Below are 57,113 nucleotides of genomic sequence, written 5' to 3'. Positions count from 1 at the left end.
GCAGCCGACGAGCTGTGGCAAATGCTCGTGGTAGCTGCCCGCCTTGAAGGAAGCGCCGAGAATAATGAGTGCCATCGGCGTCGTCGCAGCAGCGAGCTGGCTGACCGGCTTGAGGATGACCTTTGGCAGAGGGATGCCGAGAAGCAGCATGGAGAAGCCGAGAATCGCGCCGAGGATCATCGGGTTCTTGAGCACGCCGAGGAGAATGCCGGGCAGGTAGAAATGGCCGCCGCGGAACGTCTCGAGGATGAAGACAGAGACGATGTTGTAGATCGGCACGATGATCGCGATCATCATCGTCGGGATGGCCAGCTGGTCGTCGCCAAAGATATTGCTGATGATCGGGATGCCCATGATGACGAAGTTGCTGCGGAAGATGGCCTGGATCATCGCCCCGCGCCGCTTGTTCGACTTCTCGAGCAGACAGATGATGATGCCGCCGATGAGCGCCGACGCGAGCACGCCTAGGGCACCGAACAGGATGAGATGCGGCCGGAATGTCTCGGCGATGTCAGTCGTGTAGATGTTGTAGAACATCATGAAGAAAAAGAAGATCTTGAAGACCATGCGGTTGACATGGGCGAGCTCCAGCTCGGTGAGCAGCTTCATCTTCTTGACGGCTACACCGATGAGCATCAGGAAAAACAACGGGATAATCGCGCAGACTGCGACGATCAGGTTACTGACCATAATGATTCCACCTTTCATGATGGTTTCAGTATAGCACAAAAAAAGACGCCCTAGGAAGCGGCGATGTGGGATTTATCATTGACAAATACGCGATAAACTGTCCTACTACGTTACTTAGTACTCTTCTCGCGTGGCGGGGTGGACCTTTTTCGGCTTCGGACTTCCGCTGAATGGGCCTCAAGCTGCTCCTGTGCCATAAAGAAGATTCGCCGCGGCAGGCGGCGAAATAACTTCAAGGACGGCTAGAAACATGGGGCACATTTAACGGAGCGACGAAGCCAGAATACATCCCCCCGCCCATCACGCAATCTGCCCGAGAGCGCTAAACACAAATGAAGATCCACGCCGAAGCCGAAACAGGTATCCCCGCCAGGTAAGAATTTCCCTAAGTAACGTTGCGCAACACTTTCCCACCTTCACCAGCGATTGCGGATTTTCCAGAATTCCGGGCTCAGCATGACGAGCAGGGTGAAGAGTTCGAGGCGGCCTAAGAGCATCTCGATGCAGAGGATGCTCTTGGTGAAGTCAGAGAGGCCAGCGAAGTTGCAGGTGGCGCCGGCTATACCGAAGGCGGGGCCGACGTTGCCGAGGGTGGTGATGCTGATGCCAAGGGCGTCGAAGGCGCCGATGCCGTCGAAGGTCAGGAGCAGCGCCCAGAGGACGATGCAAAGGATGTAGAGGAAGAAGAACTGCCCGACGCGCAGCAGGATGTCGCCGCCGACCTCGATGCCGTTCATGTGCGCACGGATGACACGGCGCGGGCTGAGTTTCTGATGGACAACGGCCCAGGCGTTCTTGGCGAGCAGGACGACGCGCGAGACTTTGACGCCACTGGCCGTCGAGCCTGCGCAGCCGCCGCTGATCATTAGCATCATCAAAACGCCCTTCGAGAAAGCGGGCCACTGGTCGAAGTCGGCTGAGACGAAGCCCGTCGTCGAGAGCGAGCCGACCTGGAAGCTCGCATAACGGAAAGCCTCGACGGGCTTCATGCCCATCGCATCGATGAGATTCACGGTGATCAGCAGCATGGCCGCTGCGAGGATCACGAGGTAGGCCTTGAACTCCGTGTTGTTCTTGAGCACGCGCGGCCCCTTTTTCCAGACGCGGTAGTAGAGGCCGAAGTTGCCGCCCGCGAGGATCATGAAGAAGGTCATCCATCCCTCGAGCGCGGGGTTGTCGAAGTGCATGGCGTTGTCGTCGTAGAGCGAGAAGCCGCCCGTGCCGAGCGTGCTCATCGCGTGCGCGATGGCGTCGAGGAAGGTGAGGCCGCAGAAGAGATAGATGACGCAGGCCGTGACGGTGAAAACCATGTACATGAGGAAGAGCGAGCGCGTCATCTCGCGCAGGCGCGGCAAGACGCGGTCGCGCGTCGGCCCCGTCGTCTCAGCGTTGTACATGTAGACCGTGCTCTGGCCGGCCTGCGGCAGCAGCGCGATGAAGATGACGATGATGCCGAGGCCGCCGAACCAGTGCGTCATCATGCGCCAGAACAGGATGCTGAACGGCTGCGACTCGATGCTCGTCATGACGGTCGCGCCCGTGCCCGTAAAACCTGAGATGCTCTCAAAGATGCCGTCGAGGAAGCCCAAAGAGCCGCTCAAAAGATACGGCAGCATGCCGAGGAAGGTCGCGAGCAGCCAGCCGAGGCCCGTGATGGCCGCGCCCTCGCGCATCGTCAGCTGCTCATTGCCGGAGCGGCCGTTGACGCGCAGCGCGAGCCCCACGAGCACGCAGATGCAGATGGAGACAGCAAAGGCCGGCGCACTCCTCTCCCAGCCGTAGAGCGCCATGAGGAAGGGGATGCCGAGGATGACGGCCTCCGCCAGGACGAGGCGCCCGAGCACGTAACAGATGATATCCCAGTTCATCCCCTAACCTCCTTTCTATCTGTATCGATTCCCTTACAAAACCAATCACCAATGGCGTCCGACAGAGCGGATGCCTCCGTCGAGCAGCACAAAGAACGAGAAGAGCTCGATACGCCCGATGATCATGATGAAAGCGCAGAAGAGCTCCATCCAGTCGGGCGCCTCCGCAAAGCTCATGATGCCGAAGAGATCTGCCGTCGAGCCTGCGCTCGTCAGGCAGCCCGCCGCAACGCCCATCGCCTGCATGAGGCTGATGCCCGAGAGTGAGATGACGAGCGTGGAGACGATGAAGATGCTCAAAAACAGGAAAAAGAACGACAGGATGCGCCCGACAATCTTCATCGGCACGGGCAGCCCGTCGATCTTGATGCTGACGACCATGTGTGGGTGCAGGGTGTGGCGGACTTCCGTCACGCCCATGCGCATGAGCACGAGCAGGCGCATGACCTTGAGGCCACCGCCCGCGCTGCCGATGCAGCCGCCGACAAAGACGAGCACGAAGAGCACGAGGCGCGAGAAATCCGGCCAGTCCCAGCACGGCGCGGAAACAAAGCCGCCCGTCGACAGGAAGGCCGCCGTCTGGAACAGACCGTAGCGCAGGCTCTCCGACGCATCGTAGACACCCGAGCGGCAGAGATTCCAGGCGACGAGCACACCGCTCGCGAGAAAGAGCCCCGCGTAAGCCTGCAGTTCCGTATCGCGCAGCATGAGCCGGAAGCTCAGCCTGTCCCAGACCTTCCAGCAGAGCAGCGGATTGAGGCCCGAGAGCAGCATCGAGATGCCGGCCGCGAGTTCCAGCGCGATGCTGTCATAGGCGATGAAGTAACCCGGGTCAGCCGAGCCGCTCGACGACAGCGTCACCATCGACTGCGTCAGGGCTGCGAAGGGGTCGAGTCCGGCCAGCAGGTAGAGCGCAAACGAGAGCCCCGTCAGAGCGGCGTAGACGCCCAGCCCCTGGCGCGCCGACTCCGCCATCTTGTTCCAGACAGGACTGAAAAAAATGCTCTGGCGCGCCGACAGGGTGAGGCCGAAACAGCCGCTGACCTGCGGCAGGACGGTCGACAGGATGATAATGAAGTTGAGGCCGCCGAGCCAGTTCATGATGCTGTGCCAGAGGATGAGGCTCCGCGCCATGTCGCTGCGCGCGTAGTCGAGGCACGAGAGCCCCGTCGTCGTGATAGCGGCCACGCTCTCGAAGAACGCGTCGACAGGGCTCGTCAGGACACCTGAGAGCACGTAGGGCATCATGCCGAGGACGGAGAGCAGCGGCCAGACGAGCACCATGAAGAGCGCGCCTTCCCAGACATCGATCTGGCGCTTGTGGTCGCGGCCGAGCCAGCCAAAGCCCAGGCCAAGAGCCAGAGAGAGCACGGCCGGCACGAGGAAGGCCCAGCTCTTCTCCTCATGCCAGAGCAGGCTGTCCGCAAACGGCACGAGCAGGGCGAGCCCCACGATGGACGCGACGCCGCCCATGAGCAGCCAGAAGATGTCCAGCTGGCGTTTTCGCTGTTGGAGCTTGATCATCTCATTCCCTGCCCTTGAAATACTGCATGACCTTCTTGGAGAACTGCGTCTGGATGAAGAGGATCGTCCGGTCGCCCGGCTGGAGGACGGTCGCGCCGTTCGGGATGACGGCCTCGCCGTCGCGCACATAGGCGCAGACGAGGCAGGCGCGCGGCAGCTTGGCCTCCATCAGAGGCTTGCCCGCCACAGGCGCGCCTTCCTGCACGATGACCTCGACGGCCTCCGCCTTGGCGCCCTCGAGCAGCGATACCGAGACGACGCCGCCGCGGCGCGCGAAGGCCAGGACCTCGCTCGCCGAGAGCAGGCGGGCCGAGAGAACAATGTCGACACCGACTTTCTCCATGAGCTCCACGTACTCGTTGCGCGCGACGCGCACGACCGTCTTCGTCTTGTTGTGCGACATGTGGCGCGCGAGCAGCGCCAGCATGAGGTTGAGCTTGTCATCCTCCGTCAGGCAGACGACGACGTCCGCCTCCGCCACGCCTTCCTCTGTCAAGAGGTCGATGTCCGTGCCGTCGCCGCAGATGGCGATGCCGTCGACGAGCTTGTCCGCCATGAGTCGGCAGCGCTCCGGGTCCTTGTCGATGACCTTGACGCGCACGCCCTGCTTCTCGAGCATCGGCGCAAGCGCGCGGCCCGCGCGGCCCGCGCCGATGATGATGACGCGGTGCAGCTTGCGGGCGTCGCGCTGCACGAAGGTCTGGCTGAACTTCTCGATCTCCTCCGGGATGCCGATGAAATAGGCGTTGTCGTGCGGCAGCAGACAGTCGTCGCCGTGCGGGATGATCATGCGGTGGTCGCGGAAGATCATGCCGGCCAGCACGCCCTTCGGGAACTCGATGTCCTTCAGGGGGATATTCGCCAGCGGCGACGAGCGACGCACTTTCGTCTCGAACAGCCGGATCTTGCCGTGTGCGAAGTCCTCGACATCGAGCGCAGCCGGTGTCATGAGGATGCGGTTGATCTCGTTGGCGGTGATGAGCTCCGGGTTGAGCATGAGGTCGATGTCGAAATTCTCCTTGAGGTAGTCCTTGGCCTCGCTCATGAACTGCATATCGCGGATGCGCGCAATCGTGTGGCGGATGCCATGCTTCTTCGCGAGGATGCAGGCGACCATGTTGACCTCGTCGCTGGCCGTCACCGCGATGAGGATGTCGGCCCCGCGGATATCGGGGTCATTCATCGTGATGGGGCTCGCACCGTTGGCGAAGATCGTCAGTACATCGAGTGTGTTCTTGACGGCCTCCAACTGGCCTTCATCGTGATCGATGACGATCACGTCGAACTGTTCTTTTGAGAGGAGCGAGGCGATGCTGTAGCCCAGCTTGCCCGCTCCGACCACGACAATACGCAAGACGGCAGCCTCCTATACAAAATTAAATGATACTTTTCATTATACCATCTCCGCCCGTATCCAACAAAATTTTGGGCAAAGAAAAGACAGGGGCCGCTGGCCCCTGTCTCTGACGTGTGATATGTGGGAGGTGTCTTTATTACTCGACGAAGAGTTCCGTCGAGAGGTAACGGTCGCCCGTATCCGGCAACAGAGCGACGATGTTCTTGCCCTCGAACTCCGGACGCTTGGCGAGCTCGATGGCAGCAGCGAGTGCTGCGCCCGAGGAGATGCCAATGAGCACGCCCTCGACATGGGAGAACTGGCGGCCGTACTTGAAGGCATCCTCATTCGGCACGGCGATGACTTCATCGTAGACCTTCGTGTCGAGCGTCTCCGGCACGAAGCCTGCGCCGATGCCCTGGATCTTGTGCGGACCTGCCTGGCCCTTCGAGAGGACCGGGCTCGTGGCCGGCTCTACAGCGACGACGCGGATGTCCTTGTCCTGCTTCTTGAGGTAGTGGCCGACGCCCGAGAGAGTGCCGCCCGTGCCGACGCCAGCGATGAAGGCATCGACCTTGCCGTCGAGATCGTTGTAGATCTCCGGGCCCGTCGTCGCCTCATGGGCAGCCGGGTTGGCCGGGTTGGCGAACTGCTCCGGGATGAAGGAGTTCGGTGTTTCCTTGGCGAGTTCCTCAGCCTTGGCGATGGCGCCCTTCATTCCCTTCGAGCCGTCCGTCAGGACAATCTTCGCACCGTATGCCTTGAGCAGGTTGCGGCGCTCGACGCTCATCGTCTCCGGCATCGTCAGGATGGCTTTGTAGCCGCGGGCTGCTGCGACGCTGGCGAGGCCGATGCCCGTGTTGCCGGAGGTCGGCTCGATGATCGTAGCGCCCGGCTTCAGTTTGCCGTCTTTCTCGGCCTGCTCGATCATGGCCTTCGCGATGCGATCCTTGACGGAGCCAGCCGGGTTGAAGTACTCGAGCTTCACGTAGATGTTAGCCTTGATGTCATTGGCCTTGATGAAGTTGTTGGCCTTCAGGAGCGGCGTGCCGCCGATCAGTTCCGTAACGCTGTTGTAGACTTTACCCATGGTGAATACCTCCATTTATATCATGTGCATTTCAGTGCGAGTTAAAACATATATGATTAATATGTTTATATATTAGCACAGCCTCAGCGCCTTGTCAATAGGGATTGACTTTTTCCTGTATTTCTAATATGATATAGCATACAAGAATGACATATATTTTCAATATGATTATTAGGAATGAGGGAATATCGATGAAGATTTCTGCTAAAGGCCGCTACGGGCTTGCGGCCATGACGTACCTGGCCCGCAATTACGCTTCTGGCTCGCCGGTCACGATCGTCAGTATCTCGGAGAAGCTCGGCATCTCGAAGATCTACCTCGAGCAGGTATTCTCGCTGCTGAAGCGCGCGCGCCTCGTCAATTCCATCAAGGGCAGCCAAGGCGGCTACCAGCTCTCACGCGCGCCGCGCGAGATCACGCCGTACGATATCCTCTCCTCCATCGAACTCTCTCTGATGGAGGAAACGGCGCCCGCCGCCCAGGAGAAGATGCCGGAACTCGACCGCGCACTCGCCGCCTGCGTCTTCACTCCGCTCGACGAAGCCATCCAGAAGACGCTCTCCTCTGTCTCGCTCGACGACATCCTCACGGCCATCGACAAAGAGAAATCGACCGAGAGCCTCATGTATTTCATCTGATTGACAGCATCATAGCATCAAAATGCGGCAGAACTTTGACTATCTCAGGGTTCTGCCGCTTCTTTCAAGCGAAAATGTGCCTATTTCGCAATAATTTTTATAGAAAACGTTCTCTATATGGTATTAATTCCATAAAATGAACCATTTTCCCCGCTATAGCCGTAAAATACAGTTTAACATCAGATTCAAACTGTAGTATAATAGCCGTAAGTTGTGAAGGAATACGCCCCTATCCCTATCATCGCTTACAACAGTCCGCAAGTTTTCTGTGCATGGCAGAAGGAGTCGGTCCGCCCGGTTTCCTGCTTTCATGCCGTCGGTTTTGTTGGAGGTGTTTCCCATGATGATCGACAATATCCGCGTTATCATCGAACAGGGTCCCTTCTCCGCGGAAGACGCACAGTATTATATCGAACGTATCAAAGCTACCACGAAATTCACATTGAAAAAGATCACATTCACACGTTCCGATACTTATCTGGATATCCGCTATGCATTTGCAGAGATTCCATTTGAGCGTATCCGCCGAGTCGCATTGGCGGCCCCACCAAAAAAACGTGCTGTAAATAACTGATTCTATCAGTCCTGTTTGCAAGACAGAAAGCCCCGAAGCAGTCCGCTGCTTCGGGGCTTTCTCTATATGCAGTTACGTCTGTCAGGGATTGAAGCGGAAGGCGTCGAGCTCCCAGACGCGGCCCGTGACCGTCTCTAGTGCGGCGTCGGCCTCGATGCGCAGCTCGGGGCGGATGTTCTTCTCGGGGAAGACGAGCATGCTCGCCACGTCTTCGCCGTGCTGGAAGAAGGCCTCGACGGCGGCGCGGTCGACGAACATCTGCAACGAGAGCACCTTGTCGACGAACATCTTGAAGCGGCGCACGCCGCGGCCGCCGTTCTTCATGCCCGTGCGGTCGATCGTCATGGCCTGCGTCGTGCGGTCGTACGAGAAGACTGTCTTCTCGAGGCCGTAGGCCAGCGTCATCGTGATCTTCTGCGCCTTGCCCAGCGTGATGTCCAAGAGGACTTCCGAGCCGTCGAAGAGACGCGTGAGAATGCTGCTCTCCATGTCGGCATCGATGTCGATGGCCGTGCTCTCGATGCGCAGGGCCTTGAGCTCAGCGGCCGGGCGCGAAAAGATGTGGCCCTGGCGCAGCGTCAGCACGCGCGGCAGTGTCAGGCTGTACATCCAGCCCTTCTCGCTCGTCGGGTACTCTGCGTCCTTGTCCGGCATGCCCATCCAGCCGAGCAGGATGTGGCGGCCTTCGTGCTGGATGACCTGCGGCGCATAGAAGTCGAAGCCGTGGTCGAGCTCCTGGAACTTCGTGTGCTGCATCATGTCCATGCTGTCGAGCGACAGGTGGCCTGCGATGTAGCCGGCCTGGTAGATGTTCTGGCGGTCGAACTCGCGCGCCTCGAGACCCTGTGGGCAGAAGATCAACGCGTCGTAGCTGCCGAAGTGCAGCATGTTTGGGCACTCCCACATGTAACCGAAGTCCCGGAGGCGCGTCTTGAGCTCGCCGAGATTCTGCCAGCCGTCCTTCGTCTCCTTGTAGATGAGAACCGTGCCGCGCGGCTTCTCCTCGTCCGCCTGCGCGCCGATGACGAAGTAGCGCTTGCCGTGGCGGTGGAAGAGGTACGGGTCGCGGAAGTGGCCCGTGATGCCCTCGGGACTGTCCGGCACGACGATCTCGTCCTTCTCGACGTGGCCGTCGGCCTGCAGCGTGCCCAGGCGCTGTGCCGGCGTGCGCACGCCGTCATTCTTGGCGTTGCAGGTGTAGAAGACGCGGACCTCGCCCTTCTCCGTGAAGCCGCAGCCCGAATAGCAGCCGTCCTTGTCGTGCTCGTCGCTCGGCCAGAGCGAGAGTTCCGGCAGCGAGTAGTGGACGAAGTCGCGCGTCTTCACGTGTGCCCAGCACTTGTTCTTGTGCTCGCAGCCCAGAGGGTTCCACTGGTAGAAGATGTGGTACTCGCCGTTCGCGAACGTCATGCCATTCGGGTCGTTGATGAGGCCGAACGGCATCTCGAGATGGAAGCGGTTGTGCCAGCGGTCCGTCAGGGGGAAGCCGGCCGCCACCTTGGCATCGATGGCCTTCTTATCAAACTTTTCCATAAGGATCTCCCTTCTATACAAACAAGAAAAGGGCTGCCGTAACGGCAGCCCTCATAGAGTTCTTACGCTTCGTCCTCTTTTTCCGGGTTAAACAGCGTGAACGTCAGAGCAAACGCTACGGCAAAACCGACGACATTGACGAGGATGTACTGCGGCAGGTGGTCGAGGTACAGGAGCGTACCCGGCAGCACCGTGATGCCCATGCCCGTACCGGCAAGGTGCAGGAAGCCGGCAATGCCGCCTGCGCAGGCGCCGCCGACGAGCGCGTAGAGGAACGGCTTCATGAGGCGCAGGTTGATACCGAAGATGACCGGCTCCGTGATGCCGAGGAAGGCCGGCACGATCGAGGAAACGTAGAGAGCGCGCTTCTTCTTGTTCTTTGTGCGGGCTGCGACAGCGGCAGCGGCACCGCCCTGTGCGATGATGGCGCCCGTGATGATGGCGTTGAACGGATCGACGCCCGTCGTGGCGAGGAGCTGGACCTCAAGGGCGTTGAAGACGTGGTGGACACCGAAGACGACGATGACCTGATGGACGCCGCCGACGATGAAGCCGCCGATGCCGTACGGCAGAGCGAGGAACGTCTGGATGGCACCAAAGACGGCGAGCTCAATCCAGTGCATGATCGGGCCGACGATGAGGAGGCCGAGAATCATGGAGATGAAGAGCGTCAGGAACGGCGTGACGATGAGGTCGATGACATCCGGGATGAAGGTCTTGAGCCATTTCTGGAGCTTCGCGGCGAAGATGCCAAGGACGAGGGCCGGCAGGACGGAGCCCTGGTAGCCGACGACCGGCACGCTGAGGCCGAAGATGTCCATCATGATTGGCTGTGCCTCACCGGCTGCGATTGCGTAGGCGTTCGGCAGCTGCGGTGCGACGAGCATGAGGCCGAGGACGATGCCGATGACCGGCGTGCCGCCGAAGCGCTTCGTCGTGGACCAGCAGACGAGCGCCGGCAGGAAGGCGAAGGCCGTATCCGTGAGGATCTGGCTCATGCGCAGGACATTGTCGCTGAACTGGACGCCAAGGCTCAGGCTGGCACCGCGCAGGCCCATGAAAAGACCTGTCGCGACGAGGACCGGGATGATCGGCACGAAGACGTCACCGAGCGTGCGGGAAATCTTCTGGGCCATCGACATCTGTGCGTATGCCTCAGCCTTGTTGTTGCTGGCACCGGCGAGGCCTGTGCCGGCAACAAAGGCGTCGAATACCTTGTCGACGAAGCCCGTGCCGAGAATGATCTGGTACTGGGCCGCGGCGAAGAACTGGCCCTTGACGCCGTCGATATTCTCGATGGCCTTCTCATTGAGCTTCGACTTGTCGTTGATGATCAGGCGCAGGCGCGTCGCGCAGTGCTCTGCGCTGCGGACGTTGTCGCGGCCGCCAACGTACTTCCAGATGAGCTTGGCGACGCGCTCTTCCTTCGGGAGGTCGCTGTAGTCCTCTTCCGGCTCTGCAGGAGCCTCTGCAGCGGGGGCTTCCTCTTCAGCCGGCTCCGCCGTGACCGTCGTGATTTCCTTGTCGCCGAGCGCCACGGTGATCTTGTCGTAGTCGAAGGCATTCGTCACGAGAACCGGCGTCGTCGTGTCGTAGCCGGCCGACTTGATGCCCTCCGGGTCGAACTCGAGCAGGAGCTGGCCCTTCTTGATTGCATCGCCCTGCTCGATCTTGGCGTCGAAGTACTTGCCGCCGAGGTTGACCGTGTCGATGCCGACGTGGATCAGGATATCTGCACCATCCTCTGAATGGATGCCGATGGCATGCTTCGTGCCGAAGAGCACGGTGACGGTGCCGTCGACTGGCGAGAAGACCTTGCCCTCCGGATCCTTGACGGCAGCGCCCTTACCCATAGCGCCGCTGGCAAAAGCCGGGTCCTTGACATCTTTCAATTCGATGAGCTGTCCCTTGAGCGGACTGTTCAAGCGAATCTCTTTCATGAAGATTTCCCCCTTTTCTCTTTTCCTCTCATTTCGATTCGATTCCTCTTTATGAGACCGTTTTCATATTCCAAGTGTATAACGAAGACTGCGTTTTGTCAAGCAAAAAAACGTCACTCGCGGATCATATCGCGGAACTTCGTGTACTCCTTCTGGAAGTAGAGATTGACCGTGTCGACAGGACCGTTGCGGTGCTTGGCGATGATGACTTCCGTCTGGTTCTTGTGCTCCGTGTCCTTGTCGTAGTAGTCCTCGCGATAGAGGAACATGACGATATCGGCGTCCTGCTCGAGAGAGCCGGACTCGCGCAGGTCGGAGAGCATCGGGCGCTTGACCTGGCGCGCCTCGACGGAGCGCGAGAGCTGCGAGAGAGCGATGACCGGCACGTTGAGCTCGCGCGCGAGCGCCTTGAGGGAGCGCGAGATCTCGGAGATCTCCTGCTGGCGGTTGTCGCCGTTCTTGCCCGGCCGGCCCTGCATGAGCTGCAGGTAGTCGATGACGATGAGGTCGAGGCCGTGCTCCGCCTTGAGGCGGCGCGCCTTTGAGCGCAGGTCCATGATGGTGATGCCCGCTGTGTCGTCGATGTAGATTGGCGCGCGATTGAGCTTGTCAGCGACGGTGACGAGATTCGTCCAGTCCTCGTCGCCGAGCTGTCCCGTGCGCAGGAGCTGCGAGTCGATGCTGCCCTCGGAGCAGAGCATGCGCTGCATGAGCTGCTCCTTGCTCATCTCGAGCGAGAAAAAGGCGACCTTGCCGCCGTGCAGGCCGACGTACGAGGCGATGTTGAGCGTGAAGGCCGTCTTGCCCATTGACGGGCGCGCGGCGACGAGGATGAGGTCGGACGCCTGCAGGCCGCTCGTCAGGCGGTCGAGGTCCTTGAAGCCCGTCGGCAGGCCCGTAATGCCGCCCTTTGACTCGTAGAGCACGTTGATGCGCTCGAACGTGCGCATGAGGATGCTCTTGATTGGCTCGAAGCCGTTGGCCGTCTGCGAGCCTGCCACGGCGAGGATCTTCTGCTCGGCCGCGTCCATGATGTTCTCGACGGGCTGCGAGTCCTCATAGGCGGCGCCGGCGATCTCCGTCGCCGCGTCGATGAGGCGGCGCAACTCGGCCTTCTCCTTGACGATCTTCGCGTGGTAGGTGACATTGGCCGCCGTCGGCACGATATTGGCGATCGTCGTGATGAACGGGATGCCGCCGATTTTCTCGAGCTCGCCGTCCTTGCGCAGCTGCTCTGTCAGCGTGACGAGGTCGACTGCCTCATCGTTCTCCGCGAGCTTCAGCATCGCGTCGTAGACGCGGCGGTGCGCCTCGCGGTAGAAGTCCTCCGGCTGCAGGATCTCCTGCGCCTCGATGATCGCCTCTTTCTTGATCATCATCGCGCCGAGCACTGCCTGCTCAGCTTCGATGTTCTGAGGCGGCACACGATCTGGTAGTGCCATCTTCATTCCCCCTCAAAAATCAGCTGGAATGCCTCCTCGGCCGTCTCCACCGCGTGGATGTCGAGCCCTAAGAGGTCTTCTGGGATGTCGCGCTCGTTCTCCTTCGGGATCACGAGCGTCTTGATGCCGGCCTGGCGCGCGCCGTACGCCTTCTCAAAGACGCCGCCCACCGGGCGCACGCGGCCCGCGAGCGAGATCTCGCCCGTCACGGCCACATCCTGGCGGATCTTCTTCCCCGTCACAGCGCTGACGATGCAGGCGAGGATGGCCGTGCCGGCGCTCGGCCCGTCGATGTTGCCGCCGCCGATGACGTTGATGTGCACATCGTAGTCGTGGATATCCTTGCCCGTGAGCTGGCGCATGACGGACGCCGCGTTGAAGACGGAGTCCTTGGCCATGCTGCCGGCCGTCTCGTTGAAGCGCACCATGCCCTTGCCCTTCTCTCGCGCGGGGAAGGCCACGGCCTCGATCTCGATGACGGAGCCGAGGAAGCCCGCGACGCCGAGGCCGAAGATGTGGCCCTGCACGGCCGTGTGGCGCGCCTTGCGCGTGACGAACTGATAGAGGCGCGAGACTTGCGCGACCTCGTAGACGGCCTCGCGGCCAATCGTGAGTCCTGCCATCTCTCCATTCGCCTTCTCGAGCGCGAGGCTGTAGGCGTCGGCGAGGATGTTGATGGCCTTGCGCCCCTCCGTCGTGTACTCGGAGATCAGCGTCGCCACGCCCGGCTCGAGCGCGACCTCGAGCTTCGCCGCCGCATTCTGCACGATGGTCTCGATGTGCTTCGGCGTCAGCGGCTCGAAGTAGATTTCGGCGCAGCGCGAGCGCAGGGCGGGGTTGATGTGACCGGCGTCGCGCGTCGTCGCGCCGATCAGCACGAAATCAGCCGGCGCGCCCTCCTCGAAGAGCTTGCGGATGTAGGGCGGCACCTTCGGGTCAGTCGGGTCGTAGTAGGCCGACTCGAAGTAGGCGCGCTTGTCCTCGAGGACCTTCAGGAGCTTGTTCTGCAGCATCTCGTCCATTTCGCCGATCTCGTCGATGAAGAGGATGCCGCCGTGCGCCTCTGTGACGAGGCCCGGCTTCGGCTCGGGGATGCCGCTGTCCGCAAGCGTCCTCTGCGCGCCCTGGTAGATGGGGTCGTGGACAGAGCCCAGAAGCGGATTCGTGATGTCGCGCGGGTCCCAGCGCAATGTCGTGCCGTCCGTCTCGACGAACGGCGCATCCTCACGGAACGGCGAAGACGGCTTCTTACACGCGGCCTCGAGCACGAGGCGCGCGGCCGTCGTCTTGCCGACGCCCGGCGGCCCGTAGAGCAGGAGATGCTGCGGGTACGGCGAGGAGAGCTTGGCGAGCAGCGATTTCACGGCGCGCTCCTGCCCGACGATCTCGCTGAAGTCGCGCGGGCGCAAAAGTTCCATGACCGACTGCGTCAGGTGGATGCTGTCGAGCTGCTCAAGCTTCTTGCGCTTCTCGGCGTCCTGCGGCGATTCCGCATCAGGCTTCTCCTCCTTGATGACCTGCTTGCGGATGTCGTCGACGTAGTCCTGGTGCTCCTGCTCAAGCTTCTCGTTGACCTTCTTCTCGATGCGGTCCTCGATATCCTTGCGCGCGCGCTTCTCGGCGATGCGCTCCGTCAGACGCTGGAGCACCTCTGGCAGGTCCTCCTCGCGCGGGGCGGGATGCAGGAGCGGATCCTCGTCGAGGATGCGCTGCAGGGCCAGCACGCGCTCACAGCGCCCCGAGGAGCGCAGGAGATTCATCGCGTTCATGCGGCCGGCCTGTATGACGAGCGAATCGGTGCCGATGAGGTCGATGAGCGCCTGGTAGAGCGCATCGATCTCGCGGTCGATTGGCAGTACCTCCGGCTCTGCGGGCGGCGCCACTTCCTTCTGCTCATCGCGGTGAAAAAAACGATTAAAAAAGGACATATTCCCTCCTCTGTCTGCTATCTGGAATCAAAAAGCCCCCTCTTGCGAGGAGGCTTCTTCTGTGTCAATCACTCTGCGACGACGCTGACTTTGATCTTGCTCGTGACAGACGGATGAACCTTGATGACCGCCTCATAGACGCCGGTGCCCGTCACTTCACCCTGGATGGTGATCTTGCGCTTGTCGATGTCGATGTGCTGCTTCTTGAGCGCATCCGAGACATCCTTGCCCGTCACGCTGCCGAAGAGCTTGCCGCCCTCGCCGATGCGGACGGGGATCCTGACCTCGACCTTCTCGAGCTGCTTGGCCATGAGCTTGGCCTCGTCAGCTGCCATGGCCTCCTTGCGGGCCTTGGAGCCTGCCTGGGCATTGGCTACATTGAGGTTCTGCGACGTGGCCGGCACTGCTGCCTTGCGCGGCAGCAGGAAGTTGCGGCCGTAGCCTTCCGATACCTCTACGATATCGCCCTTCTTGCCGAGTTTCTTAACGTCCTGCTGTAAGATTACTTTCATCTTGATCATTCTCCTCTATGTACTTCTTGGCAATCTCGATTGCCTGTTGTTTGATATCTTCTACATCGCCGCCCTTGACCTGAGCGCCGGCGACGTTCTGGTGGCCGCCGCCGCCGAAGGCCTCCATGATGACCTGGACATTGAGCTCGCCCGTCGAGCGCGCGCTGATGCCCACCGTGTCCTCCGTGAGCTGGAAGACGACGATGCTCATGCGCACGTTCTCGATGCGCAGCAGCGAGTCCGCGACCTGCGCCGCGATGACCTGGCCATTCGAGATGAGCTCGGGGCATGTCGAGACGATGAGGCCGCCCTCGTAGAATTCCGACCGGGCCTCCGCCTTCGCGAGTGCGACGGTCGTCTCATAATCCGTGCGGAAGAGGTGGCGGACCATGACGGGGTCGGCACCGCTTCGACGCAGGTAGGCCGCAGCGTCGAAGGTGCGCACGCCCGTCTGCACGGCGAAGTTCTTCGTGTCGACAACGATGCCGGAGTAGAGCGCTGTCGCCTCGACGCGCGAGAGCACGAGGTCGTCGCCGAAGTACATCAAGAGCTCTGTGACGAGCTCGCTCGACGAGCTCGAGGCCGGCTCGATGTAGACGAGCAGCGGGTTCTTGATGAAGTGCTCGCTGCGGCGGTGGTGGTCGATGACGATGACGCGCGGGATGCGCTCCAAGAGCGCCGGCGCCGCGACGAGGTGCGGGATGTGCGTATCAGCGACGACGAGCACGGGATTGAGTGCCGTCATGCTCGCTAGATCGTCCGCGTGCACGATGATGTCCCGGTACTCCTCGTTGTCCTTGAGGATGTCCTCGAACTTGCCGATGCCCTCGTTCATGTCGGACAGCACGATCTTGACGGGCTTGCCGAGCTGGCGGGCCATCTTGGCCACGCCCATTGAGGCGCCGAAGCAGTCGAAGTCCTCATTGTGGTGGCCCATGACGTAGACGGCATCGGCCCCCTCCATGATCTCGCGGATGGCGTGCGCGACGACGCGCGCCTTGACGCGCGTGTGCTTCTCCACGGCCTTGGCGCGGCCGCCGAAGAACTGCGTCTTGCCGCCGATCTGCACGGCGACCTGGTCGCCGCCGCGGCCGAGCGCGAGATCGAGCCCCGCCTGGGCCTGCGTGCCGAGGTCGGCCATGCTCTGGCAGTCCGCCACCGCCACGCCCATCGAAAGCGTGACGGGCAGGCGGTTCGCGCTGTGGAGCTGGCGGACCTTGTCGAGGATGTCGAAGCGGGCCGTGATGGCCTTGTCGAGGCCCTTGCGCTCGAGGATGACGACGTAGAGGTCATCCGACACGCGCCGCATGAAGCCGCCAAGGCTCTTCATCCAGGTGTCGAGCTGCTGGTTGACCGAGAGCAGGAGCGCCGTGCGAGCCGCCTCGTCGAGCCCCTGGATGACCTCATCGTAGTTGTCGATCTGGATGTAGGCGAGAACGGTGCGGCTGAGCTTGTACGAGCTGCGCAGCGTCTCGAAGCCCGTGATGTCCTGCACGTAGAGCGCCATCAAGGGCGCCTGGTGCGGCGGCACGGGCACAGGCCGGTAGCGGACCTGATAGTAGCGGTCCTCGTTGGCAAAGACGTATTCGCCGACCGTGCCCCAGACGGGCCCGATGATGACGGCGGGCCAGATATCCTTGACATCCGTGTCCTGCTCCGGCTTCTTGCCGGCGTACTCCGCCATGCGCTCATTGCACCACTGGATGCGCCCCTCCTGATTGACGATCAGGATGCCCTGCGGCAGGTCCTCGATGGCGTAGTTCATCATCTCATTGAGGTTGCGCACGACATTGCGGCAGTAGCGCTCAAAGCGGCGCGACCTGTCGTGGCAGCGCTCCTTCACGAAGAACGCCAGGCAGAGCCAGATGACAAAGGCGATTGCAGCGATGAAATAGTTGTAGCAAGACAGGATGCCGATGAGCATCAGTATTACGAATAGATGTATCGAAAGATCGATCCATGCCGAGAGATTCCGCGGCATTGTTTCACCTCATTCCAAATTATGCGGATATGCCTGCTGTCAGCTCTTCTTCTGGCCGAAGCGGCGCCGATAGTCGAACAGCATATCGAAAAGGCCCGTGAAGGCCAGGATCTGCATGAGGACACCGCCCAGCAGCACGAAAGCGTAGAGGCAGATGCGCATGACCTTGCCCACGCGGAAGCGGTCCATCACATAACTCATCAGCGAGAGCCCCTGGATAACACCGGCGCCCATCGCCACCATGTTGAGGTTGAAGGCCGCCTGATAGAGCGGCTGTATCTCGCGCGAGCCGCCCCAGTAGATGCCGACGAGCGCGAATCCGAGCAAGTACAGGAAGAACTGTGGCAAGCGCCACTCCGCAAAGGGCGGCAGCTGCGGCACCGACTCGCCGAGCCGGCGCAGCACGCGGCTGCCGACAATGTAGGCGACGGCCGCATCGAGCAGGCCCATGACGCCGACGACGAACGGCAGCAGCAGATTGAGGTACGTCAGCGCCTCCTGCACCTGCGCGCGACTCGCCTCGATAGCTGCCTTATCCATGCCCATCTGCTCATAGACAGCAAACGTCTCGTCAAAGCTCTGCTGCATGACGTCCATCTGCATGTTGAGCGGGTTGACCGATGTCAAGAGGAACAGCAGGCCGAACGTCAGGAGCTTGCCGGCGACCGACGCGACGAGCGTCGTGCCGAAGGCCTGCGCACCGGACCACCTGCGCCTGAAGGCGTAGCCGAGCACGAGGCCGGTCGGCCCGAAGGACAGGACCATGCGCAGCGAGATGGTCGGCTCGATGAGCAGCGCCATGATGACGCCCGAGACGAGAACGGCCATCGCGCCCCAGCGCAGGCCGTGGCGCACGACGAGCACGGTGACGGGAATGGCCCAGACGAGCGAGGCCACGACACCGACCACGGGCAGGTAGACTGCCGCGAGGGCCAGGATGACCGTCAGCGCCGACAAGAGACCACTCTCTGTGAGCGGCGTGATTCTATGTGAAGTCATGTCTTCATCCTTTCAAAACTAAGACTATTTTTCATTATATCAGAAGAACCGATTCCTGTCTTGCCAGCAGGTACTAAAGCATCTGCCCCTAGCAAAAAGACCCCGCGCTGCTGCGCGAGGTCTTTCCATGGCAATATACTGCTTTGACCGGTCACTGTGCCTGCGTTGTCACGACGCCGTAGAGCGTCGTATCGGCCTTTGTCTGGATGTAGAGCTCCGTGCCGGCCGGCAGGCGGACATCCTTGCCGTGCACGAAGGCACCGGCCACGATGCCAACAGGACCGAGGACGGCGATGCCCGCGAGGCTTGCACCGGCGGCCATCGCGAGGCTCTTCATCTCTTTCTTGGCCGCTTCGCCGACGTGCGTGTCGACGTAAGTGCCATCAATCGACTTCGTCTTGTTGAAGTCGATGTTGACCTCTGCATTGCGGCCGAAGTTGCGCGCCTGCTTGACCTTCATCACTGTGCCCTCGCCCGGCAGCCCCTTGGCGAAAACGAGCTTACCGTTGACGATGACATCGTCCGCGACCTTGTAGCGGATCGTGTCGCCGACCTTGAGGTTGTCCGAGTCGACCGGCGTGACGAGCGTAATCTTGACGAGCGTATCAGCCGGCACGCGCACCTGGTCGAGCGGAAGGACGGCCGTGCCGAACGATGCCTTCGAGAGCGCCGTGAGGCGCTGCTTGTAGGTGCCCGTCCCCGTCTTGCCCATCATGCTCATCTCGAGGTCCGCCATGCGGGAATCGACAGGTTCCATGCTGACCTCGTGGCCGATATTCCACTCGACGGCATTGAGATCGGCGAGCAGCGACGGCTTCGTGCTGTTCGTGTAGACTTCGTTGTAGATAGCGTTGACGCGCGCCATCATGCTGCCACTGCGGTGCGAGCCGTCGTAATCCTTCTCTATCTTGTTGATGCGGTCGACGAGCGCGCCCGTCTGGACAGTACCGTACGTGTCCTTCTCGATCGCTCCGAGTTTGTCCTGGACCGTCTCCGGTGTCGCGGCCGCCGTGATGCCCATCGACGAGACGAAGAATACAGCGCTCATGACGGCGCTGACGAGCTTGCGGAATTTCATGTGTCGTTCCCCCTTGACCCGTATTGTCGGGATTCTCCCGGCATTCTGTCTTTGAATGTTGCCTATGTCTATTATTTTGGCATAGATTCCTGGAAATAGCAAGGACAGCCGCTCATCCTTTTTGGTGGGCGCCCTCGGCCTGCGATTCCTCGTAGAGGCTGACCTTCGTCTCGACATCATGGTAGCCGGCCGGCTCCGGGTGGATCATGATGTCGAACGTGCCGAGCTCCTCGCGAATGAGCTGCTCGAGTTCATCGCAGATTGCGTGGACCTGTGAGAGATGCATGTTCCCGTCGAACAGCACGTGCACATCCAGGAGCTTGTAGGAGCCCGAACGGCGCGTCCTGAGGCAGTGGCAGCCCTTGACTTCGGGCACGCTCTCGATGATCTTGCGGATGCGCTGCTCCTCTGCCTCCGGCAGGCTCGCATCCGTCAGCTGCATCGTCGAATCGACAATCATGCGCCAGCCCGCGCGGAAGATGATGCCGGCGACGAAGATGGCGATGACCGGGTCGAGCCAGGCCCAGCCCGTGACCTGCATGAGCACAAGGCCCGTCAGGACGCCGATGGACGTCCAGATGTCCGCGCGCAGGTGTAGACCGTCGGCCTCGAGTGCCTGCGAGCCCGTCTTCTTCGCCACGACAATGAGGCGGTGCGAGACGAAAAAGTTGATGACGATCGAGATGACCATAATCGCGATGCCGTAGCTCAAGAACTCCGGCACGGCCGACGCATGGAACTTGTCCACGGCCTCGTAGACGATGCCGAGCGCGGCCGCCACAATGAGCACAGCCTCGACGGCTGCCGAGAGGTTCTCGTACTTGCCGTGGCCATAGTCGTGCTCCACGTCAGGCGGCGTCACCGACTTGCGCACGGCCCAGAAGGCGATGAGCGCGGCGATGAGGTCGACGCCTGAATGGAGCGCCTCCGAGATCAGGCTGACCGCGCCGACGTAGATGCCGACGATGAGTTTGAGGACGACGAGCGTCGTATTCGAGATGATGGACAAGTAAGCTGTCCGCTGCTTCAAGGCAGCATTCCTTGACATGAATATGCCCCCTAAAAAAATCGTTGTGGTATTCCGAGAAAAAGCTGGACAAAGCAGATCTGCCCCGCTATAATGAGTCTGTCGAGCGATCGACATACTCAAAAGCACTTATATTTCATATGTTTTCTTGCTTTTGGACGCGCGAGCGTCTTTTTTTTTGCCGTTTTTGCAGAAAGAGCCTGCCCCCTGAGGGGCAAGCTCTTTTTATTTCCTTTTCATTCACTGCCTGAAGCATTCGCTGTCATGACGAACTGCACGATCTCATTCATCGGGGAGGTCACGAGGTAGGGCCTCGCTGGCTCTGCCTGGTCGCTCGACTGGAGGACGTCCTTCGTGTCGTAGCGCTGCACCTCCGAGGCGAAGATCTGATATGTCCTCTTCGCGGGGTCGAACTGCATCAGGTAGATGTAGCGGCGGTTGAGGTCGGCCCGTATGACGGCGACGCGCGCCGTCCAGAGCGTCTTCTGCACGTCGTTCTCTACGACCTGATCCGAGGAGATCGAATCCGTGTCGACGTAATACCCCGTCGAGCCATTCGCATCGACAAACTGCATGTTCTCGGCGTAGGCGCGGCTCATGAACACCATCAGGCAGACGGCCAGCAGACAACCGATCTTGCGGATTCCCATCCCTTCATCGTCCTTTCTTCATCCCCATCACGGAGAACTCTTGCAAGCAGGATTCACTATCTTTCTTATTATAGGAAAATCCGCCTGCATCGTCAAGCACTCTGGATTGCGTCAGCAGATGCGCGGCACGAGGTTGCCGAGCGGCATGTCGACGATGCGGATACCGCCGATGGCCGTGCGCAGGCCGACCTGGCCCGGCGCCTCGGCCGTGACCTCGCCGATGAGGCAGGCGTCCTTGCCATAGGGGTTCTCGCGCATGACGGCGAGGACCTTATCGGCCTCCTCCGCCGGCACGAAGGCGATGCATTTGCCCTCGTTGGCGAGGTAGAGCGGATCAAAGCCCAGGATGTCGCAGACACCGCGGACCTCCTCGCGGATGGGCAGCGCGTCCTCATCGATGAGGACGCCGCAGTGCGAGGCCTCAGCGATCTCGTTGAGCACGGCCGCCACGCCGCCGCGTGTCGGATCGCGCAGCACGGCGATGTCCGGCGCGGCTTCGAGCATGGCGCGCGTCAGCGAATTCAAGGGCGCGCAGTCCGTCTTGATGGTATCCGGCAGTTCGAGGCCGTGACGGCCGGCGAGCACTGTCGCCGCGTGGTCGCCGATGAAGCCGGAGAGTAGGACCTTCATGCCGGGCTTCACGTGATGCGGCGAGATGGAAGTGCCCGGGATGATGTCGCCGATGCCGGCCGTGTTGATGAAGATGCCGTCGGCCTTGCCGCGCTCGACGACCTTCGTGTCACCCGTGACAATCGCGACGCCGGCCTCCTCGGCCATCTCGCGCATCGTGTGCGCTATCCTGCGCAGGTCCTCGATGAGGAAGCCCTCCTCGAGGATCATGCCGACCGAGATGTAGCGCGGTACAGCGCCCGTCATCGAGAGGTCGTTGACCGTGCCGCAGATGGCCAGCTTGCCGATATTGCCGCCGTTGAAGAACAGCGGCTGCACGACGTAAGAATCCGTCGTGAAGGCGACCTTGCCGCTCATCGCCACGGTCGCGCCATCGTGCAGTTCGTTGAGGTACGGGTTTGAGAACTCCGGCAGGATGACCTCCTGCATGAGCTCCTGACTCAATTTGCCACCGGCGCCGTGCGCCATCGTAATGCGTTCATCTGCCATATGAAAATCTCCCCTGACCGTATTTATACCAAGCAGCGCAGACACCCTCGACCGATACCATGCAGGGACCGATGGCGTGCGTCGGCACGCATGCCTTGCCGAAGAGCGGGCATTCCTTCGGCGTCACGATGCCGCGCAGCACCTCGCCGCAGCGGCAGCCCGGCTTGTTCTTGCCCATCGGCACGTCGAGCGGCAGCAGCCGCTCGATGTCGTAATCTTTGAAGGCCTCGCGCATGCGCAGGCCTGACAGCGGGATGACGCCAATGCCGCGCCAGGCCGCGTCAGCCGGCTCGTAGACGAGGTCCGTCGCGTGCTTGGCGGCGGGGCTGCCACCCGCGTGCACGACACTGCCGTACTCGTTCTCGATGCGCGCCGCGCCCTCCGTCACCTGCTTCATCAGGCGGTAGAGCGAGCGCAGGATCTGCAGCGGCTCGAAGCCCGTGACAACGCCCGGCATGTGATATTCCTCGGTGAGGAACTGGAAGACCTCCGTGCCCGTGATGACGGAAACGTGACCCGGCAGGATGAAGCCGTCGACGCGGACATCGGGGTCATCGAGCAGTGCACGCAGTGCCGGCGGCACGAGCTTCTGGGCTGACAGCATGTAGAGGTTGACGATGCCCTGCTGCTTGGCAGCCAGCACCGTCGCAGCAGCCGTCGGCGCCGTCGTCTCGAAGCCGACGGCGAGGAAGATGACTTTCTTTTCGGGATTGTCCTTCGCCACCTGGATGCTGTCGAGCGGCGAGTAGACGATGCGGATGTCCGCTCCCTCTGCCTTGGCCTCCATGAGGCTCGACTTCGAGCCCGGCACCTTGAGCATGTCGCCGAACGTCGTGATGATGGTATCCGAGCGCTTGGCGTAGGCGATGGCCTTGTCCATGTAGTCGTCCGGCGTCACGCAGACGGGGCAGCCAGGGCCCGAGACGAGCTCGACATTCTCAGGGAGCATCTGGCGCAGGCCCGCGCGGAAGATCGCTACCGTGTGCGTGCCGCAGACTTCCATGAAGCGCAGCTTGTGATCTGCGCCCTCAGCCATGCGGCCAATCTCTGCGACGAGGCGCTTGGCGAGCTCGCGCTCTTCTTCTTTTGTCATAGCTGTCATATCTCCGTGCCACCTGCTTCTTCTGCGATGCCGGTGACCGTGCGCGGCGCGCCGTTCATCTCGGCGAGCAGTGCGTTCGTCTCGGCGACTTCTTCTTCCGTGACCTTCTGTATGGCAAAGCCGGCATGCACGAGCACATAGTCGCCGACCTGCGTCTCCGGCAGCAGCATCAGGCTGATATCGCGCGTCACGCCCGAGATATCCACCTTGCCCACTGCGTCATGGATCTCCTTCACCTTAGCAGGAACTGCCAAACACATATCGTTACCTCCATCTCATTTCATCTCTTCGCGGACACATTCCTCGGCGACGACACCGTAGTCGAGCGAGCGGCCCGCTTCTTTCTCTTTCACCGCAATGCCCCATTCCTTGAGCACATCGATGGCCTCCTGCGCGATGAGCGGCAGGAGTTTTTTCATCTCAGGGCTGAGCTCCACGCCCGCCTCGAGGTCATACGGCTGTGCGCCGAGCACGACGACCTCCGGGATCTTGCGGCCCGTGACCGTCAGGAGCGCGAGGACGTCCTGGATGCCGACCTCATGCGCGCTGAGCTTGTCCTGGAAGTGCGCCATGATATCGTCGTTGTGGAAGTGGAAGCGCGTGCCGGGCGCCTGCCCGCCGTTTATGGAGTCGATGACGAGCAGCTTCTTCGTGCCCGTCACGTACTGCGTGAGCTCGATGCCGAGCGTGCCGCCGTCGATGACCTGCACCGACTCGGGGAAGTCGTAGTGCGCATCGAGGTATTCTGCGACGCGCACGCCGAAGCCCTCGTCGCGCAGGATGACATTGCCGACGCCGAGGATCGTGACCTCAGCCGGATGGAGCACATCGTCCATGCGCGGGTCCACCGCGCTGTCATTGCCAAATACATCTGCCATGTCATTTCCCCTTCTTCTGCTTCGCCGCGACGCGGCCGAGCAACCAATCACACCACGCATCAAGCCCCTGGTCCTTCGTGCACGAGACCTCGATGACATCCATGCCCGGATGGAGCGTCGTGATGTCCTCCTTGGCCGCCGCCATGTCGAAGTTGCAGTAAGGCAAGAGGTCTGCCTTGTTGAGCAGCGCAATGGCCGACTCCTTGAAGATCAGCGGGTACTTCATCGGCTTGTCGTCGCCCTCCGTAATGGAGAGCACGACACCCTTGTCATCCTCGCCGACGGCGAACTCTGCCGGGCAGACGAGATTGCCGACGTTCTCGACGACGAGCAGGTCGAGGTCATCGAGGTCGAGCTTCTGCGCGACCTTCTGGACCATCGGCGCGTCGAGGTGGCAGCCTCCAGCCGTGTTGATCTGGATGACCGGCACGCCGTGTTTCTCGATGCGGTCCGCATCCTTGCTCGTGAAGAGGTCGCCCTCGATGACAGCCATCTTGAGCTTGTCCTTGAGCTTCTCCATCGTCTTCTCGAGCACGGACGTCTTGCCGGCGCCCGGCGAGCCCATGAGGTTGATGACGTACACATTCTTCTCCGCAAACAGCGCCTGGTTCTCAGCCGCCACGCGGTCATTCTCACCTAAGATATTCTTCATGACCTGGATCTCAGCCATTCAATCCACCTCCAGATATTCTACCTGCATCTCGCGTCCCGATACGATCTTGAGGACGCCGTCCTTGCACTCTGGGCACCAGAAATCGTAGTGCTCGATGCGGAAGTCCTTCCCGCACTTCGTGCAGCGGCCGACGAGCGGCACGTGCTTGACCTTGATCTCGGCCCCCTCCGCGAGCGTCCCCTTCGCAATCATATCGAACGAGAACGTCAGGGAGTCGACGACGACGCCCGACATATCCCCAATCAAGAGGCCGATCTCGCGGATGCACTTCGCATCGTTCTGCTTTGCGTAGTCGAGAGCAATGTCGAGCACGCCCTCGGCAATCGCCATTTCATGCATGATACTCCTCCATCAAAAAACGCCTTCCCCGCCATCTTACCTGACAGCCGGGAAGGCGTTCCATCAAATCACCGGTCGATTATAACGCGGCTTCGAGATTACGTGCCTGCAGGACACCGAGGATGTCCATGAGCTTCGTCTTTGCGGGACTGTAATCCACCGTCGTCTCACCGTCGTGCGCATGGATGTGGACGAAGAGCACGCCCGGCAGGCCGAGCAGCGCCTTCTCTACTTCCTTCGCACTCTCTTCTGTATAGCCTTTGACTGTGAACTGGAGACGCGTATTGCCGTTCGTCTCGCCGCAGCCACATTCTTTACACATTGCTACAGTACTCCTTTGTCAATCCTTCTTCTTGGACTTCGGGCCCTCTTCATTGATCTCCGGGGCATCGAGCGGTACGTGCTCGAGGAACTTCACGCCGGAGAACATCGAGGATGCCTCGCCCTCTGCTTCCATGAGGTCTGCGCGCAGGACCATATAGACATGGCCGATGGCGAAGACGATGATGAGCCAGGCAACGATGTGGTGCACCCAGTGCGTGACCATCTCGCCACCGAGCACGACATTGACCCAGCCAAAGAGCATGCCGCCGATGTTGTTCGGCTCCGTCATGTAGTACATGGCAAAGCCCGTGAGGATCTCGATGAGAACCATCACGTAGAGGCCGACGTACGACGTGCGTGCCAGCGGGTTGCGCAGGTACGGGTCGTGGCCCGGCTTCAGCAGCATGTAGTGCAGGGCGACGTCAATCGTATCGCGGTAGAAGTGGCCCTTCCAGACGCGCGGGAAGAGACGGTCACCCGGATAGCGGATGTAGCCGTAGATGCGCAGGATGAACGCTGCGCAGAACGTAAAGGCCGCGATGAAGTGTATATTCCTTACCCAGTCCATGGACATGGATGTGTACGTCGGCTCAATGCCCATCACAGTCACCGGCTTCGTGATCAGAAGGCCGGTGATGAACAGCGTGACAATCGACAGCACCATGATCCAATGGAAGATCCGCAGAAACGGACTGAACAGGTAGTAGACTTTCCGTTTTTCTTCTTTCATTCTACTATTCCTTTCCTTTCCACCAGGACCCCGGCTCACTTCTCAACGCGCGTGCCAGAGTACGGGTCCGTCGTGATGACATTGATCTTCTCGCCCTTCGCATTGAACATGTGCGTAGCGCAGGCCATGCACGGGTCAAAGGAGCGGACAACCTTGACGATCTCAAGCGGCTTGTCTGCGATCTTGACCTGCGTGTCCATCATGGCCTTCTCGTAAGCGCCGTGGCCAGCTTCGTCGTCGCGCGGGCATGCATTCCAGGTCGTCGGGACGACAGCCTGATAGTTGTCCGTCTTGCCGTCCTTGATGACGATGTAATGCGAGAGCGCACCGCGCGGAGCCTCGTAGAGGCCGACGCCCTTAGCCGTCTTCGGCCACGTCGACGGATCCCACTTCTCCATGTTGGCCGTCTTCGTGTCGCCCGACTTGATGTTGGCGATGAGCTTGTCGAAGAAGAACTTGTTGATCTCTGCATTGAGCTGGCAGTCGAGACCGCGGGCAGCCGTGCGGCCGACCATCGTCGGGAGCCAGACCTCCGGTGCGAGGCCGAGGACCTTCGATACGGCGTCGATCTGATCGAGCATCATCTTCTCAGCCCAGGTCGGCTCGTCGAGCATGCCCTTCTTGGCCTTCGTGTAGATGATGATGTAGCGGGCCAGAGGACCGACCTCGCAGAGCTTGCCGCGCCATTTCGGCGTCTTGAGCCAGGAGTACTTGCCCTGTTCGTTGAGTGCCTTCCAGTCCGTCGGCGTGCCTTCCTTCGGTGCCGTGAACTTCGGTGCCGTCACGCCGTCCCACGGGTTGCGGTCGTGCTCACCGTCTGCCTGGTACTCGTACCACGAATGCTCGACGCCTTCCGTGAAGACTTCCGGCTGCGTGAGATCTTCTGCGTCGATCTCATAGACCTTCGCTGCATCGATGCCCTTGCCAAAGTCCTCGACAACGCCGTTCGTGCGGACCAGCAGGTTCTTGAAGAAGTCGCCGTTTGCCGTGCCGGAGAACGGCTCAATCGGGTAGGAGCCGTAGCCGAGCACGCGCTCCTTGGCGAGTCCGCCGCCGTCTACGCGGCCAGCCTTGACATAGGCAGCGCCGATGGCGAGGACATCGGGGATGTAGAAGTTGTTGACGAGCGTGCGGCCGAGGTTGATCGCGCGGTCGACGATGCCGAGGCGGGCCGTGTTGACCGGCGCGTTGCCATCCTCGAGCGAGATGGAGCAAGGCATGCCGCCGACGCAGTAATGCGGATGCGGGTTCTTGCCGCCGAAGATGACCTGCGGCGTGACGAGGTCGCGGTGCTTGTCGAGCATCTCGAGGTAATGTGCGATCGCCATGAGATGGACCTCAGGCGGCAGCAGCTTGTAATCCGGATGATCCCACCAGTTGGCCGAGAAGATGCCGAGCTGGCCGCTCTCGACGATGGCCTGGACCTTGTTCTTGATCTCAGCGAAGTACTGCGGCGTAGCAGCTGGGAACGCATGGTCGTATGCTTCCGTCACCGAGGTGCCCGGTGCGCTGAACGGCAGTTTGTAGGCGTTGAGCGCTGCGACCTGCAGGTTGGCCGTCGCGACAGGGTCAGCGGCGAGCGCCTCGACCGGGCTGACCCAGTCGAGTGCATGCAGGTGGTAGAAGTGGACGATGTGGTCCTGTACCGTCAGCGTCGCAGCCATGATGTTGCGGATGTAGTTGGCGTTCTTCGGGATCTTGATGCCGAGCGCATCCTCGACAGCGCGCAGGGAGCCCAGGGCGTGCGCACTCGTGCAGACGCCGCAGATGCGCTGGATGTATGCCCATGCGTCGCGCGGGTCGCGGTCCTTCATGACGAGCTCGAGGCCGCGCCATGCCGTACCAGACGAAAGCGCATCCGTTACCTTGCCCGAACCTTCATCGACCTGCACCTCAACGCGCAGATGGCCTTCAATTCTTGTGATTGGATCTACTACTACGTGTTTCATTTATTCACCTGCTCCCCGTTCTCTTCTTCCTTAGCTGCATCGCGTTTCTTCTTCTGGATGACGCTGGCTGCGCCGTGTGCTGCGACACCGACAGCCGTGACGCCGGCGATGGCTGCGCCAATCTTATCGACGTCGCCGATCGGCTGGCCGAACTTCGGCAGGCGCTCGCTCATCTTACCCTCATCCCAGAAATGCGCATTCGAGCAGCCGATGCACGGTGCACCGGACTGGATCGGATAGCTCATGCCCTGGAACCAGCGCATGTTGCCGCAGGAGTTGTAGGTCTCCGGGCCGCGGCAGCCGAGCTTGTAGAGGCACCAGCCTGCCTTCGAGCCTTCATCGTCGTAGCTCTCAGCGAACATGCCGGCATCGAAGAACGGACGGCGGTAGCACGTATCATGGATGCGGTTGCCGTAGAACTGCTTCGGACGACCCTCGCCATCGAGCGGCGGTACCGTGCCGAAGAGAGCGACGTGCATGATGACACCCGTCATGACTTCCGGAATTGGCGGGCAGCCCGGCACATTGACGACCGGCGTCTTGCCCGTGAAGTTTGTGATGCCCGAAGAACCCGTCGGGTTCGGGTTGGCGGCCTGGATGCCGCCCGAAACAGCGCAGGTGCCGTAAGCGATGACAGCTGCGGCATTCTCAGCAGCGCGCTGCAGCGTATGCGTGAACGGATGACCGCCGCTCATGCAGTAGACGCCGTTGTCCTTCGTGCAGGCAGCGCCTTCGACGGCCAGGATGTACTGGCCCTTGTACTTCTGGATGGTTTCCTCGAGATGGGCCTCGAACGGCTCGCCGCTGGCAGCGGAAAGCAGATGATCGTATTCGAGTGCGACCTGGCTCAGGATGACATCCGAAGCGTACGGAGAACCGGAACGGATGAAGGACTCATCGCAGCCCGTGCATTCGTGTCCGTGGATCCAGATGACGACTGGAAGCGGCTTCTTCTCGGCAGCCTCGACGACCTTCTCGAGCTTGTCCGTGCTCAGGCCCATCAGAGACGTCAGTGCAACGCAGCCCTTGACAAAGCTGCGGCGGCTCATGCCTTTTCTGAGATATACATCCCACATACTCTCCCGTTTGTCCACTTTGTTACCTCCTCATGTAATCCTTGCGGATCGTGTGCGACTCCTTTGGCAACGGCGGCTCGTTTCCGTTACAGGCAGAAGGCAGACGCGTTATTGTGGCTTCTCATTTCATTATACGCTGAATAGAGTAAAATATCTATATCTATTCTCCTATCAATTCATTATAAATTTTATTGATGATTGGAATACAATAGATTGAATAAATAAAGAAATAAATAGAGGTTATCCAACGTATAATTACTGGGTCGACTACGTTTTTGTTCGCTGTAAAAAGGCAGATTTCCTGCTGTTTATTCTTGATTCTTCCGCCTTTACCATTCCTTTTCAGAATCGATGTGATATATATTTCGAATCATCATAAAAAAACTTGAAATATGGAATAAAACGCGCTATACTGGAATACGTCTTGGGGACGTAGCTCAGCTGGGAGAGCGTTCGGTTCGCATCCGAGAGGTCGAGGGTTCAATCCCCTTCGTCTCCACCAAGTAGAATATCGAGCAGGCATATGCCTGCTTTTTTTGTGCCCTGCATTATATGTAACTATTGACTTTACAATTAGCACGTGCTATGCTTGACTCAGTAAGGATTTGACAGAACCTTTTAGCATTTACCATTCAGAAAGGATGATCATCATGACGAAGGAAGAAGTATTGCAGCATGTACAGGGCGTCATCGACGCGCCGAGCGCCTACGCAGGTCTCAAGGAAGTCGCCAAGGACTACCTCGCTTCTGTCGGCAAGGCAGACGAGAAGGAAAAGGCAGAGAAGCTCATCGCCGCCCTGAAGGAATGCGTCGAAGGCATCGACGACGTCCTGCCGTTCTTCGCCTCCGACAAAGCAAAAGAGCTCTTCGGAGAGGAGCAGGCCGCAGCCATGCTCAAGAAAGCCCAGGAAGTCAAGGCCGCCGGCGGCGACACCTGCTTCTGCCCGGCCTGCACCAACGGCAAATTCGTACTCGACCATCAGGATTTGCTACTGAAGTAATTTGAAGTCAGGAGTTATTTAAGGGGAAGCGCAACGAAGAAGGGTGTGGGTTTACATCGTTCAAGGGGAGGGGGCATGTATTTCGGCTTCGTCGCTCCGTTGAATGCGCCCCATGACAGGATGCCAATGTCAAGCTGTTTCGCCGCCTACCGCGGCGCTTTGACATCGGCTTATTAAGAGACTGACGGAGTGGGGCGCAGCCCTGCGGGCGGTCACTTCGCTCCTGCAGGCGAAATACATGCCCCCTCCCTCAGATACGCTTCGGGAACGAGACGTACCTAGGACAGGTTCTCGGCACCCTCGCCCCCTTGCAAAACTTCCTAACACTGCCCTAACAACGTCCCACACGCCCCACAACTTCACATGCAAAAAAGCTGCTGCACCATCGGGTGCAGCAGCTTTTTTATGCTTATTATGAGTTTGTCAGTCCTTGAAGACGCTCATGTCGAGGCTCGTGAAGCCCTGGAGGAATTCCTGGACTTTTGCGGCGATCTCGGCGACGCCGCCCTTCTTGCGGCTCTCGATGTTGAGCGGCATCTGCGGGTCGTGCAGGCTCATGCGCAGCAGGGCCCAGCCATTCGGGAAGACGAGGCGCACGCCTTCATACGATGGCTTGGCTGCGTGTACGCCGGCCTCAGCGGCACGCTCTTCGAATGCCTTGAGCACGTTCGCACCGTAGCCGCGGAAATCCTCTTCGCCCATGATCTTCATGCGGTACTCGCGGCTCTCGACGGGTTCGCCGAGCTTCTTGACGAGATCTGAGAGATGGCGTCCCTTTGCCTTGGCCTTGGCGGCGGCAATCAGGAGCTTGACGGCCAGGTAGGCGCCGTCATCGAGGTAGTAGTTCTCGGAGAGGGCGCCGTGGCCGCTCGTCTCGATGGCCAGCGGCGAGACGGTGCCTTCCTTGTTGAGGCGGATACACTCGTCGATGACGTTCTTGTAGCCGCGCTTGAAGCGCAGATGGCGCAGGCCGAGCTCGCCCTGCAGGAATTCGGTGAGCTCGTCGCTCGTGACAGAGTCCGTGACGATCGTGCTGCCCGGATAGTCCGGCGCGAGGATGGCGGCCATCATGGCGATCAGGGCATTGCGGCTGATCTCCTTGCCGTTCTTGAGGACGGCGCTCATGCGGTCGACATCCGTGTCGAAGATCAGGCCGAGGTCGGCATGGCTGTCGAGCACGGCCTTGCGGATGGCGGCCATGGCCTGCTTGTTCTCCGGGTTCGGGATGTGGTTCGGGAAGTGGCCATCCGGCTCGAGGAAGACGCTGCCCGACGTGTCAGCACCGAGACGGCCGAGCACCTGCGTCGCGAAGAAGCCGCCCGCGCCGTTGCCGGCATCGACTACGACGTGCATTCCCTTGAGCGGCGTGTCGCCCATGTTGAGCGCCGCGCGGATCTTCTTGCGCAGGTGGTGGCAGTAGCGGTCGATGAGGTTGTACTTCTGGACCTTAGAAAGGTCGCCCTTGACCTCTGGATTGCGCGCTGCCGCCTCGAGGATGGCGATGACGTCCTCATGCTCGACGCCGCCGTCCTTCGTGAAGAACTTGAGGCCGTTGCGGTTGTAAGGCAGGTGGCTGGCCGTAATCATGATGGAGCCGTCCATCTTCGTCTCGGGGAATACGATAGACATGAACATCGACGGCGTTGACGCAAGGCCGCAGTCGACCGTCACGACGCCCGCATACGTCAGCGCCTCGAGCACGGCTTCCTTGAGCATCGGCGCAGAAAGGCGTGAGTCGTGACCGACCGCAACGCGCAGGTCCTTGACCCTCTTGCCCGTCTTCTGTGCGAGGAAATCGAGGAAACCGCTCGTGATGCGGTTGGCGGCTTCGGCATTGAGCGTCACCGGCTCGTCGGCCACGCCCTCTATAGAAACGCCGCGCACATCGCTGCCATTGGCGAGCTTGAGCAGATTCTTTTCGGATATCGGCATATGATTACCCCCCTGCAAGATTCATTCTTGCTGTTTTCATGTTATTGCTACTTCTCTCTATTCCATAGCCACTCCACAAAATCCTGCTTGCAAAAGGAGAAAGACCGACAGCAAAAAGAGGCCATCACCCATGGTGATGGCCTCTTTTTCATGCTTGAGATCCAATCAGCCCTTCTTGCTGCCGAGCACGATCTTGGAGAAGATCGCGAGCGACGCAGCGAAGACGGCCAGACCGAGGTATTCGGCCGTACCGGCGAAGTCCTTGCCGACGATGGCCAGCGGCGCTTCCGAGCCGCCGTTCGTGACAGACGCGACGATGACACCGGCGAGCACGACACCGACGATGGACTCGCCGACGATGAGGCCCGAGGCGAACAAGGTGCCGCGGCGGAATCCAGCCTTTGCCTCTTCCTCACCGTGCTTCTCCTTCATGTGCTTGCGCAGGAAGTAGCCGAGAATGGCGCCGACGACGAGCGGCGTCTGCACGGAAGGCGGCAGGTAGATGCCCATGCCGACGGCGAGCGGCGGCAGGCAGAGGTTGCGCGTCGTGCGCTTGAGCAGCTGGTCGACGACAACAAGGATGACGCCGAGGCCGAGGCCCATGTAGATGTACTCCCAAGCCAGCGTACTCGAGAAGATGCCCTGTGCGATTGTCGTCATCAGGGCTGCCTGCGGAGCGGCGAGTGCCTGCGACGGGTCCATGTCAGGACGCGGCAGGGCGCCCGGGAAGCCGTACGCCTCGTAGAGCAGATTGAGGACCGGCGCAATGACGAGCGCGCCGACGACACAGCCGAGCAGCAGGGCGACCTGCTGGCGCCACGGCGTAGCGCCGACGAGATAGCCTGTCTTGAGGTCCTGCATGTTGTCGTTCGAGATGCAGGCAATCGCCATGATGATGGATGTCGTGAAGATGGCCGTAGCCGTCGCGAACTTCTCACCGCCCGGCATGGAGAAGATGCCGAAGGACGAGCAGAGCGCGTACATGACGAGCGAGGCCACGATGATGGCGAGGATGCCGATGCCCGAGATTGGGCTCGAGCTCGTGCCGACGAGGCCGGCCATGTAGGCGCAGGCAGCGGCCACGAAGAAGCCCATGAGGATGGCAACGCCGACGCCGACGAGTGTGAACGTCAGGTTCTCCGAAACCGGCAGGCCCTCCGGGCTGACAAATGCGTAGAAGATGCCCAAGAGACCCATGACCGTCACACTGAAGACCATCGCGATGCTCTGGACGCTCATATCGATGTCCATGCGATGCTTGCCCTTATCCGAGTCCGGCGCATGCATGGCAGCCAGCGACTCCTTGACACCGTCGACGACTGGCTTCGCGAGCATGATGAGCGTCCAGACGGCCGCGACGCCCATGGCGCCGGCACCGATGAGGCGGACGCGCTCCTGGTAGACCGTGCCCGCAAACTTCTGCATCGTCATGCCGTCCGGAAGCGCCCCTGTGATCGTGTAGTACGGCACAAAGCCGGCCCAGGCAATAAGGATGCCGACGAGCATCGAGAGGCCCGCCGCAATGCCGATGAGGTAGCCAGCGCCAACGAGTGCCGTTGAGTAACCGAGCGGCAGCTGCGTCATGCCGCGGCCGACCGGTATCCAGAGCGAGAGCTCCGAGCCGAGCACCTGCAGGGCATTCGTGCAGAAGGCGATGACACCGGCGAGCACGCCGCCCGCGCCGATCTCCTTGATGCCCGAACCGCCCTTCGACTCCTTGGCCGACTTTTCGTGGCTGCCGACCTTGAGGATCTCAGCCGCTGCGACGCCCTCCGGGTAGGCGAGGTCGCTGTGCACGACCATCGCGCGGCGCAGTGGGATCGTGAAGAGCACGCCGAGACAGCCGCCGCAGGCCGAGACGAGCAATGTCTGCCAGAACTCGAAGCCCTGCCAGTAGCCGATCATCAGCATGCCCGGGATGATGAAGATGATGGCAGACAGCGTGCCAGCGGCCGATGCCTGCGTCTGCACCATGTTGTTCTCGAGGATGTTCGAGTTCTTGGCCATCTTGAGCACAGCCATCGAGATGACAGCTGCCGGGATGGCCGACGAAAAGGTCAGTCCGACCTTGAGTCCGAGGTAGACGTTCGATGCCGTGAAGATGACCGTCAAGAGAGCACCGAGCAGCATGCCGCGGACCGTGAGCTCCGGCAGCCGCAATTCGTGCCGCATGAACTCATTTTCTTCCTGTTTCATGTAAATAGCTCCTTATCCGGAACGTGTCCGGTAAATTATGTTTGTACGTCTAGGGCGTACAAACACAAAGTCTATTATATCATAATATTTGACAATGTAAATCAAATTTTCTGATGACAGGAATGTATTCAATGTACAAGTACCGAGAGAATCGTGTAGAGGCAGGTGATGTAGAGCAGGACAAAGATCAGCCGGCGGATGAGCGCCTTGGGCACGTAGGCGAAGATGGCGTGGCCGATGAGGATGCCCAGCACGAGCGCCGGCAGCAGGTAGATGCACTCGCCGAGGGCCGGCGCAATCGGCAAGCCGCCGAGCTCATAGCTCGTCAGGGAAGTCACATTGCAGAGGAAGAAGAATACGAAGCAGGTCGCCCGCATGACCTCGACCGTCATCCTGCTGTGGGCCAGGTAAATGAGAAACGGCGGACCGCCCATGCCCGCCGTGATGGACGTGAAGCCCGAGAAGATGCCCGTGATCCACGAATTGCGCGGGCGCTCGCGGATGCGCAGGTGAAAGGCCTGCATCGTGCCGAGCGAGAAGAGCACGATGGCGCTGATGAAGACCTTGAGCATCGCGCTCGAGGCGTGGTCGAAGGCCCAGAAGCCGAGCGGCTGGCCGCAGAGCACGCCGAGGTAAAGCCAGAAGACAAGCCTGAGATTCGCCGTGCGCAGCGCAAAGAGGCCCTGGCAGAAATTGGCACAGCAGGCCAGGAGCAGCATGATCGGCACGGTGAGCTTCGGATCGTAGAAGATCATCAGCAGTGGAGCCGCCACGATGACGAGGCCAAAGCCTGTGATAGACTGCAGGACGGCCGAGAAAAAGATGACAAAGGCTGGTGCCAGATGAGCCTCGAAGCCCACGAGATAAGCGGTCAGCATGTAGATTCCCCCTTTTCCCTCTATCATAGCACCACATGGCTGAGCCGGTCACGCAAAAAAGCCCTGCTCCCCGAATAGCGGGAAACAGGGCGCATGGCGCTTGTCAGTCGCCGAAGAATTCGTTCTCTGCGGCGATGCAGAGCATGTGGTAGACCGGCAGGTGAAGTTCCTGGATGCGGAACGTCTCGTCGTCCGGCACGCAGATCGTGACGTCTGCGAGCTGGCGGCTCTTGATCTTGCCGCCCGATTTGCCCGTCAGCGCGATCGTGCGGACGCCCTTGACCTTGGCCATCTGCAGCGCGTAGATGACGTTCGTCGAGTTGCCCGACGTCGAGATGGCGAGCAGGACATCGCCCGCGTCGCCCATGCCCAGGAGCTGCTGGGCAAAGGAGAGGTCCGGTGCCTGGTCGTTGGCAAAGGCCGTGTTGAGCGCGACCTGGTTGACCATCGAGAGAGCCGGCAGCGCGCCCTGCAGGTTCTCCATGAAGTAATCCGCCTCCTCCGGGCAGACGGCACGCATCTTCGCTTCCATATCGTCATCGAGCTTGCGCGGCAGCAGGAAGCCCTTCATGAGTTCGCCGACGATGTGCTCGGCGTCTGAAGCGCTGCCGCCGTTGCCGCAGACGATGAGCTTGTGGCCGGCTGCATAGCTCTCGCAGATGGCCTTGACGGCCTCGATGAGGTCATCGCGGCAAACGGAGAGGGCAGGATAACGTGCGATGAGGTCATCGACCTTCGCAAGTGTGGATGTTTTTGGCATGAGGTACACTTCTTTCTATATGTGTGTCCGCCATCAGCGATTGCGGTAACGGTCAGCCGTGGACTTCGACTCGTAGTCGTTGCCGCGCGGCTTGATATCTTGGATTGGCGTGCGCATCTGCTGGCCGTCCATCGACTGCTGGCGCATCTCAAGGTCCTGGCGGTGATCGCGCGGGCTGCTAGCGCTCGTCTTATTGCCGCGGAACTTGTTCCAGAGCCAGCGCACGGCCATGATGGCGACGACGATCAGCAGGCCGTTCATCAAGAGGCCCAGGATGTCGGCAAACATGCCGCTGCCCATGCCGAAGAGGTGCGAGAGCATCGAGCCGAGCAGCATGCCGCCCGCAAAGATGCCGATGCCGCGCATGATGCTGCCGAGGCGGCTCGAGCTCTGCGCGTTCGTGCTGGCAGCGGCCGTGTTCGACTTCGCATTTGCGGCCGGCGCATTCTTGTCGAGGCTCTTGGCGTCCTTGGACGGCGCATACGAAGAGCCATTGCCCGAGACTGACTTGCTCGTATTAGCATTATTCGTCGCGCCAGCGGCCGGAGCCTTCGGCGCCGGAGCCGATTTCGGGATGCTCATCTTCGCGCCGCCCTTGGCCGCATAGGCCGTGCTCACGAAGGACGCAGAAGCGGGCAGGACCGGTGCAGCGGAAAGAACCATGGCACCGACCATGAGAGCTGACAGTGTCTTCTTGATATTCATCAACGATTCTCCTTTATATCAAACAAAAATACAAAATGTCTTCTGTATCCATCACTCTTCCCGGTACGACTTGATGTCCTCTGGGAAGGCGTAGATCTCACCGATCGTGTCGAGCTCGCCCGACAGATAGCGGTCGATGTCATCGACATCGATGTAGAGCTTGCAGTCAATGTCGAGATAGCCCTGCTCCTTGCCGCCCGACAGGTCGCGGATGGCCATGAGTTTTTCGCGGAGCTTCAAGAGCTCACTGCGCGTCGCGTGGATATCGAGCTTGATCTGCGGGACGCCGTATTCCTTGAGTACCTCATCCATCGTCATGCGCTTTGACATATATGTCATCCTCTCTTTTATCTTTGACTTTTTGATGTTTACATTTTATCGAACCATGCTGAATACTTCCTGAAAAAATGGAAATCCCACGCGACGCGGCAAGACGTCAGAGCTTCTTTTCCGCCGCTTCTTTTGCCAGCAGGCGGTCCAGGATGCGCTGCAGCTGGCGCTTCTGGCGCAGGTGCGACTCGTACTCGAGGTCATTCGAGTCGATGCGCATGCGCTCCTTGAGCAGGTCGATGCTGGCCTGCAGGCGCCGTACGGCTTCATTCTCTGCCATAGTATGACTTCCTTTCGTGATTTGCTCTTGTTCCCTATTATACAGGAAAATAAAGGCGCCGACAATCGAGAAGGCCGGTCAGATTTTCCCCAGCAAATCATGGTATACTGGAGTCAAGGTACAAAGAATCCAGAACATGAGGTGATATGATGATCGATTTCCACGAACTGCAGCAGCGCGATCTGCAGGCCATCGGGCAGCAGAAGCAACGCCTGCAGCGCCTCGTGCTGCTGCGCAGCGCTTCCTTCCTCGCCATGATCTTCGCCTTTGCCGCGGGCTTTGACGGCCACCGCCTCGGCACACTCCTCGGCGTCCTGCTGCTCGCCGCCTTCCTGCTGCTCGTCCGCCGCCACCAGCAGGCCTCCTTCGAAAAGCTCTTGACAGAGAGCCATCTCGGCTGCGTGCAGTCCTTCCTCGACCGAAAGTCGGGCAAGTGGCGCAGCTTCGCAGACGACGGCCACGACCTCATGCGTGAAGACCGCCCACAGGAAGCCGACCTGCCCATCCTAGGCAGAGCCTCGCTCTACCAGTACCTCGCCGCCGCACGCACGAAGGCAGGTCGCCAGAAGCTCGCCGACTGCCTCTCGCCCTTCCCCGAACCCACCGACATGATCCTGCTGCGCCAGCAAGCCGTCCGCGAGCTCAGCGAGTCTCCACAGGAGCTCCTGGCCCTCGAAGCCCGCAGCCACCTGCTGCCGCTCGGCACCGACCTCTCGGATTTCTGCACGATGCTCGAGCAGGATAACGTCAGGAAGAGCACAGCCCTGCGCCTGCTCTCCTACCTGCTGCCGGGCCTCTCCTTCATCGCGCTCGCGCTCTCCCTCGCAGGCCAGCTGGACATCACCGTGCCGGGCCTGCTCTTCTCGCTGCAGCTGCTGCTCACCTTCCTGCTGCTGCGCCGCAGCCAAGCCTTGCTCGCCCCGCTCATGGCACTGCCGCAGGAACTCAGCGTCTACGAGCAGCTGCTCGCCAAGATGGAAGCGGCAGACTACAAGAGTCCGCTGCTGCTCACCATCCAGAAGAACATGCGCGAGCAGCGCGCCTCAGAGGGGCTGCACCGCCTTGCAAAGCTCGCCGACCTCGCCGCCATGCGGCGCAACGTCTTCTTCTTCCTCGTGGCCAACGCCGCCTGCCTCTATGACCTCCACTGCACGGCGCGCGCCTTCGCCTGGAAGGAAGCCTGCGGCCGCCAGCTGCGCCGCCACCTCGCATCCTGGGCCGAAGTCGAAGCCCTGCTCTCCCTCGCCACGCCCGCGCTCACGCGCGAAACCTTCTGCTGGCCCAAACTGCGCGCCGGCAGCCCGAACCTCGAGGCACAGGCAGTGACACCGCTGCTGATTGAAGAAGCAAAGGCCGTGCCGAACGATGCCGCCTTCCCGGCCGGCACCTGCATCATCACGGGCTCGAACATGAGCGGCAAGACGACGTACATGCGCACACTTGCCACCTCCGCCATCCTCGCCTACGCCGGCGCCCCCGTCTGCGCCAAAGCCTTTGCCTTGACGCCGATGGCGGTCTACACCTCCATCCACGTCAGCGACGACCTCTCGCGCGGCATCTCGACCTTCTACGCCGAGATCCTGCGCATCCGCCAGATGGTCGAGGCCAGCCAGGAAGAGCGGCCGCTCTTGCTATGCATCGACGAGATCTTCAAGGGCACGAACTCCGCCGACCGCATCACAGGAGCCGCCGAAGCCATCAAGCGCCTCACGCGCGACTGGTGCATCACCCTCGTCACCACCCACGACTTCGAGCTCTGCGACCTCCAGTCGCCAAATGGCCTGCCCATCGAGAACTTCCACTTCGAAGAGTCGTGCCAGGATGACAAGATCCACTTCGACTTCAAGATCCGCCCCGGCCGCTGCCACACCACCAACGCCCGCTACCTGCTCAAGATGGCCGGCATACTCTCCTGAATCACATCACAAAAGCGGTAAGCTGCAAGTATCTATGAACTTGCGGCTTACCGCTTTTTCGCAAAAATGAGCGCGCAGGGAGGTATTTCGGCTTCATCGCTCCGCTGAATGTGCCCTATGACAGGCCTCCCATAGAGGCCGCCTCGCCGCCTGCCACGGCGTTCCGACATCGCATGCTAAGCTGCTTTTGGTCAGGGCACAGCCCTTCGGGCAAATCGCTCCGCTCTTGCAGGCGAAATACCTCCCTGCGCTCAAACGCTAGAGCAGCACCGCAAGACGATACTGCCTGCGAACCGCCATTCCAGCGACTTGCCATCGCGAAGATTGGATATAGCAGCTTCCGCACGAAGGGGCAGGGTGGACATAAGCGAAGCGTTCGGCAATCTGCGTGAAGAATCGATTTTTTCCCCACCAAGACCCTGGCAAAAGAGCATCGTCCAAGCGAAGCGCGTTTCGCTCTTTTGTCAGGATGCATTGAAAGGGAAAAAATCGATTTAGCAGATTGCCGCCGCGCAGCGCTGTCCCCCCTGCCCCTTCGTGCGAGTAGTACTACACCTTACTTCTGGAATCTAAAAGCTGCTTTGCCCGGATAGACCGCGCTTGCGCCGAGCTCTTCCTCGATGCGCAGCAGCTGGTTGTACTTGGCGACGCGCTCCGAGCGGGACGGGGCGCCCGTCTTGATCTGGTTCGTGTTGAGCGCGACAGCGAGGTCCGCGATCGTCGTGTCCTCCGTCTCGCCCGAACGGTGCGAGACGATGGCCGTGTAGCCCGCCTCATGTGCCATCTTGATGGCCTCCAGCGTCTCCGACAGCGTGCCGATCTGGTTGAGCTTGATGAGGATGCTGTTGCCGCAGCCGAGCTCGATGCCCTTCTTCAGGCGCTTCGTGTTCGTGACAAAGAGGTCATCGCCGACGAGCTGTACCTTGTCGCCGAGCTCCTTCGTCATCTTCTGCCAGCCTTCCCAGTCCTCCTCATCGAGGCCGTCCTCAATGGAGTAGATCGGGTACTTCTCGATGAGGCTCTTCCAGTGCGCGATGAGCTCATCCGACGTGAACTCCTTGCCCGACTTCGGCTGCTTGTAGAAGCCCTTGCCCTTCTCGCTCTTCCACTCCGACGAAGCCGCATCCATCGCCAGCACGAAGTCGCGGCCCGGCTCGTAACCCGCATTGCGGATGGCCGTCAGGATGTGCTCGATCGTGTCCTCGTCGCTCTTGAGGTTCGGAGCAAAGCCGCCCTCATCGCCGACAGCCGTCGTCTGCCCTTCCTTCTTGAGCAGCGCCTGCAGCGCATGGAAGACCTCCGTCGCCCAGCGCAGTCCCTCGCGGAAGGACGGTGCGCCGGCCGGCATGATCATGAACTCCTGCGTGTCGACCGAGTTCGTCGCATGCGCGCCGCCGTTCAAGATGTTCATCATCGGCACCGGCAGGTGATTGCCGCTGATGCCGCCGAGGAAGCGGTAGAGCGGGAGGTCGAGCGATACGGCCGCGGCCTTTGCCGCTGCGAGCGAGACGGCGAGGATGGCGTTCGCGCCGAGGTTCGACTTGTCTTCCGTGCCGTCGAGTTTGAGCATGATGGCATCGACTGCATAGATGTCCGACGCATCCGCACCGATGAGAGCCGGGGCGATCTTCTCATTGATGTTCGCGACAGCTTTCGAGACGCCCTTGCCGCCGAACTTCGCCTTGTCGCCGTCGCGGAGCTCGAGCGCCTCGAACTCGCCCGTCGAAGCGCCCGACGGAGCAGATGCGCGGCCGACGGAGCCGTCCTCGAGCGTGACTTCCGCCTCGACCGTCGGATTGCCGCGCGAATCGATGATTTCACGGCCGATGACCTGCATGATCTGTAAGTATGCTTTCATGGGGATTACCTCCTGATATTCGTTCTCATTTGCAAATCCAGTATAGCATAGATGAGATTTGTTTTCAATAGTGACCGTCACTTTTTTCTTCGCCTTTATTATAAGGAAAGAGCATCGCTGTGTTCTGTCACAAATGCGACAGAACGCTAAGAAAAATTATGCGGTATGCACTTTAGTCAACTACCCGCGACTGAAGTCGCGAGCTTGAGTGAATCTTTCAATACCTCAATTTGCTTAGATAAGCCAGGCTTACTGCATTCGCAGTCTTGCGAGGTACAGCAGAGGTCCGGTAATTACCAAAGCCATTAGCGTCCGCAAGTTGCCAAACGGACAAGATAGGTTTGCATCAATGCATGGATACGAGCTTTGCTTTGGCTCGCGCTAGGATGTTCTTGGCCGCATTCACGTCGCGAATGTGGTGTATCCCACATTTCGGGCAGATCCACTCGCGGTCCTTGAGCGTCAGTTTCTCTTTGCCGCTCATGATATGGCCACAAGCGTGGCAGGTTTGCGTCGTATTCCGCGGGTCGACGGTGACGAAGTTCTTGCCGTATAGTGTTGCCTTATAAGTCAGCATACTAAGGAACATCCGCCAGCCATTGTCTTGGAGGCTCATAGCCAGGGCATGGTTCTTCAGCAAGTTCCGGCTCCGCAGTTCTTCTGCTGCGACCAGATCGTGGTTCTTGATCAGTGTCGTGGAAGTGCGGTGCAGGAAATCTCTGCGGCGCTGCATGACTTGTGCCGTGAGCCTGGCGACGAGCAAGCGCTGTTTCTCGATGTTTTTTGCCTCACGGAGCGGGCGATGCTCTTTCTTGGCACGGACAATCCGACGGCTCAGCTTGCGCTGTGCGTTGGCCAGCCGTCGTTTCTGCCTGCGGTAATAACAAGGATTGGCCACAATCTCGCCATTCGAGTCGGCATAGAAGTTCTCGACGTTCAGGTCGATGCCAATCTCTGCCTTTGTTTTCGGGCTGGTTTTCACGAATGGCTCGTCGGAGCCGAGTTGGAATGATGCAAAGTAGCGGTGCCGGCTGTCTTTCGTGATGGTAATCGTGCCGATGCGGACTTCCTTCATGGCAAAAAGTCGATCCAGTATTTTACGCGAGCCTTGGAAGCGGATGCGTTTGAGCTTGGGCAGCATCAGATGATGCTTGTCGAGGAAGCGGGCGTTACTGGTAAACAGAGAAATCTCCGTACCCTTGCTGTAATGCGGATTCGTCTGATACGACTCGACGGACGTTTTCTTGTGGAAGTTCGGCACACCAGCATGATGGACGGCACGGAACTGCTTCCAAGCACGCTGGTAGTTCTGCCGTGCATTGGCAATGGACTGCGCATCGATATCGGGATGCCGGAGCCATGGATAGCGGTCTTTCAATGCTGTTACCGTGCGGATTCGCTCGCGCAGTGCCTCGATGCGCTTCTCGATGAAGTCGATGTAGATGCTCCGTCTGCCAAATCGTGCAATTTCCTTGTTCACAGCGACATGTTCATTGTAGACGCAGCGTGCCGCATCCGCATTGCGTCGAATCATCTCTTTCTGTTGCTGGCTGGGGTAGATGCGGACTTTCAGGCCGTAATGATAGGCATAATCCGCCATCTTCTTATGTTCCATTTTATTCGCCTCCTTCCTACTTCTATTATACAACATATGAGATCGCCTAACAAGCAATATATCTCTATAATAAAAGAAAAGGAGTGTGATACACATGAAACGAAAAGAGCGCATCCCAGATGCAATCTATGAGCGTGGATACGTCTACAATTTCCACTTTCATCTGATCTGGGTGACGAAGTATCGGAACCCAGCCTTCACGACACCGGAGCTCGTGCAGGAGATGAAGGATATCTTGCTGCGCATCGCGCAGCTGAACGATGTGACCGTCGAAGAGCTGGAAGTTATGCCAGAGCATGTGCACATGCTCATCAGCTTCAAGCCAAAGTATACGCCGACAAACATCGTCAAGGCACTCAAAGGCGGCAGTGCCAGACTGTTCCTCAAAAAACATCCCGAGATCAAGCACGATAAATTATGGGGCGGTCATATCTGGTCACGCAGCTACTATATGAGCACACTTGGCAACATGAGCAAGGAAGTAGTCGCAAAATACATCCAGAATCAGTATTCCAAGTGACTACCGTTGCGGCCATTCCTCTCCTGACTGAAGTGAGAAGGTTCCTGGCCGCATTTTAATTGAAATTTTTTCCTCGTTCTATATATTTTTTCTTGAAAATACGAGACAAATGTCCTTTTCTATGGTATCATAGAGTCTGTTACATACAACTGTACACATATCAAGGACACAAAACGACTAGGAGGCTATTATGGAATCATTCATCCCCATACTCAATGCCATCGACTCCTTCATGTGGGGTCCGCCGCTCATCACGCTGCTCGTCGGCACGGGCATCTATCTGACCATCCGCCTGAAGCTCCTGCAGGTCTTCCGCCTGCCGAAAGCACTCAAGCTGATCTTCAAGGCCCAGAACAACGGCCGCGGTGATGTCTCAAGCTTCAAGGCGCTCTGCGTCGCCCTCGCCGCCACGGTCGGCACGGGCAACATCGTCGGCGTCGCCACGGCTGTCAAGGTCGGCGGCCCTGGCGCCATCTTCTGGATGTGGGTCGCTGCCTTCTTCGGCATGGCCACGAAGTACTCGGAAGGCCTCCTAGCCGTCAAGTTCCGCTCCATCGACGAGAAGGGCGAGATTGCCGGCGGCCCGATGTTCTACATCCGCAACGGCATGGGCGAGAAGTGGAAGCCGCTCGCGACGTTCTTCGCGCTCGCCTGCATCGGCGTCGCCTACTTCGGCATCGGCACCTTCCCGCAGGTCAACGCCATCGTCGACAGCATGCAGATCTCCTTCGGCTTCCCGAAGATCGCAACGGACGTCATCCTGACCGTCTTCATCGCAGCCATCACGCTCGGCGGCCTGCAGAGCATCGCCAAGGTCGCCTCCGGCATCGTGCCGTTCATGGCGCTGACGTACGTCGCCATCAGCCTCGGCCTCATCATCCTCAACCTCGACCAGGTCCCAGCGGCCATCGCCATGATCATCAACGATGCCTTCACGGGCGCCGCCGCTGCCGGCGGCTTCGCCGGCTCGACCGTCATGATGGCCATGCAGAACGGCGTCGCGCGCGGCGTCTTCTCCAATGAGTCCGGCCTCGGCTCGGCGCCGATTGCCGCCGCTGCCGCCAAGACGAAGTGGCCGGCTGAACAGGGCCTGATTTCCATGACGGGTACCTTCATCGACACGATCATCATCTGCTCCATGACGGGCCTCGCCCTCGTCATCACGGGTGTCTGGCAGGGCGATGCCGCCGGCGCGGCGATGACGAGCGCTGCCTTCGCCAGTGCTTACGGCTTCTTCGGCAGCCAGCTCCTGACGATTGCCCTCGTGCTCTTCGCCTTCACGACGATCCTCGGCTGGAACTACTACGGCGAGCGCGCCTGCATCTACCTCTTCGGCAACAAGGGCGTCCTGCCGTACCGCCTGATCTTCATCGCGCTGATCGCATCCGGTGCCTTCCTCAAACTCGAGGCCATCTGGATCCTCGCCGATATCGTCAACGGCCTCATGGCCATCCCGAACCTCATCGCATTGATTGCCCTCTCCGGCGTCATCGTCGCTGAGACGAACAAGTACATGAACCGCCACAAGAAGGCCGCACAGCCTTCTTCGGATAAATAAAACACGCGTCACCAAAAAGCCGCCACTCCTCTTAACTGGAGCGGCGGCTTTTTCGCGCGCATGCCTTTACAGCGGCGCCGTTCCGTCATAAAATAATAAGAACACCACGCAGGAATCGAGAAAATGCGACAGAAAGGGGTTTTCTCTACGGACATGACGGAATCATTTGAATCAGCGCTCGCGAAGACCAGGCGCGAGGTCTTCCTCGAGGGCGTCCACGACGGCATGCCGATCGCGCTCGGCTACTTCGTCGTCTCGTTCACGCTCGGCATCGCCGCCCGCAATGCAGGGCTCGACCCGCTGCAGGGCTTCCTCGCGAGCTTCTTCAACAATGCCTCGGCCGGCGAGTACGCGGGCTTCACGGTCATCGAGGCGGACGCGCCCTACCTCGAGATCGTCCTCATCACGATCGTCGCCAACGCGCGCTACATGCTCATGAGCTGCGCCCTCTCGCAGAAGTTCCAGCCGGGCACCTCGATCTGGCATCGCATCTTCGTCGGCTTCGACGTGACCGACGAGATCTTCGGCATCACGATCGCGCGCAAGGGCCCGCTGAACCCCTACTACAACTACGGGGCCATGGCGCTCGCACTGCCGGGCTGGGCCGTCGGCACGTCACTCGGCGTCGTCGCAGGCAACATCCTGCCGCCTGCCGTCGTCAGCGCCCTCTCCGTCGCGCTCTACGGCATGTTCCTCTGGGTCATCATCCCGCCAGCCAAGAAGAACCGCATCGTTGGCGGCCTCGTGCTCGCAAGCTTTGCACTCAGTTACCTCGCCTCCATCCTTCCGGGGATTGCCTCATGTTCCTCCGGCACGCGCACGATCATCCTGACTGTCCTGATCGCGGGCATCGGCGCCGCACTCTTCCCCATCCGCGAACCACAGGGACAAGACGGCTCCCAGGAAGGAGATGACCGCCATGCAGCATGACATCTACATCTATCTGCTCTTGATGAGTGCCGTGACGCTCGCAATCCGCATCGTGCCGCTGACGCTCATCCGCGGCCAGATCAAGAACGGCTTCCTGCGCTCCTTCCTCTTTTACGTGCCCTACGTGACGCTGGCCGTCATGACCTTCCCTGCCATCACCGAAGCCACCCAGACGCCCGTGAGCGGCGCGCTGGCCCTCGTTTTCGGCATCGGCCTCGCCTGGTACGGCGCGAGCCTCTTCAAGGTCGCCTCGGCCTGCTGCCTCGTCGTCTTCCTCACAGAGCTCGTGCTCGTCGCCTGACCATCTCCACATGCCAAAAAGCCTCTGGCTTCCTCAACGAGGAGCCAGAGGCTTTTTATATGCAAGTTCAGCTATCACGGTTAGGCGTACACCCCTCGGCGGAGCCATCGGAGCTTGCCAGTTCCTCATACATGAAATGCCCATCGATCAGCGTCGCGTAGAAGACCTTGCCGTAGTTGACATTGTCGGCCTGGCGCCAGATGGCGAAGACCTGCTTGTCGTGCCCCTTCACCGTGTGGACGCAATACGTCATGCAGTGCGGGCGGTCCGGCTCGCGGACGGTCTGCTCCCAGACCATTTTCGTCATGCGCTCCCGGTCACAGGGGCAGACGACATTCGGCGCGTACTCCTGCGTGAACTCCATGAACTCGCGGATATTGCGACATTCGAGCATCTCGACCATCGTCTTGTTGACGAAGAGGATCTTGCCGTCCGGCTTCGCCTCCGAGACGAGCAGGGCCGTCGGCAGGTTCTTGGTGATCGTCTCGAGGTTGAAGCCGAGCGACGTGCGGTTCAGGCTCTCCATCGAGGGCTCATAGGCGCGATAATGGTTGCGCCCGCGCAGCTTGACGGCGTAGAGCGCCGTGTCCGACTCGTGGAAGAGGCGCGAGAGCGGCATGCCATCGCCGCGGTAGAACGTGTAGCCGATAGAGACAGAAAACGAATGCGTCTCACCGTCATACGTGAAGGACTTCTTCTTGTTGGAGAACACCTTGACGGCGGCCTGTGCCGCCTCTGGCTCCGTGTCCTTCATGAAGACGACGAACTCATCGCCGCCATTGCGGCCGATGATCTGCTCGTGGCCGAAGTTCTTGACAAGATCCCGCGCCAAAGTGCGCAGAGCCTCGTCGCCAGCCATGTGTCCATGCAGGTCATTGATGAACTTGAAGCCGTCGAGATCGAGACTGACGAGCGCGCCATGCGAGGCAGGATGCTCCCTAAGCCAGTCTGCAATCTCCTTGTCAAGGCCCATGCGGTTGAGCAGGCCCGTCAGCACATCGTGCTGCGACATGTAAGTGAGATTGCCCTGCGAGGCCGCCACCTTCCCGACCATCGCCTGGAAATTGCGGCTGAGTTCACCGATGTCATCGAGCTGCGTGTCGTACAGCTTGATATCGTAGTTGCCCTCGCCGACTTCCTTCGCCGCTTCGATGACGCGCTGCAAGCGCTCTGACAGGCGGTTGATCATGTAAATCGGCAGCAGCGAAGCCATGATGCAGACGGCGATGAGGCCCATGCCCATCTGCATCATGGCCCGGTGCGTACGACTGTAGATCTGCGGCTTCTGGCGCAGGTCGATGATGTTCATGCGATTGCGCAGGGCCCTGATGCCCGCAATGCTCTCCTGGCCATCCCAGCTGTATCGCAGCATCTCATCATCCGTCCGTCCCGCTTCGGCCACCGTGTCGGGCGAATCGACGAGCCGGATGCCCTTCTCCGCCACAGGAGTGCCAAGAGGTGCCTCCGGCGAATACTCCATCGAGCCCGTGGCATCGCACAGCATGATCATGCCGTGCTCGCCCTTCGGCGGGTTGGCGTAGAGCCTGTCGATGAAGGCCTGGAAGTCTATGTCGATGCCGACAATCGCGACCATGACGCCGTCCTTGTAGATGGGGCGTAGGTACGAGATAATGTAGCGGTTCAAGTAAGAAGAATAGTACGGCTGCGTCCAAGCAGCCTCGCCCTGATCCATCAGATAGGCAAAGGCGAGCACATGGCGCGGAGCCGTGTGGCCAATTTCCTCTTGCTGCTTGGCCAGGACATCGTAGAATGTCGAGTCGCGGCCATTGGAAGCCTTCCAGAGCGCCGAGATATTCTCGGATGGATAGTAGAGATAGTACGAGCAGATGATGTGGAGATTCGTACTGGCATCCTGGAAGTCGTGGTCGACCGACCGTGCCAGATGCTGCCGGAAGGAGAGGTCGCGCAGCTGCGCAGGATCGTCGACCTTCCGTGAGATGGCATTGGCCGTATAATTGACGATATTCTCGGAACGCAGGAGCTCATCGTCGATGATTGTCGCCGTCGTGTCGACGAGGTGGTTCATATTCTGAATTTCATAGTCGTAAGTCAGGTGGGAGATGGTCCAGAGGCTGATGCCTCCCACACAGAGAGCCATCAGGATCATGCCAGCCAAGCACACCGCCAAAACTTTTCGTTTCAGTGAGTAAAACAGCTTCATCCAAAGATCCTTCCTGCCTGTCAGTACGGAGTCAGCCAGAACGCCCTCACATAACTGCGGCCTGCATCTCATGGATACAGATTATTCTTTCCAAACATTTTTCCATAACGGATTCTATATAGTATTCTCCACCATCCCCGCGAAATCCTGTCACTCCTTCAAGTATTTTTGTCCCCCCCCGAGAGGACAAGGTTCTTTTGCCGTGACAAAAACCTCCGGATTGGGCTTATGGCTCTCGGGGAAAAAGACCCTGAGCACTCTCTCCTCCTGCGGCTTGCCGAGGTAGGCGCCGAGCAGGAAGAAGGCGAGCGAGACGGTGATGCCGATGGTGATCTGGTGAAGCCCCATGAACTTGAAGCCGAGGCCCTGCGTCAGGCAGTAGGCAATCGTGCCGCCGCCCATGGAGAGCACGGCTCCGAGCTTGTTGGCCCGCCGCCAGAAGAGGCCGAGGAGCAGCGTCCAGAAGAAAGCCGTCTCGAGGCCGCCGAAGGCGAACATGTTGATGAGCCAGATGAGGCTCGGCGGCGTCAGGGCGATGCAGAAGACAGCGACACCGATGACGGCCGTCGCCAGCGTCGAGAGGCGGCGCAGCTGGCGGCCCGTGACGGTGCGGCCATGCTTCTCCGCGTGGTGCAGGTAGACATCCTTGACGATGGCCGACGATGCGACAATCAAGAGGCCCGAGATCGTCGAGATGGATGCCGCGAGTGGCCCGATGATGGCGAGACCGACGAGTGCGGGCGGCAGAGCCGTGACAATTGTCTTCGGGATGATGTAATCGACGCCGCCGTAGCTCTCAAGCGGTCCTGTCAGCACGCCGTGCGCGAGGATGCCCGTGAAGTTGATGCCGATGTTCATGAAGCCGACGACGACCGTGCCGATCAGCATAGCCTTGTGCAGGCTCTTCGTGTCCTTGTAGCTGATGCCGCGCACGACGGACTGCGGCAGCGCGATCGTGCAGATGCCGACGAGGATCCACTGCGTCAGGTAGAGTCCGACCGGCATGTGGCCACCCGAGAGCGGCTCGAGCATCTCCGGGTGGTTGGCATGGATATTCGCCATGATGGCCGCGTAGCCGCCGCCCGCATCGAGGACGTAGTAGAGCAGGAGCGCAATGCCAATCATCATCATGATGGCACAGCACGTATCCGTGATGGCCACGGCGCGGAAGCCGCCGATGCTCGTGTAGAGCACGACGACGAGGCCGAAGAGCAAGAGGCCCATCTCATAGCTGTATCCCGTGACCGTCGCAAAGAGCTTCGCGCCGCCGACGAACTGCGCCGTCATCGTGCCGCAGAAGAACAGCACGATGATGAAGGCCGCGAGCGTCGCCAGTCCGTCCGACTGGAAGCGCTCGCGGATAATGTCGACGACCGTGACCGCGTCGAAGCGGCGCGAGAGCATGGCCACGCGCTTGCCGAAGATGCCGAGCACAAGGAAGATGGCCGTGACCTGCACGACCGCCATGTAGACCCAGCCGAAACCGATCTGCCAGGCCATGCCCGGCCCGCCGACGAACGAGCTGACGGAACTGTACGTCGCCACCGTCGTCATCGCGAGCACAAAGCCGCCGAGGTCGTGATTGCCGATGAAATACGTCTGCACGAAGTTTTTGCCGGCATTCTGCCGGCGCACCCAGAAGCCGATTGCCACCATGAAGCCCATAAAGACGAGCAGCGGCAGCAGGGCGGAAAGATTTCCCTCACTTGTCATGGCGGACCTCCTCTTCCGAATCGTCAAGGCTCATGTCCACAAATACGGTCGCCGTTAAGATCTTGACGCCGATGATGGCAAAGAGCCAGATGCCGATGGTCGCGGTCCAGACCCAGAGAGGCAGGTGGAAGAACTCCACCGGAATCCCCGCCAGGCCAAAGCCGGCGGCGATCCACGCCCCGATGAGAATCAACAGCAGCAGGGCCGTCCCCGCCGCCTCTTTTCGTACCTGCCGGTACTTCTCGTAGTTATTCATTGTTTTCCTCCTTTGTACAGTCGCATCCCCATTGATGCGTACCGTCATCCCCTATGATGGCACAAAGGAGAGATTTTGTCAAAAAAAGAGGAGCTGCGGAGAAGCTCCGCAGCCCCATTGGGTAGAGAAAAGTATATCAAACGATCAGTCAAGAGCCTTGAAGGCCTGGTCGAGATCGTAAATGATATCATCGATGTGCTCCGTGCCGATGGACAGGCGAATCGTCGACGGCGTGATGCCGGACGCAGCGAGCTCCTGCTCGTTCATCTGGGAGTGCGTCGTCGAAGCCGGATGGATGACGAGCGACTTGACGTCGGCAACATTGGCCAGCAGGCTGAATACCTGCAGGTGGTCGATGAACTTCTTGGCCGCCTCAGCGCCGCCCTTGATCTCGAACGTGAAAATCGAGATGCCGCCATTCGGGAAGTACTTCTTGTAGAGCTCATGGTCCGGATGGTTCGGCATAGCCGGATGGTTGACCTTCTCGACATGCGGGTTCTTGGCGAGGTAGTCGACGACCTTGAGCGCGTTCTCGACGTGGCGCTCGACGCGCAGCGACAGCGTCTCCGTGCCCTGCAGCAGCAGGAAGGCATTGAACGGCGAGAGCGTAGCACCCTCATCGCGCAGGATCAGCGTGCGGATGTACGTCGCAAAAGCTGCCGCGCCGACATCTTTGGCAAAGCTGATGCCGTGGTAGCTCGGGTTCGGCTCGACGAACTGCGGGAACTTGCCCGAGGCAATCCAGTCGAACTTGCCGCCGTCGACGATGACGCCGCCGAGCGTCGTGCCGTGGCCGCCGATGAACTTCGTAGCCGAGTGGACGACGATGTCCGCGCCATACTCGAACGGGCGCAGCTGATACGGCGTCGCGAACGTGCTGTCGACGACGAGCGGGATGTTGTGCTTGTGCGCGATGTCAGCGACAGCCTGGATGTCGATGAGGTTGGCATTCGGATTGCCGATGGACTCGATGTAGACGACGCGCGTGTTCTCCTTGATAGCCTCCTCGAAGACCTCGACGCCCTTCGTCGGGTCGACGAACGTCGTCTCGATGCCGTAGTTCGGGAAGGTGTGCTCAAAGAGGTTGTAGGTGCCGCCGTAGATCGTCGTAGCCGCGACGATGTGCTGGCCGTGGTGGACGAGTGCCTCGAGTGCATACGTGACAGCCGCAGCGCCAGAAGCGACGGAGACAGCTGCGACGCCGCCCTCGAGTGCCGCGATGCGCTTGGAGAATACATCCTCCGTCGGGTTCGTCAGGCGGCCGTAGACGTTGCCGGCATCCTTGAGTGCGAAGCGATCCGCTGCATGCTGTGCATTGTGGAAGACGAACGACGTCGTCTGGTAAATCGGCACAGCGCGCGCATCCGTAGCAGGATCAGCCTGCTCCTGGCCAACGTGCAGCTGCAGCGTCTCAAAATGATACTTTCTCTCTTCACTCATGAAAACCGGCCCCTTTCAAAAAAGCTTGTTGCTCGTAAACATACTTGATTAATATGTTTACATTATAGTTGTAACCATGTAACTTGTCAAGCTAAGATCGCGAAAAAATCAGGACTTGGCCGCCGTTTTTTTCGCGCTGTCCGCAGCGGCTGAACCCCTGTCCAGCGGCCAGAGGAAACCGTGCAGGTCAGCGTCGCGGATGACGCGGTCCATGCAATTCAGCGCGAGGTACGAAGCCGTACCCGAAGATGAGTACTCGTCATCGAAGAAGTCAGAGGCCTTCTTGTGGACGAGCTTGTCCTGCGCGCGATCGTAGACGATGAGCTGGACCTCTGCACGGCTGTGCAGGATCATGCCGCGGTCCCAGTACCAGCTCATCGTCGTATACTGCTCATACGCCGCGACAACAGGGATGACGACGAGGTCAGCCTGGAGCTTCTCGGCAATAGGCTTTGCCATGTCCTTGATGCGGACCTTGCCCGTCATATCCCCCTCCACCTCGTCCCAGGCGGTGAGGCAGTCCTTCTCAGGGATGTAGGTGACGGCCTTGAGCGTCGCGTTGAGCGGCACGTGCAGCGCGCGGTCGATCTTCCGCTCCAGCTGGTCCTGCACCGAAGCGTCCGGCTGTTGCCAGCTCTCGATGACAAGCGGGAACTGCGCGATGCGCTGCGGCTGCCGCTCCGCGGCCAGAGCCGGGACCGCGAGGATGAGCAGGAGCAGCATGGCAATACAGGTGCGGGTGATGATGTTTTTCATGAGAATCCCTCCTTTTAAGGTGGTATGTTGGGTGAAATGTTTGGGGTGATATCGAGGGTTGAAGGCGGGGCTGGTGCGGCCGGCAGGGGCAGGGCCAACGCTCCGTAGCGCAGCTGGCTAAAAGATTTTTCAGCCTTTAATATAGCCTTGAAAAGGAACGAAAACGCGCTGCGCTTGAACGATCGTTCTTTTCAAGGGAATCAGTGTGGGCTGAAAAATCTTTCTTGACGCCAGCTGCGAATACTCCGCTCTTGTCCCCGCCCCTGCCGACATGCCACGCCACAAGTGCCTGCCTCGGGGGCGGCCTTTGGATTGTTACTTGCCCCACCCAAGACAGGACGAAGTTTCACCTTGCCTTACTAGACAGAAATATTCCCTCGGCCATGGTAGGTGATTCAATAGATGCGCTCAAAAGGAATGTTCGAGAGCAACGGGGCCCAAGACCCGAGCAAGGCCACTACCGTAAATGGAGCATTTGCAATGGCCGTCAAGAAAATGTCCAAGAGAAACGAAGCCAAAGGCTGTGGCCGAGGCGCTGACGTAAGCGGAGCTTTGGCGATGGCCGTCAAGAAAATTTTTTCAGGCTACAAGCTGTCCTTGCCGTGAATCGTCGTCCAAGCGAAGCGCGTTTAGATTCCCGGCAAGGCTTGATTAAATGCCTGAAAAAATTTTTAGGCCATCGCCGAGCGCAGCGTCGGCAGTGCCTCGGCCACAAGCCGCCTTCCTTTGCCAGCCCGCCAATCTCAATGGATTGCCTTCTTCTTGAAGCGCCCGCCGACGATGTCGTGGACGGCGTTTATGGTGACGAAGGCGTTCTCGTCTTTTTCGAGCACGATTTCCTTGAGCTTGTCGACCTCAAGGCGCGTGACGACGCAGTAGAGCACTTCCTTCGGCTCGCCGGTGTAGCCGCCCTGACCGTGCAGCAGCGTGACGCCGCGGCCCAGGCGGTCGTTGAGGGCCGACGTGATCTCATCGTGCTCATTCGTGACGATCATGACGGCGTACGACTCGTCGAGGCCCTTGATGACGATGTCGATCATCTTCGAGATGACGAAGTAGGCGACGAGCGAGTACATCGCCTTGTCCCAGCCGTAGAGAAGGCCCGCACTCGACAGGATGAAGAGGTTGATGAACATGACGACCTCGCCGACCGAGAAGACCGACTTGCGGTCCATGATGATGGCGACGATCTCCGTGCCGTCGAGCGAGCCGCCCGCGCGGATGATCAGGCCGACGCCGAGACCGTCGATGATGCCGCCGAAGATTGCTGCGAGGAACGGGTCATCCGTGACCTTCGGCAGCGGCGCAAATACCGCCGACCAGACCGACAGGATGCAGATGGCAATCGTCGTCGCAATCGCGAAGTTCTTGCCGATCTGCTTGTACCCGAGATAGAGGAACGGGATGTTCAAGAGCACGAGGAACACGCCGAGCGACAGTCCCGTGATCGATGACATCATGATCGAGATACCGACGACGCCGCCGTCGATGACATTGTTCGGGATCAGGAAAAGCTCGAGGCCGATTGCCGCAATCAGCGCACCGACAAAAATCATCAGGTACTTCTTGACATAGAACGAAGCCTTGCGGTGCTGGCGGATGACAGATTTTGCCTTCGCCTCCGTCACGCCGGGCAGGCTGTGGATATCACTCATACAATTCTCCTACTTTCCAATTGGTTTTCTTCCTATATAACTTTATTATAGCGAAAAAGTATACGCTCATCCATGAAATTATCGTGAAAAAGCTTCCATCTGTTACAAAAATCTTTTCGTATTGCTCATTCGTGAAAACCGCCCGGCCTTCGCACGCCTTTCTTCGTATTCTTTCATATTGTTTGCTGGTTGTGATTGACTTTGATTGACTTTGATGATATTATGAAAATACAGAAAGGGTGAAAGCCATGCTTACGGAAGAACGATATGCGACCATCCTGCGCATCCTCAAAGAGAAACAGGCTGTGACAGTCCCCGAGCTCACCCGGGCGCTCTGCACATCGGAATCCACCATCCGGCGCGACCTGACCGCGCTCCACAAGCGCGGCATGCTCTACAAGGTCTACGGCGGCGCGACCTCCATCGACAGCAACTACACCGCGATGGAAGAAGACATGCCGACCAAGAGCAGCCGCTGCACCGAAGAGAAGATCGCCATCGCGCGACGGGCGGCCAGCCTTGTGACCCGCAAGGACTTCGTCTACATCGACGCCGGCTCCACGACCCTGCACATGGTGGACTTCCTGCAGGAACGCCAGGCCGTCTACGTGACAAACGGGCTGCCCCATGCCTCGCGACTGTCCCTCAAGGGCTTCAAGGTCTTCCTGCTCGGTGGCCGCCTCAAGGCTGTCACCGAGGCCGTCATCGGCACAGAAGCCCTGCATAACCTAGAGCTCTACAATTTCACCAAAGGATTCTTCGGTGCCAATGGCATCAGCATCAAGTCCGGCTTCTCTACGCCGGATTCGAGCGAGGGCCTCGTCAAGAGCGAAGCCCTCTCGCGCTGTGAGCACGCCTACGTGCTGGCCGATCAGTCGAAATTCAACAAGATCTCGCCGATCACCTTCGCCAACATCTCGAGTGCGACCATCATCACCGGACATCTAAGAGACAAGAAGTATCGGGATTGCACGACAATCCTGGAAGGAGAGTAAGAGAAGAATGATCTACACCGTAACTTTCAACCCCTCGCTCGACTACATCGTCCGCCTCGATTCCTTCACGGCCGGCGAAATCAACCGCGTGAACTACGAGCAGGTCCTCGGCGGCGGCAAGGGCATCAACGTCTCGATCGTCCTCGGCAACCTCGGCCATGAGAGCACGGCTCTCGGCTTCACGGCCGGCTTCACGGGCGAAGAGATCAAGCGCCAGCTCGACGGCTTCGGCGTCAAGCACGACTTCGTCCAGCTGCCGGAGGGCTTCACCCGCATCAACGTCAAGGTCAAGGCCGATAAAGAGACGGAGATCAACGGCCAGGGCCCGGACATCAGCGAGGCCAAGCGCGAAGAGCTCTTCGAGAAGCTCGATACGCTCGCCGAGGGCGACACGCTCGTGCTCGCCGGCTCCATCCCGAAGACGCTGCCGGACGACATCTACGAGAAGATCATGGCCCGCCTCGAGGGCCGCGGCATCCGCATCATCGTCGATGCCGAGAAGAAGCTCCTGCTCAACGTCCTCAAGTACCATCCGTTCCTCATCAAGCCGAACAACCATGAACTCGGCGACATGTTCGGCGTTAAGCTCACGACGGACGAGGAGATCATCACCTACGCCAAGAAGCTCCAGGAGAAGGGCGCACAGAACGTCCTGATCTCGATGGCCGGCGACGGCGCCATCCTGCTGACGGCAGACGGCAAGCACTACAAGAGCCCTGCTCCGAAGGGCAAGCTCATCAACTCCGTCGGCGCCGGTGACTCGATGGTCGCAGGCTTCATCACGGGTTACATCGAGTCGCAGGGCGACTTCGAGACGGCCTTCCACATGGGTGTTGCCACGGGCTCCGCTTCCGCATTCAGCGAGAACCTCGCCACGCGTCCGGAAGTCGAAGCACTCTTAAAGACAATCATCTGATTCATTCTACATACAGTGTAAGGAGAGGAAACTATGCGTATTACTGACTTGCTCAAGAGCGAGAGCATCGCGCTTGGCCAAAAGCCTGCTGACAAACAGTCGGCAATCCGTCAGCTCGCTGACCTCATGGCAGCCTCTGGCAATCTTTCCGACAAGGAACAGTATCTCAAGGACGTCTTCGCCCGCGAAGCTTCCGGCACGACGGGCCTCGGCGACGGCATCGCAACGCCGCACGCCAAGAGCACTGGCGTCAAGGAAGCAGGCCTCGCCGCTATGACGGTGCCTGAAGGCATGGACTTTGAGTCCATGGACGGCAACCCGGCCCGCCTGTTCTTCATGATCGCCGCTCCGAATTCCGCCAACGATGCACACATCCAGATCCTGCAGCAGCTCGCCATGATGATCATGGACCCGGACTTCAAGGAAGCTCTGATTGCCGCCAAGACGAAAGAAGAGTTCCTGCACCTCATCGACCTCAAGGAAGATGGCAAGTTCGAAGCGCCGAAGGCTGAGGCCGCAGAAGGCGACAGTGCAGCCGCCGAGGAAAAACCGGCCAGCGACCACATCCAGGTCCTCGCCGTCACGGCCTGCCCGACGGGCATCGCCCACACCTTCATGGCAGCCGAGAGCCTCGAGCAGCACGCCAAGAAGTGCGGCATCTCCATCAAAGTCGAGACGAACGGCTCCGGCGGTGCCAAGAACATCCTGACGGACGAAGAGATTGCCGCCGCTGACGGCATCATCGTCGCCGCCGACAAGAACGTCGCCATGGCCCGCTTCAACGGCAAGAAAGTCGTCATCACGAAGGTCGCCGACGGCATCAACAAGGCCGATGAACTCATCGACCGCGCCCTCAAGGGCGATGCGCCGGTCTACCATGCATCGGGCAGCGACACGGAAGAGAGCGCTGCTGACGTCCAGGGCGAGAGCCTCGGCCGCCAGATCTACAAGCACTTGATGAACGGCGTCTCCCACATGCTGCCGTTCGTCGTCGGCGGCGGTATCCTCATCGCCCTCGCGTTCCTGTTCGATGATTACTCCATCGACCCGAAGAACTTCGGTTCCAACACGCCGCTCGCAAAATTCTTCAAGGATATCGGCGGAGCCTCCTTCGGCTTCATGCTGCCGGTCCTCGCTGGTTTCATCTCCATGTCGATTGCGGATCGCCCGGGTCTCGCCGTCGGCTTCGTCGGCGGCGCACTCGCCGGTACGACGGGCTCCGGCTTCCTCGGCGCGCTAATCGCCGGTTTCCTCGGCGGCTACATCGTCAACTTCCTCAAGAAGGCCTCGAAGTGCCTGCCGGACTCCCTCGAGGGTATCAAGCCGATGCTCATCTACCCGTTCTTCGGCATCCTGATCATGGGCTTCATCAGCCTCTTCATCATCGCGCCGCCTGTCTCCGCCATCAACGGCTGGATGG

The 57,113-nt window shown here is 59.9% G+C and carries 52 protein-coding genes and 1 tRNA gene (2 of these 53 running past the window's edge); 13 read left to right on the top strand and 40 right to left on the bottom strand.

Annotation, left to right across the window (positions count from 1 at the left end; all coding sequences use genetic code 11):
* From QDI87_RS07780 to cysK, 5 genes are all read right to left on the bottom strand, one after another.
* Positions 1 to 690 carry the 5' portion of an AEC family transporter gene (locus QDI87_RS07780; protein ID WP_055161794.1) on the bottom strand. Its footprint begins 252 nt before the window's first position, so 690 of the gene's 942 nt are visible here — the first part of the coding sequence; its start codon is at positions 688 to 690; its stop codon lies beyond the left edge, outside the window.
* Positions 691 to 1,106: 416 nt separating this feature from the next.
* Complete coding sequence (locus QDI87_RS07775; RefSeq protein ID WP_036377170.1) at positions 1,107 to 2,558, bottom strand: TrkH family potassium uptake protein; 1,452 nt, start codon at positions 2,556 to 2,558, stop codon at positions 1,107 to 1,109.
* A 45-nt stretch (positions 2,559 to 2,603) separates the two neighbouring features.
* Entirely contained in the window at positions 2,604 to 4,082 is a 1,479-nt protein-coding gene (locus tag QDI87_RS07770) for a TrkH family potassium uptake protein (protein WP_278742814.1), read from the bottom strand.
* A gap of 1 nt (position 4,083) precedes the next feature.
* A complete protein-coding gene (gene trkA / locus QDI87_RS07765) occupies positions 4,084 to 5,436 on the bottom strand; it encodes a Trk system potassium transporter TrkA (protein ID WP_036377167.1) in 1,353 nt (450 codons plus the stop codon).
* Between the two features lie 139 nt (positions 5,437 to 5,575).
* A complete protein-coding gene (gene cysK, locus QDI87_RS07760) occupies positions 5,576 to 6,508 on the bottom strand; it encodes a cysteine synthase A (protein ID WP_226867278.1) in 933 nt (310 codons plus the stop codon).
* 191 nt (positions 6,509 to 6,699) lie between these two features.
* Here cysK and QDI87_RS07755 point away from each other — a divergent pair, with 191 nt between their 5' ends.
* Entirely contained in the window at positions 6,700 to 7,146 is a 447-nt protein-coding gene (locus QDI87_RS07755) for an RrF2 family transcriptional regulator (RefSeq protein ID WP_036377161.1), read from the top strand.
* 340 nt (positions 7,147 to 7,486) lie between these two features.
* Positions 7,487 to 7,720, top strand: a complete 234-nt coding sequence (locus QDI87_RS07750; RefSeq protein WP_036377296.1) for a hypothetical protein — start codon at positions 7,487 to 7,489, stop codon at positions 7,718 to 7,720.
* Between the two features lie 81 nt (positions 7,721 to 7,801).
* On the opposite strand, the gene QDI87_RS07745 is transcribed toward QDI87_RS07750, so the two are convergent.
* From QDI87_RS07745 to QDI87_RS07650, 20 genes are all read right to left on the bottom strand, one after another.
* Positions 7,802 to 9,253 (bottom strand): glycoside hydrolase family 32 protein, encoded by a 1,452-nt coding sequence (locus tag QDI87_RS07745; RefSeq protein ID WP_278742809.1) that lies wholly within the window; start codon positions 9,251 to 9,253, stop codon positions 7,802 to 7,804.
* Between the two features lie 62 nt (positions 9,254 to 9,315).
* Positions 9,316 to 11,193: a glucose PTS transporter subunit IIA gene (locus tag QDI87_RS07740; RefSeq protein WP_055161803.1), complete on the bottom strand. Its 1,878-nt coding sequence runs from the start codon at positions 11,191 to 11,193 to the stop codon at positions 9,316 to 9,318.
* A gap of 113 nt (positions 11,194 to 11,306) precedes the next feature.
* Positions 11,307 to 12,635 carry a replicative DNA helicase gene (gene dnaB / locus QDI87_RS07735; protein WP_036377293.1) on the bottom strand — a complete coding sequence of 443 codons (1,329 nt, stop codon included), beginning with the start codon at positions 12,633 to 12,635 and terminating at the stop codon, positions 11,307 to 11,309.
* Between the two features lie 2 nt (positions 12,636 to 12,637).
* Positions 12,638 to 14,563, bottom strand: coding sequence for a Lon family ATP-dependent protease (gene lonC / locus QDI87_RS07730; RefSeq protein ID WP_255240546.1), 1,926 nt, complete (start codon positions 14,561 to 14,563; stop codon positions 12,638 to 12,640).
* 68 nt (positions 14,564 to 14,631) lie between these two features.
* On the bottom strand, positions 14,632 to 15,075 hold the full coding sequence (gene rplI / locus QDI87_RS07725; protein WP_255240545.1) for a 50S ribosomal protein L9: 444 nt from the start codon (positions 15,073 to 15,075) through the stop codon (positions 14,632 to 14,634).
* On the bottom strand, positions 15,047 to 17,056 hold the full coding sequence (locus tag QDI87_RS07720) for a DHH family phosphoesterase (RefSeq protein WP_255240544.1): 2,010 nt from the start codon (positions 17,054 to 17,056) through the stop codon (positions 15,047 to 15,049). The genes rplI and QDI87_RS07720 overlap by 29 nt, the downstream gene beginning before the upstream one ends.
* A 39-nt stretch (positions 17,057 to 17,095) precedes the next feature.
* The gene (locus QDI87_RS07715; RefSeq protein WP_255240543.1) at positions 17,096 to 18,055 is read right to left on the bottom strand and encodes a YybS family protein; all 960 of its coding nucleotides are present in this window, start codon (positions 18,053 to 18,055) and stop codon (positions 17,096 to 17,098) included.
* Between the two features lie 151 nt (positions 18,056 to 18,206).
* Complete coding sequence (locus QDI87_RS07710; protein WP_423791139.1) at positions 18,207 to 19,103, bottom strand: hypothetical protein; 897 nt, start codon at positions 19,101 to 19,103, stop codon at positions 18,207 to 18,209.
* Positions 19,104 to 19,245: 142 nt separating this feature from the next.
* Positions 19,246 to 20,181: a cation diffusion facilitator family transporter gene (locus QDI87_RS07705; RefSeq protein ID WP_255240541.1), complete on the bottom strand. Its 936-nt coding sequence runs from the start codon at positions 20,179 to 20,181 to the stop codon at positions 19,246 to 19,248.
* A 215-nt stretch (positions 20,182 to 20,396) separates the two neighbouring features.
* Positions 20,397 to 20,810 carry a hypothetical protein gene (locus QDI87_RS07700; RefSeq protein ID WP_036378241.1) on the bottom strand — a complete coding sequence of 138 codons (414 nt, stop codon included), beginning with the start codon at positions 20,808 to 20,810 and terminating at the stop codon, positions 20,397 to 20,399.
* Between the two features lie 111 nt (positions 20,811 to 20,921).
* Positions 20,922 to 21,929 (bottom strand): hydrogenase expression/formation protein HypE, encoded by a 1,008-nt coding sequence (gene hypE / locus QDI87_RS07695; protein WP_255240540.1) that lies wholly within the window; start codon positions 21,927 to 21,929, stop codon positions 20,922 to 20,924.
* Complete coding sequence (gene hypD / locus QDI87_RS07690; protein ID WP_255240539.1) at positions 21,919 to 23,031, bottom strand: hydrogenase formation protein HypD; 1,113 nt, start codon at positions 23,029 to 23,031, stop codon at positions 21,919 to 21,921. Before hypD ends, hypE begins: the two co-directional genes overlap by 11 nt.
* The gene (locus QDI87_RS07685) at positions 23,028 to 23,291 is read right to left on the bottom strand and encodes a HypC/HybG/HupF family hydrogenase formation chaperone (protein WP_036378238.1); all 264 of its coding nucleotides are present in this window, start codon (positions 23,289 to 23,291) and stop codon (positions 23,028 to 23,030) included. The genes hypD and QDI87_RS07685 overlap by 4 nt, the downstream gene beginning before the upstream one ends.
* Positions 23,292 to 23,306: 15 nt before the next feature.
* A complete protein-coding gene (locus tag QDI87_RS07680) occupies positions 23,307 to 23,909 on the bottom strand; it encodes a HyaD/HybD family hydrogenase maturation endopeptidase (protein ID WP_036378237.1) in 603 nt (200 codons plus the stop codon).
* A 1-nt stretch (position 23,910) separates the two neighbouring features.
* A complete protein-coding gene (gene hypB / locus QDI87_RS07675; protein ID WP_036378236.1) occupies positions 23,911 to 24,579 on the bottom strand; it encodes a hydrogenase nickel incorporation protein HypB in 669 nt (222 codons plus the stop codon).
* Positions 24,580 to 24,921: a hydrogenase maturation nickel metallochaperone HypA gene (hypA, locus tag QDI87_RS07670; protein ID WP_036378234.1), complete on the bottom strand. Its 342-nt coding sequence runs from the start codon at positions 24,919 to 24,921 to the stop codon at positions 24,580 to 24,582. It abuts the gene before it with no gap.
* A gap of 79 nt (positions 24,922 to 25,000) precedes the next feature.
* Positions 25,001 to 25,243, bottom strand: a complete 243-nt coding sequence (locus QDI87_RS07665) for a heavy-metal-associated domain-containing protein (RefSeq protein ID WP_005840792.1) — start codon at positions 25,241 to 25,243, stop codon at positions 25,001 to 25,003.
* Positions 25,244 to 25,261: 18 nt separating this feature from the next.
* On the bottom strand, positions 25,262 to 25,975 hold the full coding sequence (cybH, locus tag QDI87_RS07660) for a Ni/Fe-hydrogenase, b-type cytochrome subunit (RefSeq protein ID WP_036378233.1): 714 nt from the start codon (positions 25,973 to 25,975) through the stop codon (positions 25,262 to 25,264).
* 35 nt (positions 25,976 to 26,010) lie between these two features.
* Positions 26,011 to 27,924 carry a nickel-dependent hydrogenase large subunit gene (locus tag QDI87_RS07655; protein WP_278742800.1) on the bottom strand — a complete coding sequence of 638 codons (1,914 nt, stop codon included), beginning with the start codon at positions 27,922 to 27,924 and terminating at the stop codon, positions 26,011 to 26,013.
* Positions 27,921 to 29,018 (bottom strand): hydrogenase small subunit, encoded by a 1,098-nt coding sequence (locus tag QDI87_RS07650; RefSeq protein ID WP_036378231.1) that lies wholly within the window; start codon positions 29,016 to 29,018, stop codon positions 27,921 to 27,923. Before QDI87_RS07650 ends, QDI87_RS07655 begins: the two co-directional genes overlap by 4 nt.
* A gap of 408 nt (positions 29,019 to 29,426) precedes the next feature.
* Here QDI87_RS07650 and QDI87_RS07645 point away from each other — a divergent pair.
* Positions 29,427 to 29,502, top strand: a tRNA-Ala gene (locus QDI87_RS07645).
* A 148-nt stretch (positions 29,503 to 29,650) separates the two neighbouring features.
* On the top strand, positions 29,651 to 30,001 hold the full coding sequence (locus QDI87_RS07640) for a heat-shock protein Hsp90 (protein ID WP_278742796.1): 351 nt from the start codon (positions 29,651 to 29,653) through the stop codon (positions 29,999 to 30,001).
* Between the two features lie 423 nt (positions 30,002 to 30,424).
* On the opposite strand, the gene QDI87_RS07635 is transcribed toward QDI87_RS07640, so the two are convergent.
* The 7 genes from QDI87_RS07635 to QDI87_RS07605 form a co-directional block, all read right to left on the bottom strand.
* Positions 30,425 to 31,933 (bottom strand): phosphomannomutase/phosphoglucomutase, encoded by a 1,509-nt coding sequence (locus tag QDI87_RS07635; protein WP_270528070.1) that lies wholly within the window; start codon positions 31,931 to 31,933, stop codon positions 30,425 to 30,427.
* Between the two features lie 165 nt (positions 31,934 to 32,098).
* On the bottom strand, positions 32,099 to 34,129 hold the full coding sequence (locus QDI87_RS07630) for an OPT family oligopeptide transporter (RefSeq protein ID WP_226868663.1): 2,031 nt from the start codon (positions 34,127 to 34,129) through the stop codon (positions 32,099 to 32,101).
* A 128-nt stretch (positions 34,130 to 34,257) separates the two neighbouring features.
* The gene (locus QDI87_RS07625) at positions 34,258 to 35,007 is read right to left on the bottom strand and encodes a sulfite exporter TauE/SafE family protein (RefSeq protein ID WP_051652263.1); all 750 of its coding nucleotides are present in this window, start codon (positions 35,005 to 35,007) and stop codon (positions 34,258 to 34,260) included.
* Positions 35,008 to 35,110: 103 nt separating this feature from the next.
* Positions 35,111 to 35,767: a D-sedoheptulose-7-phosphate isomerase gene (locus QDI87_RS07620; protein ID WP_278742789.1), complete on the bottom strand. Its 657-nt coding sequence runs from the start codon at positions 35,765 to 35,767 to the stop codon at positions 35,111 to 35,113.
* Between the two features lie 33 nt (positions 35,768 to 35,800).
* Positions 35,801 to 36,472, bottom strand: a complete 672-nt coding sequence (locus QDI87_RS07615) for a hypothetical protein (protein ID WP_278742787.1) — start codon at positions 36,470 to 36,472, stop codon at positions 35,801 to 35,803.
* 51 nt (positions 36,473 to 36,523) lie between these two features.
* Positions 36,524 to 36,802 (bottom strand): hypothetical protein, encoded by a 279-nt coding sequence (locus QDI87_RS07610; RefSeq protein WP_036378221.1) that lies wholly within the window; start codon positions 36,800 to 36,802, stop codon positions 36,524 to 36,526.
* Between the two features lie 106 nt (positions 36,803 to 36,908).
* Positions 36,909 to 37,082 carry a hypothetical protein gene (locus tag QDI87_RS07605; RefSeq protein ID WP_036378219.1) on the bottom strand — a complete coding sequence of 58 codons (174 nt, stop codon included), beginning with the start codon at positions 37,080 to 37,082 and terminating at the stop codon, positions 36,909 to 36,911.
* Positions 37,083 to 37,228: 146 nt separating this feature from the next.
* On the opposite strand from QDI87_RS07605, the gene QDI87_RS07600 reads away from it, so the two are divergent.
* Entirely contained in the window at positions 37,229 to 38,998 is a 1,770-nt protein-coding gene (locus QDI87_RS07600; protein ID WP_278742783.1) for a MutS-related protein, read from the top strand.
* 556 nt (positions 38,999 to 39,554) lie between these two features.
* Here the strand turns inward: QDI87_RS07600 and eno are convergent.
* Both eno and QDI87_RS07590 read right to left on the bottom strand, forming a co-directional pair.
* A complete protein-coding gene (gene eno, locus QDI87_RS07595; RefSeq protein ID WP_278742780.1) occupies positions 39,555 to 40,856 on the bottom strand; it encodes a phosphopyruvate hydratase in 1,302 nt (433 codons plus the stop codon).
* A 346-nt stretch (positions 40,857 to 41,202) separates the two neighbouring features.
* Positions 41,203 to 42,471 (bottom strand): RNA-guided endonuclease InsQ/TnpB family protein, encoded by a 1,269-nt coding sequence (locus QDI87_RS07590; RefSeq protein ID WP_278742777.1) that lies wholly within the window; start codon positions 42,469 to 42,471, stop codon positions 41,203 to 41,205.
* A gap of 94 nt (positions 42,472 to 42,565) precedes the next feature.
* Here QDI87_RS07590 and tnpA point away from each other — a divergent pair, with 94 nt between their 5' ends.
* The 4 genes from tnpA (at position 42,566) to QDI87_RS07570 (ending at position 45,780) form a co-directional block, all read left to right on the top strand.
* The gene (gene tnpA, locus QDI87_RS07585) at positions 42,566 to 42,991 is read left to right on the top strand and encodes an IS200/IS605-like element ISMmu1 family transposase (protein ID WP_278742774.1); all 426 of its coding nucleotides are present in this window, start codon (positions 42,566 to 42,568) and stop codon (positions 42,989 to 42,991) included.
* A 190-nt stretch (positions 42,992 to 43,181) separates the two neighbouring features.
* Complete coding sequence (locus tag QDI87_RS07580) at positions 43,182 to 44,549, top strand: alanine/glycine:cation symporter family protein (protein ID WP_278742772.1); 1,368 nt, start codon at positions 43,182 to 43,184, stop codon at positions 44,547 to 44,549.
* A gap of 123 nt (positions 44,550 to 44,672) precedes the next feature.
* The gene (locus QDI87_RS07575) at positions 44,673 to 45,479 is read left to right on the top strand and encodes an AzlC family ABC transporter permease (protein WP_404810300.1); all 807 of its coding nucleotides are present in this window, start codon (positions 44,673 to 44,675) and stop codon (positions 45,477 to 45,479) included.
* Positions 45,469 to 45,780, top strand: coding sequence for an AzlD domain-containing protein (locus QDI87_RS07570; protein ID WP_036378211.1), 312 nt, complete (start codon positions 45,469 to 45,471; stop codon positions 45,778 to 45,780). The genes QDI87_RS07575 and QDI87_RS07570 overlap by 11 nt, the downstream gene beginning before the upstream one ends.
* Positions 45,781 to 45,847: 67 nt before the next feature.
* On the opposite strand, the gene QDI87_RS07565 is transcribed toward QDI87_RS07570, so the two are convergent.
* From QDI87_RS07565 to QDI87_RS07545, 5 genes are all read right to left on the bottom strand, one after another.
* Positions 45,848 to 47,908 carry a sensor domain-containing diguanylate cyclase gene (locus tag QDI87_RS07565; protein WP_278743378.1) on the bottom strand — a complete coding sequence of 687 codons (2,061 nt, stop codon included), beginning with the start codon at positions 47,906 to 47,908 and terminating at the stop codon, positions 45,848 to 45,850.
* A 204-nt stretch (positions 47,909 to 48,112) separates the two neighbouring features.
* Positions 48,113 to 49,675: a sodium/pantothenate symporter gene (gene panF, locus QDI87_RS07560; RefSeq protein WP_278742769.1), complete on the bottom strand. Its 1,563-nt coding sequence runs from the start codon at positions 49,673 to 49,675 to the stop codon at positions 48,113 to 48,115.
* On the bottom strand, positions 49,665 to 49,931 hold the full coding sequence (locus QDI87_RS07555; RefSeq protein ID WP_278742766.1) for a DUF997 family protein: 267 nt from the start codon (positions 49,929 to 49,931) through the stop codon (positions 49,665 to 49,667). Before QDI87_RS07555 ends, panF begins: the two co-directional genes overlap by 11 nt.
* 144 nt (positions 49,932 to 50,075) lie before the next feature.
* Positions 50,076 to 51,371 (bottom strand): O-acetylhomoserine aminocarboxypropyltransferase/cysteine synthase family protein, encoded by a 1,296-nt coding sequence (locus QDI87_RS07550; protein ID WP_055162702.1) that lies wholly within the window; start codon positions 51,369 to 51,371, stop codon positions 50,076 to 50,078.
* Between the two features lie 108 nt (positions 51,372 to 51,479).
* Positions 51,480 to 52,127, bottom strand: coding sequence for a hypothetical protein (locus QDI87_RS07545; RefSeq protein ID WP_278742765.1), 648 nt, complete (start codon positions 52,125 to 52,127; stop codon positions 51,480 to 51,482).
* Positions 52,128 to 52,607: 480 nt separating this feature from the next.
* On the opposite strand from QDI87_RS07545, the gene QDI87_RS07540 reads away from it, so the two are divergent.
* Positions 52,608 to 52,733, top strand: coding sequence for a hypothetical protein (locus QDI87_RS07540; RefSeq protein ID WP_278742763.1), 126 nt, complete (start codon positions 52,608 to 52,610; stop codon positions 52,731 to 52,733).
* A gap of 137 nt (positions 52,734 to 52,870) precedes the next feature.
* Here the strand turns inward: QDI87_RS07540 and QDI87_RS07535 are convergent, their stop codons facing one another.
* Positions 52,871 to 53,782, bottom strand: a complete 912-nt coding sequence (locus tag QDI87_RS07535) for a YitT family protein (RefSeq protein WP_244881930.1) — start codon at positions 53,780 to 53,782, stop codon at positions 52,871 to 52,873.
* A 248-nt stretch (positions 53,783 to 54,030) separates the two neighbouring features.
* Here QDI87_RS07535 and QDI87_RS07530 point away from each other — a divergent pair, with 248 nt between their 5' ends.
* The 3 genes in view from QDI87_RS07530 to QDI87_RS07520 are tightly spaced (at most 33 nt apart) and all read left to right on the top strand, a layout consistent with a single transcriptional unit that may run on beyond the window.
* Positions 54,031 to 54,777, top strand: coding sequence for a DeoR/GlpR family DNA-binding transcription regulator (locus QDI87_RS07530; protein ID WP_255240530.1), 747 nt, complete (start codon positions 54,031 to 54,033; stop codon positions 54,775 to 54,777).
* A 7-nt stretch (positions 54,778 to 54,784) separates the two neighbouring features.
* Positions 54,785 to 55,693 (top strand): 1-phosphofructokinase, encoded by a 909-nt coding sequence (gene pfkB, locus QDI87_RS07525; protein WP_278742761.1) that lies wholly within the window; start codon positions 54,785 to 54,787, stop codon positions 55,691 to 55,693.
* A gap of 33 nt (positions 55,694 to 55,726) precedes the next feature.
* Positions 55,727 to 57,113 carry the 5' portion of a PTS fructose transporter subunit IIABC gene (locus tag QDI87_RS07520; protein ID WP_278742759.1) on the top strand. The gene runs 539 nt beyond the window's last position, so the window shows 1,387 of its 1,926 coding nt (coding positions 1-1,387); it begins with the start codon at positions 55,727 to 55,729; the stop codon falls past the right edge of the window.

Source organism: Mitsuokella jalaludinii (assembly GCF_928722185.1).
Lineage (GTDB): Bacteria > Bacillota > Negativicutes > Selenomonadales > Selenomonadaceae > Mitsuokella > Mitsuokella jalaludinii.
Note: the sequence above shows the minus strand (reverse complement) of the source record. Positions and strands in the feature narration are given on the sequence as shown.

Bases quoted from the DNA above. Each gene is read 5' to 3' on its own strand.
- QDI87_RS07775 (WP_036377170.1), bottom strand. From the start codon at position 2,558: ATGAACTGGGATATCATCTGTTACGTGCTCGGGCGCCTCGTCCTGGCG.
- QDI87_RS07770 (WP_278742814.1), bottom strand. From the start codon at position 4,082: ATGATCAAGCTCCAACAGCGAAAACGCCAGCTGGACATCTTCTGGCTG.
- cysK (WP_226867278.1), bottom strand. From the start codon at position 6,508: ATGGGTAAAGTCTACAACAGCGTTACGGAACTGATCGGCGGCACGCCG.
- QDI87_RS07755 (WP_036377161.1), top strand. From the start codon at position 6,700: ATGAAGATTTCTGCTAAAGGCCGCTACGGGCTTGCGGCCATGACGTAC.
- QDI87_RS07750 (WP_036377296.1), top strand. From the start codon at position 7,487: ATGATGATCGACAATATCCGCGTTATCATCGAACAGGGTCCCTTCTCC.
- QDI87_RS07745 (WP_278742809.1), bottom strand. From the start codon at position 9,253: ATGGAAAAGTTTGATAAGAAGGCCATCGATGCCAAGGTGGCGGCCGGC.
- QDI87_RS07740 (WP_055161803.1), bottom strand. From the start codon at position 11,193: ATGAAAGAGATTCGCTTGAACAGTCCGCTCAAGGGACAGCTCATCGAA.
- dnaB (WP_036377293.1), bottom strand. From the start codon at position 12,635: ATGGCACTACCAGATCGTGTGCCGCCTCAGAACATCGAAGCTGAGCAG.
- lonC (WP_255240546.1), bottom strand. From the start codon at position 14,563: ATGTCCTTTTTTAATCGTTTTTTTCACCGCGATGAGCAGAAGGAAGTG.
- rplI (WP_255240545.1), bottom strand. From the start codon at position 15,075: ATGAAAGTAATCTTACAGCAGGACGTTAAGAAACTCGGCAAGAAGGGC.
- QDI87_RS07720 (WP_255240544.1), bottom strand. From the start codon at position 17,056: ATGCCGCGGAATCTCTCGGCATGGATCGATCTTTCGATACATCTATTC.
- QDI87_RS07715 (WP_255240543.1), bottom strand. From the start codon at position 18,055: ATGACTTCACATAGAATCACGCCGCTCACAGAGAGTGGTCTCTTGTCG.
- QDI87_RS07710 (WP_423791139.1), bottom strand. From the start codon at position 19,103: ATGAGCGCTGTATTCTTCGTCTCGTCGATGGGCATCACGGCGGCCGCG.
- QDI87_RS07705 (WP_255240541.1), bottom strand. From the start codon at position 20,181: ATGTCAAGGAATGCTGCCTTGAAGCAGCGGACAGCTTACTTGTCCATC.
- QDI87_RS07700 (WP_036378241.1), bottom strand. From the start codon at position 20,810: ATGGGAATCCGCAAGATCGGTTGTCTGCTGGCCGTCTGCCTGATGGTG.
- hypE (WP_255240540.1), bottom strand. From the start codon at position 21,929: ATGGCAGATGAACGCATTACGATGGCGCACGGCGCCGGTGGCAAATTG.
- hypD (WP_255240539.1), bottom strand. From the start codon at position 23,031: ATGACAGCTATGACAAAAGAAGAAGAGCGCGAGCTCGCCAAGCGCCTC.
- QDI87_RS07685 (WP_036378238.1), bottom strand. From the start codon at position 23,291: ATGTGTTTGGCAGTTCCTGCTAAGGTGAAGGAGATCCATGACGCAGTG.
- QDI87_RS07680 (WP_036378237.1), bottom strand. From the start codon at position 23,909: ATGGCAGATGTATTTGGCAATGACAGCGCGGTGGACCCGCGCATGGAC.
- hypB (WP_036378236.1), bottom strand. From the start codon at position 24,579: ATGGCTGAGATCCAGGTCATGAAGAATATCTTAGGTGAGAATGACCGC.
- hypA (WP_036378234.1), bottom strand. From the start codon at position 24,921: ATGCATGAAATGGCGATTGCCGAGGGCGTGCTCGACATTGCTCTCGAC.
- QDI87_RS07665 (WP_005840792.1), bottom strand. From the start codon at position 25,243: ATGTGTAAAGAATGTGGCTGCGGCGAGACGAACGGCAATACGCGTCTC.
- cybH (WP_036378233.1), bottom strand. From the start codon at position 25,975: ATGAAAGAAGAAAAACGGAAAGTCTACTACCTGTTCAGTCCGTTTCTG.
- QDI87_RS07655 (WP_278742800.1), bottom strand. From the start codon at position 27,924: ATGAAACACGTAGTAGTAGATCCAATCACAAGAATTGAAGGCCATCTG.
- QDI87_RS07640 (WP_278742796.1), top strand. From the start codon at position 29,651: ATGACGAAGGAAGAAGTATTGCAGCATGTACAGGGCGTCATCGACGCG.
- QDI87_RS07635 (WP_270528070.1), bottom strand. From the start codon at position 31,933: ATGCCGATATCCGAAAAGAATCTGCTCAAGCTCGCCAATGGCAGCGAT.
- QDI87_RS07630 (WP_226868663.1), bottom strand. From the start codon at position 34,129: ATGAAACAGGAAGAAAATGAGTTCATGCGGCACGAATTGCGGCTGCCG.
- QDI87_RS07625 (WP_051652263.1), bottom strand. From the start codon at position 35,007: ATGCTGACCGCTTATCTCGTGGGCTTCGAGGCTCATCTGGCACCAGCC.
- QDI87_RS07620 (WP_278742789.1), bottom strand. From the start codon at position 35,767: ATGCCAAAAACATCCACACTTGCGAAGGTCGATGACCTCATCGCACGT.
- QDI87_RS07615 (WP_278742787.1), bottom strand. From the start codon at position 36,472: ATGAATATCAAGAAGACACTGTCAGCTCTCATGGTCGGTGCCATGGTT.
- QDI87_RS07610 (WP_036378221.1), bottom strand. From the start codon at position 36,802: ATGTCAAAGCGCATGACGATGGATGAGGTACTCAAGGAATACGGCGTC.
- QDI87_RS07605 (WP_036378219.1), bottom strand. From the start codon at position 37,082: ATGGCAGAGAATGAAGCCGTACGGCGCCTGCAGGCCAGCATCGACCTG.
- QDI87_RS07600 (WP_278742783.1), top strand. From the start codon at position 37,229: ATGATGATCGATTTCCACGAACTGCAGCAGCGCGATCTGCAGGCCATC.
- eno (WP_278742780.1), bottom strand. From the start codon at position 40,856: ATGAAAGCATACTTACAGATCATGCAGGTCATCGGCCGTGAAATCATC.
- QDI87_RS07590 (WP_278742777.1), bottom strand. From the start codon at position 42,471: ATGGAACATAAGAAGATGGCGGATTATGCCTATCATTACGGCCTGAAA.
- tnpA (WP_278742774.1), top strand. From the start codon at position 42,566: ATGAAACGAAAAGAGCGCATCCCAGATGCAATCTATGAGCGTGGATAC.
- QDI87_RS07580 (WP_278742772.1), top strand. From the start codon at position 43,182: ATGGAATCATTCATCCCCATACTCAATGCCATCGACTCCTTCATGTGG.
- QDI87_RS07575 (WP_404810300.1), top strand. From the start codon at position 44,673: ATGCGACAGAAAGGGGTTTTCTCTACGGACATGACGGAATCATTTGAA.
- QDI87_RS07570 (WP_036378211.1), top strand. From the start codon at position 45,469: ATGCAGCATGACATCTACATCTATCTGCTCTTGATGAGTGCCGTGACG.
- QDI87_RS07565 (WP_278743378.1), bottom strand. From the start codon at position 47,908: ATGATCCTGATGGCTCTCTGTGTGGGAGGCATCAGCCTCTGGACCATC.
- panF (WP_278742769.1), bottom strand. From the start codon at position 49,675: ATGACAAGTGAGGGAAATCTTTCCGCCCTGCTGCCGCTGCTCGTCTTT.
- QDI87_RS07555 (WP_278742766.1), bottom strand. From the start codon at position 49,931: ATGAATAACTACGAGAAGTACCGGCAGGTACGAAAAGAGGCGGCGGGG.
- QDI87_RS07550 (WP_055162702.1), bottom strand. From the start codon at position 51,371: ATGAGTGAAGAGAGAAAGTATCATTTTGAGACGCTGCAGCTGCACGTT.
- QDI87_RS07545 (WP_278742765.1), bottom strand. From the start codon at position 52,127: ATGAAAAACATCATCACCCGCACCTGTATTGCCATGCTGCTCCTGCTC.
- QDI87_RS07540 (WP_278742763.1), top strand. From the start codon at position 52,608: ATGGCCGTCAAGAAAATGTCCAAGAGAAACGAAGCCAAAGGCTGTGGC.
- QDI87_RS07535 (WP_244881930.1), bottom strand. From the start codon at position 53,782: ATGAGTGATATCCACAGCCTGCCCGGCGTGACGGAGGCGAAGGCAAAA.
- QDI87_RS07530 (WP_255240530.1), top strand. From the start codon at position 54,031: ATGCTTACGGAAGAACGATATGCGACCATCCTGCGCATCCTCAAAGAG.
- pfkB (WP_278742761.1), top strand. From the start codon at position 54,785: ATGATCTACACCGTAACTTTCAACCCCTCGCTCGACTACATCGTCCGC.